We start from the raw sequence: 57,671 nt of genomic DNA, 5'->3' as shown, positions 1-57,671 counted from the left end.
TCTTATATTTATTAATTTGGTATAACGAATATTAAAAATGAACTTTATGGAAAGTACCATCACTACGTCTATTTTCATACAACATCTGTAGAAATAAATCTGTCAATTACCTTTCATTATTATCCAACATATGTAATTATTTTGTATAAGCAAAGAAATTCAAATAATAAGAAATTTATATTTTGTAGAAACGAATGTAGGTTCAAATATATTTCAAAAAGATTTAAAAGGAGAAGATTATGAATAATTATATCGACATACAGCACTTATGCGACCTTGTACATAGCACTTTTCATGTACCTGTTCAATTTTTAGCTACTAATAAAAAAATTGTATATGAATCTACTTCTCATACGATTGGTAGTCCTTTTTATACTTCTAAAGAAGAACATCTGAATGAACTTTATCAAGAAAATGCTCCTTGTAATTTTCCAATTTTCAAAGGGAATAAGTACCTTGAGAATTTCATTAGCCTTCATATAACTGATCATGAACATATAAAAGGAACAATTATAATCGGCCCTACTACTTATCCAAAAGTATCAGATGAAATGGCGATTAAACTTATGAAATATTTTAACTGTACGAATAACATGCAACAAGGAGTAGACTACTATCAATTTCTACCTGAGATTAAAAAAAGCACGTTAATTGATATAAGTATTTGGTTACATTACGTCATTTTTAATGAAAAATTAGATAGAGATATTGTCTGGAAAGAGAATAAATTACTCGAAGATGTTTCTTATAAAATCGTAAATCCTGATTTATACATTTCAAAACGTCGCCGGCATGATCCGCAAAATTATGACATATCATTGGAACGCAAATTTTTTTCAGCCATTAAAGAAGGTAATACAGAAAAGGTCATACAATATGCGTATTCATTCCCACAAGAAGATGCGACAATTTGGTCTAAAGGAGATCAGCTTAGAAACCAAAAAAATAATGGCATTATCGCCATTACGCTAGCTATTCGATATGCGATAGACGGTAATCTTCCATCACATATTGCTTTTTCACTCGGTACTTTATATATACAAACGATTGAGAAACTAGATAACATGTATTCCGTAAATAGATTAATTGAAGATGCATTATGTACTTTTGCAGAACGTGTAAAAGAATACAGTAATCAAGCATATTCTAATTCCATTACTACGTGCCTAAATCATATTCACAAACATATTTACGATGAAATATCTCTTAATAATCTTGCTAACCTTTTACATATTTCCCCCACTTATTTATCAAAATTGTTTAAAAAAGAAGTGGGAATTCCTTTAATTGAATACATCCAAAGAGAACGAGTAGAAGAAGCTAAAAAGTTATTAACATTAACGACCTATCCTTTATCAGATATTTGTGCCTGGCTTAATTTTAATGATCAAAGTTATTTCACCAGAGTCTTCAAAAAAATTACGAGTATGACTCCTAGACAATATCGTGAAAATCATACCGTTATATAAAAACGCTTTCCTAATAGAAGGTGAGATAGTTGTCATACTAGCTCACCTTCTTTACATCGATTTATTCCCCTTAATAAAGTTTTAATCTCATTCAAAAAAGTACAAAAATGACAAATAATTACTATAAATATATTAATGAATTTGATAATTTTTTAGTACTAAGCAAATCCGGCTCGCAATCATCCATACTTGCTTCATTCTATAACACAAGCTACTTCCATAGTGATTAACCTTCCTATATAGAAAATATATTGTTAGGAGAATAGAAAGTATGAGTAGTACAAAAATATCAAAATCGACTGACATGAAAGAATCGAGAAAAGTATCACCATACGATGATAGAGAAAGAATTGAAGATACTTTATTACGCTCATTCATTTCAGAAAAAGAAATATTGATCACTTATTATAAAGATCGTTATTTCCCTACAAGTTATATGACTGTAATTGAATTAAATCCTTTGAAACGTTCTTTACTATGCATAGATGCCTTTGACAGAAAACATGCTTTTAGTTTCATCGACATAATCGATGCACGGTAGTATTTAGAACGAAAAAAGCCATTCACCTCATAAAAAATTAGGTAAATGGCTTTCTTATTTTCACTTATTATTTCGCACTCACAATCTTATAATAAGAACGAACCGTTAAGAAGTAATATCCAATATAAATAACACCGTATACTCCGATACTAATTAGAAGCGGAATCATAATTTCAAATGGTAATATATTTGATAAACCTTTTAGTGCAAATAAGCTGTGTAAAATACCGATTACTAACGGAATCGCAAAGATAAAGCTTACTTGTTTTGCGATAGCTTTCTTCATTTCTTGCTTCGTTACACCAACTTTATGAAGGACAATGTAACGATCACGGTCAGCACTTGCTTCTGTTAATTGTTTAAAGTAAATGATTGAGCCTGTCGCTAATAGGAAGACTAATCCTAAGAATAACCCAATAAACATCATTAAGCCTGTCGTTTCAAGCCCCATTTGGAATCCTGTATAGAAATCGTTAAATGGTTTTAACACTTCTGATTCACCAGCTGGCATAATACTTGTTAATTTTGCTGTTAACTCTTTACTATTTCTCTCACCTTTTACATCAATATTTTTTACAGTGCGCGTTTCGTTTACTTGTTTCACTTGCTCATATGTTTTATCAGGAACGATTACAAATAGTTCATTTAAATTTGTAAGGCTTCTATTATTTACACCTTTAATTTTTAATTCTTTTGACTCATTTCCAACAGGGAATACAGCTGTATTTCCTGTATAAAGAGGACCAAAATCCAGCTTCTCAATATATAAGCTATCATATACGAAAGCTTCATTCGCACTTAAATTTACAGGTTCTACATCTAAATGTTTCACGTGTTTATTAAAGTTTGATTGAGAAATAAGCTGGTACTGATTCGTAACATTATAGTGTGTATTCAGAACTTGATCAGCTCTTTCACCTTTAAATGTTCCTTTCACAGGGATCATTTCAACTTCTGATTCATATGTGACTGGATGATTATTCTTCTCTCCAGCAAGTATTTCATTTACCTTTTTATCTAATGCTGCATCTTTTTTCTCATAGGAATAACTATACGGCGCAGCAACTTTTGATTGCGTAAATGTGTTGTAATACATCGTAACTGACGTACCAACCGCTGTTAATGTAACTGCACTTAAAATAGCAATGGTCGCAAGTGATTTCGCATTTCCTTTAATGCGATATAGTAACTGTGATGTCGTTACCATATTCATACCGTTATAAAACGCTGACTTATTATTTCTTGCACGTTTCAATACAAATACTGTGAAGAACATGAACAATAAATACGTTCCTGCTACTGTCGCTAATAAAATGTATAATGCAACGACCATAAAGTCTGCATACATAACTGCTTTCATGTACATTAACGCTAAAAAGTAACCTGAACCGATTAAGAAAACTGAAATGAATGCCATAATAACAGAGCCCTTCGGCATTGCTTCTCCTTCACGTTCTGCACGGAAAAGTTCAATTAGCTTGAATCGATAAATTAAACGATATCCTTGAAGTGATGTATATAAAATAATCACAAAGAAAATAATTGCTGTATCAATAATGGCAGCCATCGGTACTTCAAAATAAACATTTAAGTTTAATCCCATCATATTTACTAATAACTCAAGGAATAATTTTGAAAGGACACTACCAATCGCAATCCCGATTACTAATGACATTAATCCCATTAACATATTTTCATAAAAGAGCATTTTACCAATTTGTCTTTTACGAATACCTAATAACGAATATAAGCCAACTTCTTTTTTACGTTTACGTGTAAAGAATCCGTTCGAATATATAATGAACACTGCTACGAAAATAATAAGCATCACACTGGAAACTTGGAATGCCCCGCTAATTTTTTTAGAAGCTTCCGCTGCTTTTTCCATTTGTGAATTATATTGCAGTGCTTTAAATGTAAAGTAAATAACGATACTAAAAATCATAGATGCAAAATATACAAAGTAGTCTTTAAAGTTCCGCTGTATGTTGCGGAGGGCAATGCTAGATAAGGTCATCAGCCATACCTCCGGAAATAGAAGACATTACATCAACGACTTGTTGGAAGAACTGTTTACGCGTTAACTCACCGCGGTGCAATTCTTTATATAACTCACCATCTTTAATGAAAATAACTCGTTTACAGTAACTTGCCGCAAACGCATCATGCGTTACCATTAAAATTGTAGAGTTATCATATTCATTTAGCGACTTCATACTTTCAAGTAAATCTGTCGCTGATTTAGAATCAAGTGCTCCCGTTGGCTCGTCCCCGAAAATCATACTTGGATTTGTAACGATTGCACGTGATGCCGCACATCTTTGCTTCTGTCCACCAGATACTTGATATGGGAACTGACTTAAAATATGATCAATACCGAATTTCTTTGAGATTTCAAGAACGCGGCGATCAATCTCACTCGCTTTCACCTTTGATAACGCAAGAGGTAACGCAATGTTCTCTTTTACAGTTAACGTATCTAATAAGTTATAATCTTGGAAAATGAAACCTAAATGATCGCGGCGGAATAATGCTAACTTATCATCATTCATTTTCACAATATCTTTTCCATCAATTAAAATTTCACCGTTCGTCGCATTATCAATTGTAGAAAGAACGTTTAGTAAAGTCGTCTTACCAGAACCAGAAGGTCCCATAATTCCAACGAACTCACCTTCTTTTACTTGTAAGTTAATACCTTTTAACGCTGCAAATTTATTACCACCCGTGTCATATACTTTTTCAATATTTTTTGCTTCTAACACTGTTTTCATCTCGACATCCCTCATTTCATCTATTCTCTATTTTCACTATATACATTCTCTACTCTTACCACTATCGATGTTTCTTACACAAACATGACAGTTATGTAAGGCCGGTGAGCAAAGAAATCAAAATTTAACCTTATGAATCAAAGTACTTTGTTACTATAACATTGGGATATCATGCCATCCATTCATTCTCCTTACAGGAACATTACAATTTTGTAAGGTACAAAATGTACCCTACAAAGTTGTGCATGAAATGTCGGATGGAGCTATTTCGTTCCTGCTATTCTATGTACAGAGGAGGTCATCATATGGATTCACTTAAAAATATGAATGCTGCAATGCACTATATTGAAAACAACCTAACAAATGAAATTAATTTTAAAGAAGTTGCGAAGCTAGCTTACTGCTCGGAATATCATTTCAAAAGAATGTTTTCTTTTCTAGCTGGCATATCACTATCAGAATATATTCGTTGTAGACGTCTTACTCTCGCTGCTTTTGAACTAAAAAATAGCGATGCAAAAGTCATTGATGTCGCTATCAAATATGGGTACAACTCACCAGATTCTTTTGCGCGTGCCTTTCAGAACTTGCACGGCATAACACCTTCAGAGGCCCGAAATAGTAGTCATTCCCTAAAAGCCTATTCACCAATGACCTTCCAATTATCCATTCAAGGAGGAAATGAAATGAACTATCGAATTGAAGAAAAAGACTCATTTCAAATTATAGGTATTACAAAACGAGTACCGATTGTATTTAGCGGTGTAAATGAAGAAATTGCTTCTATGTGGAAAAGTTTAAATCCAGAGGCTATTCAAACATTAAAGTCCCTTTCAAATATGGAACCTACTGGAATCATTAGTGCTTCTACTAACTTTTCTGAAGGAAGAATGGAGGAAAAAGGCGAACTCGATCACTACATTGGAGTAGCCACAACGAAAGATTGTCCTGAGCGATTTGTGCAACTTGAAGTCGCAGCTTCAATGTGGGCTATATTTGAAGCTGTTGGTCCATTTCCTGAAACATTACAAAATGTATGGGGACGCATTTATTCTGAATGGTTTCCTTCCTCAAACTATGAACTAGCGGAAGGACCGGAAATATTGTGGAATGAACAGAAAGATACATCCTCTCCAAACTTTAAAAGTGAAATTTGGATACCGGTTTTGAAGAAGTGATAAAAAAAACAAAGCTGCTCTTCCCTAAAAGGAAAAGCAGCTTTATTTACATTTTCAACTCTTCTTTATAAATGCTATATGACTTTATTGTTGATACGATAATACATATTAATATGATTCCAATCCCCATAAAAATATTAAATGGATCTGGAAGCAAAGCCCCGGCATATATACAAAGTGAACCTATTACAAATACCCTCGAAGCAAATCTATGTGTTTTTCTCCAAACTACAGGATTTTCTAATGTCCAGTCCATTCGAATGCCTACTAACCCGTTCGGCTTCGTTTGTTGCATGTAATTACCTAATACAAGAAACAATGTTCCAAGTCCAAAATTAAATGCAATTGAGCCCGATGCAATATAATTAGACGCTGCTAATAGTGCAAATATGTTACATCCAAATCCGATAAAGAGAATAGCATAATTAATCGCTGAAAGAACTTTGGATTGCTGTATAGACTTATCTTTTATGAATCCAAAAACTAGCCATATCATATAGAGCACTACCATACTACCTATCGAGAATGAACTTGCTTCTATTTTAGAAAAATATCCATCTACTACTCCTGCAGCATTATAATGGCGTGGAATTTGTTTTGGTAAATATGGCCATACAATATACCATCCAATTGCAATGCCACTAATTAAACTCCATGGTAATACGTGTCTTTTCATCCTCTCTCCCCCATAATTTTTTATTAGGCCCCTATTTCTTTTTTATAAACAACATATGAATATCCCATCGTTAATCCTACTGCCCCGACAATAATTCCAATGATTAGGAAACCTTTCCACGCTACGGGGGCAAAAATACTTAAAATCATAATAACCCCTAATACAACAAACACTTTTCCGCTAAAACGGTGTGTCTTTCTCCATACTTCTTCGTTACTTAACGTCCACGGTGTTTTTATGCCTACAAAATAATTCGGTTTACATTGTGGTAAATAGTTGCCTATAACTATAAATAAAAGACCAACAAGAATATGCGGTGTACTATTCATTGGAATGTCATAGCCTAATCCAGCTCCAATTCCAATGATATTTACTAAAAATAATAAGATTAATACACTATAATTTATTACATTATACCCCTTAGAAAACTTATCATAATTCTTATACTTCGGATCTATCTTAGGCAATACAGTCAATAAAGCATATATAAAAACCATAATTGCCACATCAAAAATCATACCTCCCATTTTAGACATATGTCCATCTACTTCACCCGAAACATTCCAGTGACTCGGAACTTCTTCTGGTAAATTGGGCCAAGCAACGCACCATGCAATAATCGTTAAAGCAATTAATAATAACGGAAATACATGTTTTCTCATTTCCCCTCTTCCCCCTTATTCGTAAACGTAAACACCCAAGTTAATAAATCTTGAAATACAGTTGTGTTTAAAGAGTACACAACGAATTGCCCTTTCTTTTCATCTTGAATAAGTTCAGCATTTTTAAGTGCGTTTAAGTGGTGTGAAATACTTGGTTTTGTCATATTGAAATGTTCAGCGATTTCACCAGCGGTTAGATCACCTTCTTTTAATAAATCCAAAATTTTTCGCCTTGTTGGATCTGCTAATGCTTTGAACGCTTGATTCAATATCTTTCTTCCTTTCGATAATTAGACATTTAGATATTTATCTAAATGTTAAAATGATTTCAGTTGATTGTCAATTATATACGAGGCCCTTTTTACTTTTCACGCTTTTGCCCTATACTGTTTATTAGCTTATCTTTCAACATAATGAAAAGACTTGAAACACATGATACACTATAGCTACAATTGTTTTTTTAGGAGGAATATACATATGTATAAAATTTTAATCGTTGAAGACGATCCAAATATTTCATCATTACTACAATCTCACATTCAAAAGTACGGTTACGACGCTGTTGTTACTGAAAACTTTGATGATATTATGGAATCGTTTAACACAGTGAAACCACATCTTGTTTTACTTGATGTAAACTTACCGAAATTCGATGGATTCTACTGGTGCCGTCAAATTCGTCATGAATCTACTTGTCCAATTATTTTCATTTCCGCTCGTGCTGGTGAGATGGAACAAATTATGGCGATTGAAAGCGGTGCGGATGATTATATTACAAAACCGTTCCACTATGACGTTGTAATGGCAAAAATTAAAGGTCAATTACGCCGTATTTACGGTGATTATGCGCCAAATATTTCTGAACGTATCGTTGAAGTAGAAGGTTTAAAACTATTCCCAGAACGTCCTGAAATTCACTTCGGATCTGAGCAAGTTCTTTTAACGAAGAAAGAGGCTATTTTAGCAGAAATGTTATTATCTAAATTCCCTCGTACAGCGAGCCGTGAAGATTTATTAGCTGCGCTTTGGGATGACGAGAGCTTCGTTGAAGAAAACACATTAAACGTAAACATTACGCGTCTTCGTAAAAAGTTCAATGAGCTTGGTATTGAAAATGCTATTGAAACAGTGCGCGGACTTGGGTATCGTTTTAACGCAACTTGGAGTGAATAAGCATGAAGCTATTTTTACGTGATCATTTTGCATTTTTTCTACTGTACATATTAAACTTCGGTATCATCTTCGTTCTTTATGATGCAGTAGATGGATTCCAAAACAATAAATTTTACTTCGTCGTTTTAAGCTTATATTTATTTATTTGTTTCCTCGCTTATCGTTACGTTCGCAATCGTAGAATGTACCATAGATTAAGTGAACAACCAGAAAAAATGGAAGATGCGTTTATTGAAAGAGCAACTGCTCCGATGCCTCACGGTGTAAATGAACTTGTGCGCACGCAATATCGTCTATTCCAAAAAGAACTACAATCGTATGAAGTAAAACAACAAGAACATCAATTATTCATTAACCACTGGGTGCATCAAATGAAAACACCCGTTTCTGTTATGCAGCTGATGGTACTCGAAATGGAAGATGAACATTTAATTCCGAAATTCAAAAAAGAATTAGAACGTCTAAACCAAGGACTGGATATGGCTTTATACATGGCAAGGTTAAATAACTTCCATGAAGACTTCCATGTTGAGACGATTTCATTAAAAGATACGGTAACGAAAAACATTAATGGATTAAAAGAACTATTTATCCGAAACGGAGTCTTCCCTGTTTTAGAAGTTCATTCTGATTTACAGGTTGCTTCTGATGCGAAATGGCTAAAATTTATCATCTATCAGTTAATGACAAATGCCGTTCGTTACTCTGGTGAGCGCGGAAAGAAAGTATTCTTATCCGCTTATCGAAACGGAAAAGATATTATTTTAGAAGTTCGTGATGAAGGTGTTGGTATTCCACAAGAAGATATTAGACGAGTATTCGAACCGTTTTACACTGGGAAAAATGGTCGTACATTCGGAGAATCTACTGGTATGGGACTTTATATCGTAAGTAAAATTTGTGATTATTTAGGTCACTCTGTCAAACTAGATTCTGAAGTTGGGAAAGGAACGACGATTAAAATCATCTTCCACAACGCTGCAAATAATCAATCAGAACATACGGAGAAGGTGACCGAAGCATGATCGTAACATATGCAAGCAAAATGTATGAGAACTCACTCTCATACATTTTTTGCAATAAAACTACTTCTATATCTTCTAACCGGAGGTATAATTTATGACCTTTTGGCAATTTGCATTTAAAAACGTCACGCGCAACTCGAGAGCTTATTTTGCTTACTTTGTAAGTAGTTCTTTTTCGATTGCCGTTTTCTTTTCATTTGCTGTTTACTTATTCCATCCGAAATTACAAAAATTTGGCATGGTCTCTGAAATTTCAGGATTAATGATATTTTCAGAAGTAGTAATTGTATTTTTCTCTTTCTTCTTTTTACTATATTCCATTGGTACTTTTTTAAAAGTTAGAAAAAAACAATTCGGCGTCTTGACCGTTTTAGGAATATCTAGAAAACAATTACACCGTCTCGTCTTCATGGAAAATATGTTAATCGGTATTTTATCTATCTTTTTCGGCATGCAGTTTGGACTTGTCTTCTCGCAATTTTTCTTATTAGTGACAGCAAAAATTACGCACGTACCGGGCATATATTTATACTTGCCTATTAACGCGTTTATTTTAACGACAATCGTCTTCCTTAGTCTTTTTATCGTTGTATCTACATTGACACCGATGCTCATTCGTACAAAAAAAGCGGTACACCTTTTAAAAATAAATAGTAAAAAACGAAAAGAAAGAAAACCGTCCATACTTATTTCTTTATTTGGTGCGATTTGTTTATTTGGTGGCTATGCGTTAGCTGGAAATCCTAAATATTTCGTATCAGTAAGCCCACAAATAGGTGTTATATATATGGTTTCAAGTATTTTCGTCATTCCAACGCTCGTTACAATCGGTACATATTTCTTCTTTTCACAAATTAGTTTCTTACTTATTTATATTTTAAAGAAAAGAAGAAAGTTTTATATGAAACAGATTAATATGCTTTGGATTTCTGATTTAGCAAACCGTATTCGAACGAATATTAATATGCTTTTTATTGTAGCAATGCTATCTACTATCGCTTTCACAATGATTACGTTCCTATATGGGTTCGGAAAATTTATTAAGCTAGACGTTAATAGAACTTCGCCTTTCCCAATTTCTTATTTTTCTTATGATGCGAATCCTTTTGTTACAGAGCATTTAAATTGGCTTGAGCAACAATTACAAAAAGAACATTTTCCTTATAAGAAAATAAAAGCTGATATATATAAAACACCACTAAAAGAAGATAAAGATGTAGCTATTTATGATGATGTATACGCAATTAAGCAAAGTGACTATAACAAGCTTGCGAATTCTTTACGAATGAAACAACTATTTATAAATGATAACGAAGCATATGTTTTAACGGGGACGTCTTATATCACTATATTCAATGAATTTGAGCAAAGCTATAAAAGAGATTACATTACACTCTCTAGTACAAATACGAAATTAAAAGTAAAAGGCTATGAACATATCAGTGCAATTCCATCTGACTTTTCATATCAAACGATCGTATTGCCTGATATTGTCGTGAACAACTTACCTAACACGGTAAAGCATATATCAGCATATAATTACAAAATTCAAAACTGGGAACAGACGTATGAGATTGCTGATAATTTTATAGAAAAAGTGCAAAAAGATCGAAACAAATTCCAGTATGAAGGACCTCTTATTCGATCCTTTGAATCAGCAGGATCGTTATATAGAATAACATCTGGTAGTGCTGCATACTTCTTAATCGGTACATTTTTAGGAGTTATTTTCTTCATTGGTGCTGGTAGTGTTCTTTATTTTAGAATGTATACCGATTTAACGAACGAACAAGAGAAATATATAACGATTTCTAAGATCGGTGTGACAGATAAAGAGATGAAACGATCTGCAACCATTCAGCTTAGTATTTTATTTTTCGTTCCGTACATTATGGCATCCATTCATACAATGTTCGCAACGAAAATGCTGCAAGATGTAATTGGCTTATCGTTGTTCAAAGAAATTTCAGCCGTTCTTATTATTTTTGGATTCGTTGAAATCGTATTTTTCTTATTCATTCGTTCACTTTATATGCAAAAGCTATCACAATATACTAATACACATTAAAAAGGTTATTACATAAAAAAGGTGGGATCTCTTCCCTCCTTTTTCATACTCATTATATTAGGAGGTTTAGGTGAATGACATTTTGGCAGTTTGCATTTAAAAACGTCTCGCGGAACGCCAGAGCTTATTTCGCCTATTTTGTAAGCAGTGCGTTTTCCATTGCTATTTTTTTCTCATTTGCAGTTTACTTATTTCATCCTAAATTGCATATGACAGACGTAAATTATGCTCTGAACATATTAATGACAATTTCAGAAGTTGTCATTGTATTCTTTTCATTTTTCTTTTTACTATATTCAATCGGTACTTTCTTAAAAGTACGAAAAAAGCAATTTGGGATTTTAACAGTACTTGGCATCTCTCAAAAACAATTAAAACGACTCATATTTATAGAAAATATGTTAATTGGTGTTCTTTCTATATTTTTTGGCATTCAACTTGGACTTGTCTTTTCACAGTTCTTTTTATTAGTTACCGCCAAGATTACACATGTACCTGGCTTATATTTATATTGGCCTACAAGCGCCATTATTTTAACTATCATCATCTTTCTCGGACTCTTTATTCTCGTATCATCTTTTACACCGATGCTCATTCGTACGAGAAAAGCTGTACGTCTTTTAAAAGAAGGAACAAAACAAAAAGAAAGAAAAGCATCTGTGCTCATCTCTCTATTTGGTGCGATATGTTTAATATCTGGATATGCATTAGCCGCAAATCCATTATATTTTCTGTCGCTAGGTGACATCATTGGACTTTTATATGCCGTCTCTAGTATATTTGTCATCCCATCGCTTATTGCAGCTGGAACATATTTTTTCTTCTCACAAATTAGCTTTTTACTCATTCGTATATTAAAAGCGCGAAGAACGTTTTATATGAAACGCATTAATATGCTTTGGATTTCTGATTTAGCATCACGTATTCGGACAAACATTAACATGCTCTTTATTGTAGCGATGCTATCAACACTCGCTTTTACAATGATTACATTCTTATACGGTTTTGGGAAGTTTACAAAGTTTGATGCGATAAGGGAAAACCCTTTTCCTTTTACATATTTATCACATACTGAAAATACGTTAGCGGATGAGCATTTAAACTGGTTAGAGCAAAAGTTTAATGAAGAACACTTTACTTATACAAAATTTAAAACGGATATATATGAAGTATCTTCAGCTGAAAATAATACGCAACTCTATTACGCAATTAAACAAAGTGACTATAATGTACTTGCTAAAGCATTAAATTGGGAAAAACTCACGGTGAATAAGAATGAATCTTATATTCTTATGAAAGACTTAGATGATCAAGTTATTGGAACACTTCACAATAAAGAACAGAAAAATACTCTTACACTTACTCAAAACAATTTACAACTACACGTGAAAGAATATAAAAGTTATAGTCCATTCCCAAACAGCTTAATATACCAATTACTTATACTATCTGATGAAAATGTAGAAGCCTTATCGACCGTTTCCAAGCAAATGAGTGTATATAACTTCAAAGTTACAGATTGGGAAAAAGCACATAATATCGGTTCATCGTTTATAACAAAAATCCATAACGACAATGCAGCAATTCAAGCAGAGCACCCGCCTTTCCATGCAAGTGAAGCGAGCGATTCTCTATATAAAACAAAACTAAATGTCGCTTCATTTTTCTTAATTGGTACTTTCTTAGGTGTTATTTTCTTTATCGGGGCTGGCAGTGTTCTTTACTTCCGGATGTATACAGATTTAACAAATGAGCAAGAAAAATATATAACGATTACGAAAATTGGTTTAACGGAAACTGAAATGAAACATTCAGCGACAATTCAGCTTGCGATTCTTTTCTTCGTGCCTTACATTATGGCATCCATCCATACGATGTTCGCGACAAAGATGTTACAAGAAGTTTTACATCTCTCGTTCTTCGCTGAGATTACAGTCGTACTTATGATTTTTGGAACAGTTGAAATTTTATTTTTCCTTTTAATTCGTTCCTTTTATATGCAAAAATTATCACAACACATTAAGTTTTAAAAGATAGAAAGGTGATTACTATGGAAGAAGTATTACACATAAAAAACGTCTCAAAAGTATATGAGGGAAAAGTCCCTCATACAGCCTTAAAAAATATAAATTTACATGTAGATAAAGGTGAATTTGTCGCTATCATGGGACCATCTGGTAGCGGTAAATCTACATTTTTAAATGTTATCTCAACAATTGATTCCCCTACTTCTGGTGATGTCGTTATTAACGGAAAAAAACCACACACATTTCGTAGGGAAAAGTTAGCTATTTTCCGCCGACAAGAGTTAGGCTTTGTTTTCCAAAACTTTAACCTATTAGATACACTAACAATCGGTGAAAATATCGTACTACCTTTAACATTAGATAATATTCCATTAAAAGAAATGGATGAAAAGCTTGATAACATTTCAAAAAAGCTTGGCATTGATCATATTTTAGACAAGCGTATTTTTGAAGTCTCTGGAGGACAAGCACAACGTACCGCAGTAGCACGTGCTGTTATTCATCATCCGTCACTTCTACTTGCCGATGAACCAACAGGAAACTTAGATTCAAAAGCGGCAATTGACGTAATGGAGCTATTTACAAAATTAAACAAAGAAGAAGATGCAACAATTTTAATGGTTACTCACGATCCATTCGCAGCGAGTTATTGTAACCGCGTCATTTTCATTAAAGATGGAGAGCTTTACAACGAACTACACCGCGGATTGTACCGTGAGAAATTTTATCAAGAAATATTAGATGTTTTAGCATTACTAGGAGGAAGACGTGGATGACATTTTGGCAATTTGCATTTAAAAATGTCTCGCGTAATTCGAAAGCATATTTCGCTTATTTTGTGAGTAGCGCGTTTTCTATTATGGTTTTCTTTTCATTTACTGTATACGCGTATCATCCACGCTTACAAATTATGAATAAATTACAGGAACAAGATCCATTGATGAACTTAGCCGGCATGGCACAGTTTGTTATCGTTTTGTTCTCGTTCTTCTTTCTCTTATATTCTATTGGGACATTTTTAAATGTACGGAAGCAACAATTTGGCGTTTTAACTGTTCTCGGTATATCTCAAAAACAATTAAAACGTCTTTTGTTTACTGAAAATATGATAATTGGAATGCTTGCTATTTTTGCTGGTATTCAAGGCGGTCTTGTGTTTTCTAACTTTTTCTTACTCGTTACTTCTAAATTAACAAGTGCAAAAGGACTCTATTTATATTGGCCAACAGAAGCAATTATCGTTACAACCGTAACTTTTATTATTTTATTTTTCATCGTTTCTACGTTTACACCGATGTTCATTCGCACTCGTAAAACAACACAGCTCATTAAAGGGACTAAAAAAGGCGATAAAGACAAAAAACCATCTATACTTATTTCGATATTTGCTTTAATTTGCTTAGCATTATGTTATTATATCGCTGGTTATCCGCAAGGCTATATAACAGAAAAAAATGTACAAAATGGATCTGTATTCTTAATTATGCTATCTATTTTACCGCTCGTAGTGGTGGGAACATATTTATTCTTTTCACAAACGTTTCTTCTCTTTATCTTTATTTTGAAAAAGCGGAGAAAGTTTTATATGAAGCAAATAAATATGTTATGGATTTCAGATTTAGCTAACCGCACTCGTAGTAATATTAATGTACTCTTTATCGTTTCTATGCTATCTGCACTTGCATTTACAATTATTATCGCGCTATTTGCTATCAATAATAATACGAAAGCAATGATATTAGAACGTTTTCCTATCCCCTTCACATATACATCTAAAGGGGAAAATTCACTTGAACAAAAACATATTGCTACAATTGAAACGGAGCTTACAAATGCTAATTTTCAATACAGCAAGCATCAGTCTACATTGTTAAAAGATACCGCTTTAAAAGAAGACATTACTCTTATGAAAATGAGTGATTATAACACGCTTGCAAAACAATTAAGGAGACCAGAAATAAATCTTGATTCTACACAAGTTTATATGATTTCTCGTTACTCACCAGAGCTCTTAAATCTTGTATCAAATCCATTCGCAAAACAAAATACAATTACAATCGGATCTAATAAAAAAGAATTTCACATTAAAGGATTTATTAATAAATCCATTGAACCCGCCTTCGCATTCCCTTATTTAATGGTTGTACAAGATGATGTATTCAATACTATGATTCCTCATATTGAAACAACCATAGTGTATAATTACTTCGTTGAAAACTGGGAAAATGCGATTGCTCCTACGAAAAATATATTAAAACATATTAGAAATGATACAGATAACTTCTATGAGGCACACAAAGATGCGGAAGGTAATTTTCAACCCCCATTTAATATTTATACAGCTGCCGATGACCTGAAATACAGCAAAGGAAATTCAATTGCTACTTTCTTTATTTGGACATTTCTCGGTTTTATTTTCTTTATCGGTGCGGCTAGTGTTTTATACTTCCGTATGTATAACGACTTAACAAATGAAAAACAAAAATATATTACGATTACAAAACTTGGTTTAACAGAATCAGAAATGTTTCGCTCTGCAACGATTCAATTAGGAATTTTATTTTTCGTTCCTTATATCGTTGCTGGTATTCACACATTATTTGCCGTTAAGTTTTTACAAAGCATACTCGCTTTTTCTTTACTCAAAGAGTTATTAATTGTACTCACTTTCTTTGGGATTATCGAGATTATTTTCTTCTTCTTAATCCGATCTCTGTACATTAATAAGTTATCACAGCATATCAAAATATGAATAAAATGGCCTTGTGCGTATTGCACAAGGCCATTTTCAATAGTTTTTAATTAGCAGCAATATCCGCCGTAGCCACCATATCCGTAACCGCCATAACCACAACCGCCTCCGCCACCGAAGCAGCTAGCACCGATGATAATTAATAAAATAAACAATACGATTAGAAGCGCAAAACCGCCTCCGCACCCATGTCTGCGGTTACAATCATCATGTCTGTGTTCACACTTTTCGCTCATTACTCTATTCCTCCTTTAGTATCATTCATAACAAGTTCACCTTGCTCTAAATGAGGGGATTCCATTTATATTATGTTTTCAGGGCGAATAGGAAGCTTGGCTTACTTAAAAACGGGCTTGTTTTGGCAATTGGGCTTCATCGATAGGCGAATTAGCCTTTTCAAGATGTAAGCATAAAGCATTTGACATACTTCTAATTTCTTACTAAAATTTAATTGAACGACCAATCAGTTTTTTGATTATACATTCAAATTATATAAATCAGGAGTTGAATAGCGTGACTGATTCTTTTATTGCAGAGGCTAGGCGTGAACAAATTATTCTTGCATGTATTGATACATTAGAAGAAGTTGGATATAACAACTTAAGCTTAACGAAGGTAGCAAAAAAAGCTAAGATTAGCACTGGACTTATTTCTTATCATTTTAACGATAAGCTTTATCTTATGAATCGGACATTACAATTTTTAGTTAAGAAACAACATGAATTTATTAGCAATCGATTGCTATTAGCCCAATCTGAAATAAACAAACTAGAAGCTTTTATTGAAGCACATTTGGCTTACCAAGAAACTCATTACAAAAATAATATTGCCTTGATTGAGATTGTCTTTAATGCAAGAAATGAAGAGAATATTCCTTATTACAGAATTGAAGACGATGAAGAAGATGATGCACTTAGAACGATGTTATTAAATATTTTGAAGACTGGTCAACAAAATGGAGTATTTTCTAACTCTTTCCAAGCCGACACATTAGCTTCATTTATTTTAGGAGCAATCGAAGAAAGAATGCTGAAGGCAAATGCATCTATATCTATAGAAAATTACTCAGATGAGCTCATAAAAATGGTGAAGAAACTCACTATTTAAATGCCCTGATTTTGAAAAATTATATATGAAGAAAGGATGAACTACACATGAAAAAGGCATCTGTCATTGGATTAGGTTTTTTAGAAAAATTACTTGTTATAGTAAGTCCAATCCTTTTAGGCGTTATCGGATATTTTTCACCTAAATTAATAGAGATTATAAAAAAGATTCCCCTCTTTTCTGATTCGAAAATGATAGAACTTTTAAATTTTATTAACCCCTTCTGGCTTCCTATTATCCTCATGCTCATTGGTGTTATTGCAGGAATTTTATTTTCTTTAATTATTTATAGTGAAGCTTTAAAAATGAACATTACTTCGGAAAGCATTCATGTAAATAAGGACGATCAAAAGAAGCAAATTACCAGTTCAAATGTAAAAGCCGTTTTTGTAGATACAGGCCAAGTGGTAATCATTGATCAAGAAGACCGCGAATGGTTACGTGAAAAATCTGATATAAATCCACATAAAATTAAAGATATTTTCTTGCTGCACGGCTTTCCATGGGTGGAACAAGATCCTTATAAGCAAGACTATAGTCTATGGAAATTAGAGGATGAGCGATTTAATAAAAATGTAAATACCATTTTGTATGAAAGACGAAATGCTATCCGAGACGGAAACTCGAAGAAAAAGAAGCACTTACGTAAAGATCTGAATGAGCTAGGAGTCTTTGTCAAAGACGATGGAGAAGATCAGTATGTCCGTTTCATTAAGTAATAGAGCGATAGAAAGCACAAAAAAACGAATAAAGCACGCAGAGAAATTACATTTTCTCTGTGTGCTCTATTCGTTTAAATCGGCTCTTCTAAATAAACATATTCAATAAAAGCGCAAAACCAAATGCAATAAATGATAACAATGTCTCGAGTACCGTCCACGTTTTAAACGTTTCCTTCACCGTCAAACCTAAATACTCTTTTACAAGCCAGAACCCTGCATCATTTACGTGAGAAAACATTAATGAACCTGCTCCGGTTGCGATAACGAGCAATTCTAAATTTACACCTGACATATGCTGAATAACTGGTGAAACAATCCCTGCCGCTGTCGTTAATGCTACTGTAGCTGAACCTGTTGCGATTCGAATTAATCCAGCTACCATGAAAGCTAACACAATTGGTGATAACGATATATGTTCTGCCATTTGCGCAATCGCTGTTCCAACGCCGCTTTCAATTAATATTTGTTTAAACCCACCACCTGCACCGATAATTAAAATAATGGAACCTACCGGTAATAAACTTTCATCCGTTAATTTTTTAATGACCTTTTTATTAATTCCTTGTCTGATTCCAAGTAAATAAAATGCTGCGAAACATGAAATAAGTAAAGCAATTACTGGACTTCCTATAAACACAAAAAATTCAGTCATCTTTTTCGGTAACGAAATATATGGTGCAACGACTGATAAAATCATCAATACAACTGGTAATAAAATAATAAAGAATGAAATTTTACGACTCGGTAAATCAGTTGAGACAGTCGTAACTCGAACAAGTTCTGGTTCGTTTTCAGGTATAACCCTTTTATGTACCCACTTTGCAAATATCGGTCCTGCGATAATGGCTGCTGGTAACGCGATAAGTAATGAATATAAAAGTACCTTTCCTAAGTTCGCGTTATAAATACCGATTGCTGTCATCGCCCCTGGATGTGGTGGCACGAGCCCGTGAACAATAGATAATCCAGCAATAACAGGTAACGCAATTAATAATATATTTTGCTTCGTCGTTTTTCGAATAGAAATAACAAGTGGTAATAAAATAACGATCCCCACTTCAAAAAACACTGGAATCCCTATAACAAATCCTGCAAATAACATAGCCCAAGGTAATTTCTTCACACCGAAAAATCGAATAAAGAAGTCTGCCACTTGCATGCCCGCCCCTGAATCGGACATCATTTTCCCTAATATAGTTCCAAGTGCCAAAATACCAACTAAATGCCCTAGTACACTACCAACACCAGTTTCATAGGCAGCCACTATTTTCGTTAAATTCAGTCCAGACATAATGGCTAAAAATAAACTCGCAACTGTTAAACTAATAAATGCATGCCATTTCCACCATGATACCCCTAAAATAACAATTGTGATCGCAAGTAACGTGACGATTAATAAGTATATATCCATCTCCCATTCCCCTTACTTTATAAAAAAAGAGGGCGAATACCCTCTTTTTTATACGTCATAATTCACTACATAATGCTGCATTTCTGTATTGTAGTAGCCTTCGCTATATTCAATTACTTCGCCAACTTCATCGTAAGAATAGCGCATGCGTTTTAATAGCGCTGCTCCCTCTTTTTCACCTAACGCTTCGGCAACAAAACTAGGCGCAAGTCCAACAGCGAATTCATCTCTGAAGTTTTCTAAATGAATGCCTCGGTCTTCAACTAAATCATAAAGCGATTGCAAATCAAAATCCGATAAATCTGTACTTGCCATTTTCGCTGAGAAATAGTGCGTATAATGAATGTACGGTGCATCATTTAACGTATATAAACGTTCAATACGAAAACTCTCTTTACCGAATAATCGAAATGGCACTGTTCCTTCTTCATTCTGAACAATTTCTGCTTTTAGCAATTTTTTCTGTACTTTATATCCTTCTTCCACTAACACTTCAGTAAATTTCTTACCCTTTGACAGTTTTGTCGCAGAAGTGTTACGGATGACTTTCGTTCCTTTACCGCTTTTCTTTTCCAAATACCCTTCTTGAGCGAGTTCTTTAATCGCATTTCGTACTGTAATTTTACTCACCTTGAACTCTTCTTCTAACTGCGGTTCGGAAGGAATATTCGTATGAATTGCATATACACCATGCAATATTCGATCACGAATAATGTTTTTTATTTGTAAATATAATGGTCCTTTTTTTCTCGTTACGTTCACCGTTACACCCACTACCTTTCTACATCACCTACTGATGCCGTCATTGCCCGAAGTATATCCTTCTCTGATGACATTGGCGTATCACCGACGATTGTATGTGCAAGCATTCCAGCTGCTGACGCAAATGAAACAGCTTTCTCTGGTGCAAACTCTTCTATCTCGCCATGAATAATCCCGCTCGTATAAGCATCTCCAGCACCTATTCTATCATATACAGAAAACATAAGTGTTTTTGCAAAAGTGAACGTTCTATCTTTACATATGAATCCTCGAAGCGAATGTGTATTATCACTGTTAATAGAGCGATGAGTACCAGCGATTGTAGCGATACTATACATTTCAGCTACCTTTGGAATTAGATCCATCAGCTGCGCCTCTCGCTCCGTTTCTTCTGTTTTCATTCCTAAAACAAACATTGCATCTTTTTCGTTCATCATTACAATATCAGCTAGCCCTAACATTTCTTCATAATGTGGTTTCGCCTGTTCATATCCGTCTTCTCCCCAAAGTGATGGACGATAATTGCAATCAAAGACGACAGTTCCTCCGTTTTCTTTCACTGCTTTCGCTAAAGATTTCATATGATGACGCACCGTATCATTCATCGCAAGTGTAATCCCGCAAAAATGAACAATATCAATTTCCTTCGCGATTTCTTCAAATTGATACATTTCTTCACATGCCGTATTAAAGCTACTTTCTAATCGATTCGAATATGTAACGCGGCTTGCACGTGCTCCAAATCCATTTTCCAAAAAGTACATACCGACATATTTGCCGCCTCTTGAAACAAGTGAGGTTTGCACACCTAACTTTTGAATATAAGATAATGCCGCATCTCCAACCGAATTTTCCGGTAAAGTTGAAATAAGAAGCCCTTCATGCCCGAGATGAGAAAGTGCTGCTGCCACGTTCACACCTGTACCAGAAAATGAGTATTTTAATGTATTAGCTTGCGATAACAATTCATATCCTGGTACTTGCAGGCGCATCATTACTTCACCAAATGCTGCAATTTTCTTACGCATATTGATCAACTAACTTCTTCACGACTGCTAATAATTCACGAACATCTTCTACTTTCGTGTTACCAGTTTCTTTATCAATAATAGAAGAGTACACGTGCGGGATAACTTGCTCTACGTTTGCTTCAAGCGCAATACGTACAATTGTTTCGAAGTTTTCTTTATCAATTCCGCCTGTTGGCTCTAATGCAAATCCCTCTTCCGCACAAGCTTTCGCAACTGCGCGATATTCTTCTTCATGAGCTAAACCTTTCATTGGGAAGTATTTCAATGAATTTCCACCCATATCACGTACAAGTGCAATTGCTGTTTTAATTGGAACGATTGCTTTTTCTTCCCCAGCTGCACTAATTGGACCAGTAGAAATATTTACGTAACCTACTTTTCCTGTTGGTGATACTAAACTATTAATCCAGCTATCTTTTCCGCCAAGATTTGCACGTGTCGCTCCAACTGAAGGGAATACTTGGTTAATATGGCTACCTGGATAATGTTTCGCAATTTCAGCTACAACTGCCGCTTGGCGATTATCTCCTGCTCCTAGTCCGATTGATACAGCGTCTTCAATTTCTTTTCCGTATGCTTTCATCGCTGTAACTGCTTCTTCTACTGTTGGATAGTCTTTTGATAACACTCCCACTACTACATAACCTTCTGCTGCTTCAAAAATATCTTTCGCATTTTCGATATTGTTCGCTAATACATTTAATGCTACACGGCCTTTATAAAAACGTTTTTGAATGTTTGTCATTTTAGTTTCCCCCTACGATTTCTCTCAATTTTTCTTCAATTACATGTATGTCATCACCTAAAAGTGGACGTGGATCAATATCAAAGAATCCTTGTCTTACTCCGTAATCACGTGTATAAATTGCGATTTCCCCTTCGCGTAATGCAGTCACAACGTCTTTTGCTGATTTATTTAATTCATTCTCGTCAATATGAATACGAGCTCTAAAGATTGCTCTTCCCGCTTCATCTTGAACGATCGTTACATTTACACCGTTTAATTCTTTTAGCGGCATAAGTACTTGTAATAACTCTTTTTCTTGCTCGCTCTTATCTTCTTTTACTCCGTACTCATCAAGTGCTTGCAGTAAACCAAAAGTTGTTTCTTTCCCAACTTTCATACTTCTTCCAATGCAATGTAATTGCACTTTCAGCCACTCAATATATTTTCGTTTCCCGCCAACAATACCAGAAGTAGGTCCTTCAATTGCTTTTGAACCGCTATAAATGGCAAGGTCTGCATACTTCACATATTTTTGAATATCTTCTTCAGCTGCCGCATCGACGATAAGCGGTATGTTATTTCGCTGCGCAACTTCCCATGCTTCTTCAACAGAAATCATATTTTTTTGTACTGCATGATGGGATTTCACATACAGAATCGCCGCTGTATTTTCACCAATCGCATCTTCAATATGCTCTGCTTTCCCTTCATTTGCGTAGCCAACTTCTACAAGTTTTCCTCCGCCTAAATAAATCATCGTTTCAACAGGAGCACCGTATTGAACGTTATGACCTTTTAACATAATCACTTCGTTTTTCGCGATGACCTCTTGATGAAGTCTTTCACTTTTACGGCGATTTCCTTCCGTCACGATTGCTGCGATAGAAAGCGCAATTCCGCTCGATGCTGAATTCACAACGACCGCTGCCTCTGAATCTAGAATTCTCGCAATATGATCTCCTGCTTTATCTACTAAATCAGCAATTTCCACATAATTTTGTCCCCCATGTTTCATTGCATCCATAACTGTATCTGTCGGAGCGGATACACCTAAAATACTCATTCTACCGCTCGCATTAATTACTCTTTTTAATCCGTACTTAGCATTCAATGAATGACCCATTGATTACAACCCCTTTCGTATCAATTCTTCTTTCAGCAATGCGCTGATCCCCTTCTGAATCAATTAACGTAATCTTCTCATCTTTCACCGTAAATAAAGTTAAATTTGCAATATCTCCTTCTTGAATACGGCCAAGCTCTGGTTTCTTAAGCCACTCTGCTGCATTTTTCGTAACCGCATCAATTACTTCTTCTAGCGAATAACCTAAGTAAAGGAATTTCGAAAGAACGTGAGCCATACTATACACGGGACCATGCACGCGATTCTTCCGGTAAATATCTGTACTAATTGTATTAAATGCAATACCATGACGCTTCGCCGCTTCTGCTACTTTAAAAGAAAAACTAGCATTACCGTGACCAACATCTAAATGTACGCCGCGATTCACTGCATCTAGTAACACAGGTAGCGGTTTGCCTTCTTCATCAAATAAATTATTTTCTTTCCCGTTTAAGTAATGTGTAATAACATCATCTTTTTCTAAAAGAGGTACAACTTCCTCAATGCGAGGAGGCGCTGAACCGATATGTACCATTATCGGCAATGATGTTTCACGAGATAAATCACGCGCTATATGAAGCGGTTCAATTCCGCTATCACAAACGACACTCTTACTCATTCTCGCCTTTAACCCAACGATTACATCTTTATACTTTTCTACTGCTTCTATTACTTTCTCTTTATCGATCCATTCCATATTGGATAATTCATCAATTCGTTTCAAACCGATGCGAGAAATATTTAAAAAGGCAAATAAATTTGTTTTCGCCTGCTCCCTACTTTTAACTAAATCTGCAATACGATCAGCTCCGCAGCTACCCGCATCAACAATTGTCGTTACCCCTTGCTTAACGCCAATTTCGTCCACCTCATCGCCATACGGATCAAACTCTGGAAAAGCATGAACGTGCAAATCAATCCAGCCACTCGATACGTAAGTACCTGAGTAATCAAGAACCTTTCCACCCTCACCAGCACCAGCTTTCGTCACCTGTGCGATTTTTTTATTTTCAATTACAATGTCAATCTCTTCCCCGTTCACACGTTTCACATTACGTAGTACGAATCGTTCTGTCATTGTACTTCACCCTTTTCTATAAGAAGCCATAAGAATACGCTTACATTAAAGTTTCATTTTATATGTCTTTCACACGTTTAGCGTAACACAAAAAAAGGGAGAAGTAAATATAACGTTATAATGTTTAAGTCCCGATAATAGATACAATTATCATTTCGTAAATTTTATATGTTAAGATATTTTTAGTACATTGTGCCTCTGATTTTTCAAGACATTTCTCTATCATAAATAAAAAACCAAAAAGCACTTAAATTGATAGGCCTTTTGGTGATAGATAGATTTATAAAATGAAACTTTAATCAGTGTGGATTAGCCTTCACCAACTTTTGAGGTGGAAGCCTTACTGCCCACCAATAGCGGGCTAGAACTAAACAATTGAATTATTAATTAACCAATCAGTAAATAATTTATTTCCTTCACACTCATCTAGATCTTTTGTATGAACATGGAAAATTTCATATCCATACTTATCATAGAATGGATACTGAGAAAATTGATGATTTGATAAATCATCATAGGAAGAAATATCAAAATACACTACCCATAAATTTTCATTACATACTTTATAAGCTATAGCCTCATATGTAAAAACCTCTTCTATATCCCCGTAATAAAATAAATGCATATGAATCGAATCGTCAAAGTTATATTTTTTCATAGATATAAGCTCCTTAGACATTATCTAAAATATTTATGTGCACTAACATTAGGAGGACTATGATAATGTAAGATAGGACCTTTTCCATCAATATAATGATAATCTATGGCAAAAACTCGGTTACCAGTAGCTTTAGAACGTACTTGTATTATCATTCCACCCTTAGCTGCTTCTAAAATATATTGCTTCGGAGAATTGAGTGCCTTTTGTACATATGGACGCGCAACCGCCCAGGCTTTATCCGCAGCAGTTCTACCTACTTTTGAAACTAATACTCTTAATGCACCAAGAACAATAGCAGGCAATATCTCCTGCTTAACAACCAATTCGCCAGTAAAAGGATTTTTTTCAACAACAGATTCAACCCTTAGTTTACTTACTTCCTCCTCTAGTTGTAAAAAAACAGGGTCATTTACTAAAAACCCATACTCTTTTTCAAAATTTTCAAAATCGAAGTCAGAAGTATCAACCTTTGATAAATCAATGCCTAGATTGATTTCAGGGATATACTCCGTTACAATACCATCTTCTTCCGTTTCAATACTTGCATCAGCAATTGATGGTAAAGTAAAGCTCAGCAATAATGCAGCAGAAATCATCCCCGTGATAAATTTCTTTTTCATCTACCATTCTCCCTCCTAAATATATAACAGCAGAAAACAATAAAAATACACTTTTATTATCTCGCATTTTAAATAATAAAATATTAAGAAAAATTTAACTAGTCTATTAATAATCATCAATATTTGTTACTATCAATTTGTATAAAACAATTATTTAATGACATTTAAAATAAATCTCATAACTAATTCATTCGGTGCAAATATAGAGCAATTTATATAATTAATAATTCCTTTTCGTTCCTATTTCAAGTAATCGCCTTTATCAACTGCTTAAAAAGAATGGTCTTAAATCTCATCGATATAAGAAGGTACCATTTTTTATAATCCGATATTGTGTATAAAACAACGATAAAGCATAGACAAGTACCCAATAAAAAAATCGCACTTTAATAAGCTTTTTTAGCACCCCTACTTTTATTTGTTAGTTTAAAGACAATCCGATTTCGTATCCATTGATTTATTTCGCTAGCTTGATAGGCGGCCAATCATGAAAAAAAGCTATCTACTTCAGATAGCTTTTTCTCTATTCCTGAACCGTCACAATAACCCCATCCATATTATTCCCCGAAACTTCATACTGCTTATTCGCTGGAACATTCACTGTCCTGTTCCCGGATACTTTATAATAAGACACCGTATATTTCTTACCTTCCACATCGGTTGTAATTTCTTTTTTCTCTTTCAAGAAGTCTAAGTATTCCTCTAATGTCATTTTCTTTTTTTGCATAATCGCACTATGAGGTAAGCCGACATAACGAATGTGCCACGGCTCATATTGAATGCCTGTAATATTGCTTTTATTTTTCGGATAACGTAAAACAAAGCCGTGCTTCCATACGTTCTCTTCAATCCATTTTCCTTCAGGCGCTTTTTCCATTTTCTTTTGCGTCGATCCAACGTCCAGTGATAATCCTAAATTATGTTCACTATATCCTGCTGGGAGTGCATAATCAGATCCCATGTCTTTATATAATTTACTTTGTTCTTTAAAATCTCTATACCCGCTATTCATTAAGAAATGTTGTACACCATCTTTTCCAGCCGCATCGACAACGTTCAAAAACTTTTTTACAACCTCCTTTGATAAACGAAGATTTCTATCAAATATTACGTAGCCTCTCACTAATTCACTACTGTGATTTACATTTATAATGTCAGACCTAATACTATCTTTTTTCACTGGGTAGTCTTTGTTAACTAATAATAGATCCCCTTTATAAATTTCTTCTTTTGTAACCTCTACCTTTTTCATATTTTCATTCTTTACTGCACTATTTTCCTCGCCGATTTTCACATCAATTTCTTTTTGAAATAACGGTGATATATAAACGCCTACACAGATTGTGCATGCGATAAAAAAAGAAATAAATACCCACTTTTTCATTTCTAGTTCCTCCTTAACGTAACTTACGTCTAGAATAGAAAAAACTATTAAAATAAAAAGTGGGATAAAGTTTAAATTTTTATTAAATTGTTACGTTCTCGTCTTTTGGCAATCGCACTTCAAACATTGTTCTAACTACATTACTTTCAGCAGAAATCGTACCGTTATGCTGTTCAACAATATTTTTCGCAATAAATAGCCCAAGGCCTGTCCCGCCACGGTTCTCAGTTCTCGATTTATCACCTGTATAAAACATATCAAAAACATACGGTAAATCTTCTTCTGGAATGCTATCTCCATAATTTATAACTTGTACGACAACTTCTCCATTATCGATATACCCATTCAAATCAACAAATTGCCCATCATATCCGTAACGAACAGCATTTGTTAACAAGTTTTCAAATACTCTAGCTAACAATTTTCCATCACCGTTAATCGGCAAATGAGGATCAACATTCAATCTAGCTTCTAAATGATGTTTTTCTAATAACGGATACAATTCCTCATGTAACTGTATAAGTAGCTCACTTATATCAATCGGCTTTTTATCCAGCTTTAGCATGCCATAATTCATACGTGTAATTTCAAATAGCTCATCAATTAAACTTTCGAGCCTTTGCGATTTCGTATATGCAATTGTAGAGAAATGTTTAATTTGTTCCTTCGTTAAATTTTCATCTTTAAGAATTAAATCTAAATATCCTAACACGGATGTTAATGGTGTTCTTAAATCGTGAGCTAAGTTAACAATAAGCTGATCTTTACTACTTTCCGCAAAGTCTCCTCGTTCCACTGCTTCTTTTAACTTTTCACTCGCAACATTTATTTCACGTGCGATATCTCCAAACTCATCATTTGATGAAACGCGCACTTCATTTGTAAAATCTCCATTCGCCAAATGATGAATTCCGTTTGAAATCTCATCAAAATATTTTAAATACGGTCTAGTAAGGAAGAAGAAAAACATAATGGACAGAGGTATGAAGATAATTAAAAAGAAATTAACATCCCCAATTTGTCTTATTATCGACCGGACTTGAGCTAACGAATCCTCAAAACGAACGACTAATTTATAATAGATCCGTAACCCTTCATAAATGATATACGTTACGCCAGCAGCACATATCATACTTAACGCAAATAGCATAACCATCTTCGAGCGAAAACTTCTCATCTTGTTAGCCATTGAAACTATAACCTACTCCCCACACTGTTTTTATTAACTTATTCTTTCTTTTATCTTCCCCAAGTTTTTTCCGCAACGTACGAATATGTACCATAACTGTATTTCCGCCTTCAAAATAATCATCGGCCCATACTTGCTGAAAAATATTTTCCACATTGTACACTTTCTTCGGGTGACTCGCTAATAAATATAAAATATCAAACTCTTTCGGTGTTAATTCAACTTGTTCTCCGTACACATTTACCGTTCTTCGCTCAGGATCAATAACGACTCCTCCTACCTCTAAAGCAGATTTATTCTCCGCCACTTTCGGCTGATTTAACGTAAGAAATCGGCGTAATTGTGCATTTACACGTGCGACTAATTCAATCGGTGTAAAAGGTTTCGTCATATAATCATCTGCGCCTAGCACAAGACCTGTCACCTTATCAAAATCAGACGTTTTCGCACTTAAGAAAATGATTGGCATATGATGCTTCGCGCGAATTTGGCGCGTCACTTCATACCCATCCATTTTCGGCATCATAATATCTAAAACCACTAAGTCGATTGGCTGCGTTTCAATAATATGAATTGCCTCTTCTCCATCAGCTGCTTTCACGACGTGGTACCCTTCTTTTTCTAAATGTATCTCAATTAAATCAGCAATTTCTGCCTCATCATCCGCTATTAAAATGGAAATGCGCTTCATTTTACTCCCCCTTTTATACGCTCGATTGTAAACTAGTCTATCCAATTTGTACAATACGAAAAGGTTACTCGCGGGAGTAACCTTTGTAAATAAAATTATATCAGCGATTTTCCAAATATATCGAACACAACTTGAATTATATCGACGTTTCGACAAGGAATATCGACTTACCGACAATTAACGACGAAATTCGCCCACTATTTTAAAGAATCCATTCACCGCTCAAAAACAATCCGCTGCTTCGTGATTTCCGCCAGCCTTCCGCGATCTACTTCATACTCAGCGTCAACACTTTGCGGCACCATCACTTTTCCGCCCTCAAGCGTCACTTCTGGTGAAATAATATCCTCCTCCCAATGTCTACTAGAAGCGGATATATCTCCTGGAATCGTAAAGTTCGGCAATGAGGCAAGCGCAACATTTTGCGCTCGTGAAATTCCCATCTCCACCATACCGCCGCACCAAACTGGTATGTTATGTTCCATACAATAATTATGAATTTGGATCGATTCTGTTAATCCGCCCACTCGCCCCGGTTTAATATTAACGATTTGGCAACTACCAAGTGTAATCGCAACGCGCGCGTCTTCTAAACTATGGATACTTTCGTCTAAACAAATCGGCGTTTCAATCTTCTTCTGTAGCTGTGCATGATCAAGAAAATCGTAATCTGCTAGTGGTTGCTCAATCATCATCAATTGGAATTCATCTAGTCGTTTCAGACTCTCCGTATCCGCTAATGTATACGCTGAATTGGCATCAGCCATTAACGGGATATGCGGAAACTCTTTACGTATTTCTTTTAATAACTCATAATCATGCCCTGGCTTTATTTTCACTTTAAAACGCTCGTATCCTTCTTCAGCGTACTTCTCGATTTGTTTTAACATAACCGGAATCGTATTAAGCCCAATTACAACACCGACTTCAATTTCAGACTTCGTTCCGCCAAGCACTGTCGCTAACGATTTCTTTTGACGCTTCGCATATAAATTCCAAACAGCCCCTTCAATTCCCGCCTTTGCCATTCGGTTTCTTTTTATATGCTGAAACAAGCTCGGCACTTCATTCGGATGAGAAATGTCAGCCTTTAATAAATCCGGTATTAAAAAATCTTGCAGTACATGCAGCGCGGTTTTCACTGTTTCTTCCGTATACCACGGTTCAGAAAATGCAACGACTTCACCAAATCCAATATGTCCGTCCGTATCTTCTAATTCAATGACGATACTTTCACGCTTTTCATACGTTCCGTAGCTTGCAGCAAACGGGATTACGAGTGGCATTTCCGTTATATGAAGTGTCGCTTTTTTTATTTCCACTTACATCTCCTCCACTAATTGTCTTAACTCTCGTCTTAACAATTTTTTCGAAGCGTTTCGTGGTAATTCCTCTAAGAAACATGCTTTTTTCGGCACTTTATATTTCGCTAATTTCTCCTCGCAAAAGTGAATAATTTCTTCTTCTGTTACCTCTCCGCTTTTTACAACAAAAGCAGCGGGTACTTGTCCCCATTTATCATCAGTCATACCGACAACACCAGCTTCCGCTACCGCCGGATGAGAAAGTAACACTTCTTCAATTTGGGCCGGATATATATTTTCCCCACCAGAAATAATTAAATCACTTCGGCGATCTAATACGTATAAAAATCCTTCTTCGTCTAAATAACCGAGGTCGCCAGTATGAAGCCATCCGTTTTGAATTGTTTCGCGCGTCGCATCTTCACGGTTAAAGTAACCACCTGTTACGTTCGGTCCTTTTACTACGATTTCGCCTTCTGTAAATGCCGGCACTACGACGCCATCTTTTTCAATACGAAGTCGGCACTGAAATAGTGGTTTTCCAGCTGATCCTACTTTCGTTAACATATAATCTGCGGACAACGTACAAATTTGCGACGACGTTTCTGTCATACCGTACGTTTGATATACAGGAATTCCTTTTTCTACACACATTTCTAATATTGGTTTCGGCGCTGGTCCTCCGCCAAGTAACATGCATCGTAAAGAAGATGGGTATGTCTCTGCCCCAAGTCGCTCTAATAAATCAGTTAACATTTTAGAAACGACAGAGATAATTGTTACGCCTCTCGTTTGAAGTGCTTTATGAATAAAATCAGCATCATATTTCGGAACGAGTAAAATGCGCATGCCGTACATAATGTTTTTCATTAAAAGAGATAGCCCACCAACGTGGAACATCGGCATACAAGCTAACCAGCAATCATCATCACGAAGGCCTAAATTAAGCGAAGAACCAACTGCGCTTGCCCAATGATTGCCGTACGTTAAAATAACGCCTTTCGGTTTGCCTGTCGTCCCAGACGTATAAATAATTGTCATTGCTTCTTCTAAAGAAAACTCTTCTTGTATAGAGGCTTCCTCTTTTGGTCCATTCATCACTTCAGCGAATGAATATACAGGAATATCTTTAGCATCAAAGTCTTGATCTGTCACTAAACAAATAACTTCAGCATCATCCATTTGCCAAAGTAGCTCTTCTCTTGAAAGACGCGTATTTAAAAGCACAGCTACTGCACCTACGTAAGATAGGGCGTGAATAACTGTAATCATCTCCATACCATTTTTCATCAGAACAGCCACCTTTTGCCCACGCTTCACTCCAACATGCGTAAGGTGTTCGCAAACAGATACTACTTTTTCATGCAGCTGCATAAAAGTAACTTTCTCTTCCTCTATTTCAATTGCAGTGCGATCTGGTGTTAAAAATGCACGTTGCATTAACCAATTTGGCATCGTCTCCATCACTCATTCTCCTTTCATGAAAGAAAGAGACTTGATATGACATCAAGTCTCTTAGTTGTTTTGTTTCCGGTTTGATCATTTGGTTGCGACTCACTTTGTGGGCGAGCTGCTTCCGTCTAAGAACCTTAGCCAACGAGGCTAAACAGTCGGCTCCGCTTTTGATCACGGGAAACGAGGGAATTGACCGAAGTCTGGACGGCGTTTTTCTTTGAACGCGTCGCGACCTTCTTTTGCTTCGTCAGTTGTGTAGTACAATAACGTTGCATCTCCAGCTAGTTGTTGAATACCAGCTAGACCGTCTGTGTCTGCGTTGAATGCAGCTTTTAGGAAACGAAGTGCCATTGGGCTGTTTGCTAAAATTTCTTCTGCCCATTGTACTGTTTCTGCTTCAAGTTGTTCTAATGGTACTACTGTATTTACTAAGCCCATATCAAGCGCTTCTTGCGCGTTGTATTGACGGCATAGGTACCAAATTTCGCGAGCTTTCTTGTGGCCTACCATACGAGCTAAGTAACCAGCTCCGTATCCACCGTCAAAGCTTCCTACTTTAGGACCTGTTTGTCCGAATACAGCGTTGTCTGCAGCAATTGTTAAGTCACATACGATATGAAGTACGTGTCCACCACCGATTGCATAACCTGCTACCATTGCGATAACTGGTTTAGGAATTGCGCGAATTAGACGTTGTAAGTCTAATACATTTAAACGAGGGATTTGGTCGTCACCTACATATCCACCATGACCGCGAACTTTTTGGTCGCCGCCTGAACAGAATGCACGTCCACCTTCACCTGTTAAAATGATAACGCCAACATTTGCATCATCACGAGCATGTGCAAAAGCGTCGATTAACTCCATTACCGTTTTAGGACGGAATGCGTTATGTACTTCAGGGCGGTTAATCGAAATCTTTGCGATACCATTGTATGTTGAATAAATAATATCTTCGTAATTGCCTTCTTTTACCCATTCAATAGCCATTACAACTACCTCCTTGTATATTTCTGATCTCCTCTATAAGTGCAACTTCATTCTTAACTGAAAAAAGCATCACTGCATAGTTTTTAGAAATCCCTTTACTATTGTATCAAAATTTTCCGGTTGTTCCACATGAATTGCATGGCCAGCGCCATCAATTTTGACAAATTTCGCGTCAGAGACGCATTTTTCGATATTTTTTAATATGCGAAAGAACTTTTCATCATGCTCACCGTTCATTAAAAGAACAGGCATTTTTAAGTTTTGCAGCTCATTCCACCATGAAGGCTGAGCCCCTGTTCCCATGCCGCGCAAGCTATTTGCAAGCCCTTTTGGATTGTTAGCGAGTCGTTCTTTTCGCACTGCTTCTTGTACGTTTTGTGCTAAACTTTTTTGCGTTTCAAACAGCGGAATATTTTCCCACATCGATACAAAACTTTCGATGCCTTCTCGCTCAATTTTTTGAGCAAGTCGCTCATCTTTTTCACAGCGTTCTTTTCGCTCATCTTCACTTTCAAGCCCAGCTGTACAGTTTTCTAATAAAAGAGAACGTACATATTCTGGATATAGACACGCCATCGTAATCGCCAGTCTACCGCCCATTGAATAGCCAAGTATATGCGCCTTTTCAATATGAAGATAATCTAGTAGTTCTTTCATTTGCAATGCCGCATTTCGAATATCATAATGCGTCACATCTTCAGGACTTTCCGTTTTTCCGTGCCCAACAATATCTACTAAAATGACTTGAAACTGCTCGCTCCAAGAAGGAATGAAGGAACGCCACGTTTCCATACTTCCCGTAAAACCATGAAGAAGTAGAAGTGGTTCTCCGCTTCCGACTACTTCATATTCATACGATAAACCTTGCAGCGTTACGTTCATTTTGATTCACCTTGCAACGATGTAGTAATGACGTCCTGTGTTTTTGCCCATAACGTACGGTGCAACGTTAAGTTTTCATCACGGTTCGTACAAATTTCCACAACGTGTAAACCTTCTGTCGTCGTTCCTTTTTGTACCTCTTCACGGAATTGCTCCCAACCATTTACACGGCTAAATGAACCACCGTACATGTTGACAACATGCTCATAGTCAAGCCCAATTGGAGTTCCAAATAATGATTCGAAATGTTCCTTTTTCTCATATTGTGGTAAGAATGAGAAAATACCACCACCGTCATTATTTACAACAACAATCGTTATATTTAACTCATGTAATTTTGCGGCTAATAATCCGTTTAAATCATGATAAAATGATAAATCACCGATTACTAATACGAGCGGATCGCAAATCATGCTCGCTCCTAAAGCTGTCGAAATGATTCCATCAATCCCATTTACACCGCGGTTAGCCATCACTTGAATATTTTTATCCGATGTGAAAAAGAATGAATCTGTATCACGAATTGGCATACTATTACTCGCAAATAACGTTGCTCCTTCTGGTAATACGCGGACAATATCCGTAATGACTCTTCCTTCAAACGCAGTATCATATGTTTCCATTTCGCGAAGCGTTTCCTTCGTTTTTTCGTTTATATGTTGCCACATTTGGGACCAATCATTCTTTTTCATAACTGGCATTTTTTCTATTAGTGCACTGCAAAATGCAATATCACTTGCTTGGACAACTTCTGTTGCAACGAGAGCTGGATCTCTCCATTGTCCTGATTCATCAACAACGATATGAACAGCTTTCGTTTGTTTTTTGATGAACTGCGTTAATGCTTTCGAAACAGGCATACCACCGAAGCGAATTATAACTTCCGGCTTCCACGTTTCTTTTAACAGCTCATTTCGTAAAAATGTATCGTAACAGTCGATTACCATCGTTTTATCGTGGTGTCCACTACGAATGTTAGAAAGTGGATCCGCTAATATTGGATATCCCGTTTTTTCAGCTAGTTGCGTTGTAAACGTTGCGATTTCTGAATGACTATCATCTCCACAAATAATAAGCCCCTTTTCCATATGTGAAAGGCGCCCTACAAGAGAATCTACATATTCACTCGGCATCACCGCATTCCCTCGCTGAACTACTCCTGTATATTCTCCGCGTCCTTTATCCCATAAACTTTCTAATGAGAAGTCCGGGATAAGCGGTTCACGAACTGGAAAATTAAGATGAACAGGTCCTTGCGGTGCTAAAAGCGCGCTCGCTATCATGCGCTGCGTTGTCATGCGAGCGTAATGATACATCGCCTCATTCGCTTCTGGAAGTGCCATCTCTGTAAATTGCTTCACAAACGTGCCGTATAAATTAATTTGATTCATCGCTTGTGGTGCACCGACATCTCTTAATTCATGCGGTCTATCTGCCGTTAAGACGATAAGCGGCACTCGCGAATGAAAAGCTTCACATACAGCTGGATAATAGTTCGCTGCAGCCGTTCCTGACGTACATAATAATGCAACAGGACGTTTTTTCGCTTTTGCGATACCGAGCGCAAAAAATCCTGCTGATCTTTCATCTACATGTAAATATGTGTTCATTCCTTCATGTTGTTCCATTAGTAGAGCAATCGGCGTTGACCGTGAGCCTGGACTAATGACAACATCACATACATTTAGACGCGTCAGTTCATCCACGAACGCGCCTAAATAATATGATAATGCTTCTATATGATTGTTCATTTCATTAATTCCTCCAAAGCACCAAGCATCGGTCTAAACTTCAAACTTGTTTCTTCATATTCAAGTTGTGGTACTGAATCAATTACAATCCCGCAACCGGCGAATAAGGATGCTTTCTCGCCATTTAATAATCCGCAGCGAAGTGCAACCGCAAATTCACCATTTCCTTCATCATCTATCCAGCCAATCGGTGCACCATATAATCCTCTGTCTAACAATTCAACATCACGAATCAGTTTCATCGCTTCCAAACGAGGTGTCCCGCCAAGAGCTGGTGTTGGATGTAATTCTTCTACCATTGTTAAAAGACTCGCATCGCCTTTTGCCTCTACAGGCGTATATAAATGAATTAAGTTTTTCGTTGTTAATAAGCCCGGACTTTCCGGAATATTAACAGATTCGCAGTGCTCATTTAATACAGACCTGATCATGTTCACAACATAACCGTGTTCAGCTAAATTCTTTTCATCATGAAGAAGCGCATCACTATTTCGCTTACTTTCTTCTATAGATTGACCATGACCAGTTGAACCAGCAAGACACATTGAAGTAAACTTCTCATCTTCTTTGCGAATTAATCTCTCTGGCGTCGCTCCTAAGAAGCATGCTCCTTTATAATCAAAAGAAAATACGTAACAATCTGGTTGCCCAATGCGAAGCGCTTCTAAAACAAGCGCAGAATCAATATGATGATCCATCTCTACTTTTAGCTCCCTCGCTAATACAACCTTCTGCACGTTCCCCTGCTTCATCTCATCTTGCACTTTCTCAATAGCCTTCATCCAGCCTTTCGGATCCACTTCTACTTTAGAAGTAACTGTTAATTTCGATCCTTCTAGTGCACATTTACTCTCCTCCAAAATTTTCTCTTCTAAAGAAACAATTTCGTTATAAAGAGTTTCTGCACAATCTGTTGCTGAAACGAATGTATTCATTGTTAACCATGCTTTTTCATTTTTTACAGTTAATAAAAATGCTGGTAGTGAAAATGTCGTATCATCAAATTCTTTCCATAAGTCTGTTTTCTCTTTTTCTTGGTCAAATGAAAATCCACCAAATAAAAGAGGACCTGTTCCAAATTCATATTTTTCTCTTTGTACAAACGATTTCTCTTTTACTTTATCCCACTCGTCACGAGCAGTTTGAAAGCGTTTGTGAGAAGCAGTTGCTATAGTGAAAACAGAACCAATTCCAGCAAATATTACATGCTGAGCTGGGTCTGCAAAATAACATCTATTTTCGAATGAGATCCTTTTTCCTGCTGCATAAAACAGAAGTGGATCCATCCAGTCTATTTGTTTTACAAAACTAACCAATATTTTTTCATCAGTTGCATGCTTAATGGCTGCACTTAGAACTTCTTGCAAGCCTTTTTGTTTCGTTTGAATCACAATTGTCTCCCCCCTATGGGCGAAAAATAGTCATAATTACGCTTGATTTTAAGATACACCTCAAACGAAAGGCCTGTCAACGTTTAGCATTTCTGAGAAATTCACCTTCTCTTCCTAGAAAATAAACGTTGACACTAAATGATGCTTTTTCTACACTTAGTTGTGTACAATATGTGACCAAAGGAGGATTCAACATGGAAATGAACGTCGAAACGAATTCCTCTCCTACGGCGCCAAAGCCAAGCAAGCAAACAGGCTGGCGCATTTGGTGGAGTTTACTACGTCCCCATACATTAACAGCAGCTTTCGTTCCTGTTTTCATCGGAACAGCCTATGCAATGCAGGTCGGAGGTATAAATCAAATACATCTCCCTCTTTTCCTTATAATGCTTCTTGCTTGTCTTCTCATTCAGGCAGCAACAAACATGTTTAATGAATACTTTGATTATAAAAGAGGACTTGATCACGAAGGTTCAGTTGGTATCGGCGGCGCTATCGTTCGCGATGGCATTCAGCCAAAAACAGTGCTTAACTTAGCATTTGGATTTTTCGGCATCGCAATACTATTAGGTGTTTATATTTGTATGAATTCTAGCTGGTGGCTTGCTGCAATCGGTCTTGTTTGTATGGCCGTTGCTTACCTTTATACGGGCGGTCCACTTCCCATTGCCTATACACCATTTGGAGAGTTAACAGCCGGATTATTTATGGGTGTCATTATTATCGGGATTTCATTCTTTATTCAAACTGGAACTGTAACATCAGAAGTCGTTTTACTATCTATTCCAAGCTCCATTTTAATTGGTGCCATTTTACTTGCTAACAATATCCGTGACTTAGATGGCGATAAAGAAAACGGTCGTAAAACGTTAGCAATTCTCGTTGGACGCGAGCGAGCAGTTGGTGTACTTGCTTCTATGTTCATCGTTTCCTACATTTGGACAATTGCTTTAATTATCGTCGGCATCGTATCACCATGGATGCTTATCGTATTTTTAAGTGCACCGAAAGCATATAAAGCGACGAAAGGCTTTATCGGCAAAAGCATTCCAATGGAAATGGTACCTGCGATGATAGCAACAGCAAAAACAAATACAATCTTCGGTCTCTTAATGGGAATCGGATTATTACTTGGATATTTCCTTTAAAAGGAGCTGCTAATGCGGCTCCTTTTTCATATACCAATTTCAGCTCATAATTCCTACTCGCAACGCTCATACTATGTAAAGAAACTGAATTGTAGGAAGGTGGACGACTATGTTAACTCCACAACAAATAAATCAATTTAAATCCGTTTTAGAAAAACAAAAGCAAGAACTAGAGCAAACGATACAAACACACGAAAATGAAGATCGTGCATCTGAACGTGAATCTGTTGGAGAGTTATCTAGCTATGATAACCATCCGGCTGATATGGCAACAGAGCTATATGAACGTGAAAAAGACTTCGGGCTTATTGAACTTTGGCATAAACAATTAGAGGATACGAAGCATGCCTTGCAAAAAATAGAAGCGGGTACGTACGGCATTTGCGAAGTATCTGGTGAAGAAATTCCATTTGAAAGATTAGAAGCAATGCCGACTGCTACAACATGCGTTGAGCACGCAACAAATAAGTTAAATATGAATACACGACCAGTCGAAGAAGAAGTATTGTCTCCTTCTTTCCATAAACATGATGAAGATCATTCTGTTGAGTACGATGCAGAAGATGCATGGCAAGATGTAGCCAATTACGGAACATCTGAAACACCATCTGATTTAGAAAGACAAGATTCGAAAAACTATAACGGCATGTACGTAAATAGTGAAGAAAACGTAGGCTACGTAGAGGATTTTGAAAACTTTATCGGTACAGATATGTATGGAAAAAATCCGCAAGTTTTCGCTACGGAAGAACATGAAGAATATGAGCAAATGCTTGATGACTTTGAAGAGCGTACCTTTAAGGGCGAATTGTCTTCAAATGATTCGAGTTCCAAAGAATAAAAAAAAGCATTCCGAAAATCGGAATGCTTTTTATCGCTAGCTAATTAGTTTTTTGTAACGTTAGCAGCTTGTGGTCCACGGTTACCTTCAACGATTTCGAAAGAAACTTCTTGACCTTCTTCTAAAGTTTTGAATCCGTCACCTTGGATAGCTGAGAAGTGAACGAATACATCGTCTCCACCTTCAACTTCGATGAAACCGAAACCTTTTTCGCTGTTGAACCATTTAACTTTACCTGTTTGCATGTCATGTACCTCCTAAATAAAAATGAAACTATGAATCCACATGAAAAGGTGGATATAAAGGACATGAATGTATAACAAGCTTACAGCCTTTAATTCAACGTGCTTTATTTCCGTACCACATTATGTAGCTCAATAGTGACTTCACTATATCACGCTATATCCAAAACGTCAAATGAGAACACTTTCATTCCATTATTTTTTTATAATTTTAATATAATGTTGAACTTCCATATTCATATTTTATCTCGCTATTTGCGGACTGCTCGATTGGTGAGAGCTGACAACCAATTTTGGGTGCTCCCACTTTATTTGAAAATTAACAAAACTAAAGTATTCTAATCCTATTAAATTCTGTACAATATAAATATCTATTACATACGAGGTGAAAAAAATGAGAGCACATGAAATCGAGTATAAATTATACGGCGATGATATGCAGTTTGTTGAAATTGAGTTAGACCCAGAAGAAAGCGTGATCGCAGAAGCTGGCGCAATGATGATGATGGAAGATTACATAGAAATGGAAACAATCTTCGGCGATGGTTCTGGCCCATCTGGAGGTTTATTCGGAAAATTAATGGGCGCTGGTAAGCGTCTCGTGACAGGCGAAAGCATGTTTATGACTGTATTTACAAATACAGGTCACGGCAAGCGTCACGTATCCTTTGCTGCTCCTTATCCGGGTAAAATTATTCCTGTAGATTTAACAGAATATCAAGGAAAAGTAGTTTGTCAAAAAGATGCATTTCTTTGTGCCGCAAAAGGCGTTTCTATCGGAATCGAGTTTACGAAAAAAATCGGAACTGGTTTCTTCGGCGGTGAAGGTTTCATCATGCAGAAACTTGAAGGTGATGGACTTGCTTTCATGCATGCAGGCGGAACTGTATATAAGCGTGAATTAAAACATGGCGAAAAACTTCGCATCGATACAGGTTGTCTCGTTGCCATGACAAAAGACATTAACTACGATGTCGAGTTCGTTGGAAAAGTAAAAACAGCTCTATTTGGCGGCGAAGGTTTATTCTTCGCAACGTTAGAAGGACCTGGAACAGTTTGGATTCAGTCCTTAACACTTAGCCGCTTAGCAGCACGTCTGACAAGCCCAGCAGCGCAAAGCACTGGTGAAGGCAGCGTTTTAGGTGGACTTGGTCGTTTATTAGATGGAAAAGAGTAAAAAGGGCCCTTATAGGGCTCTTTTTATTTAGGTGGACTATACAAACCACTTTGAATCATATAATACTCCATCGCTTCGTTAAGCCATGCCTCTTCTTCTTCCGTATAAGGAGATGGCATCATATTATTATATTGTTCTTGTGCATTCTCTAATTTACCTAGAGAATACATTGTCTCTTCACCAACATACTTAAGAGTCGCCTTCATATGTTCATCAACCAATTTTTGCACTTCTGAATCCTCAATTTGTCTTCCGAATAACCTTTTCACTTCTTTTGCTAAACGCACAAACTCTTTATCAAGTGCCAGACTCTCTTCTTCTGGTTTATTATATAATCCATCAACTGTTTCTTTTGATACATATTCTTCAAGCCATAAACGTTGTTCAGTTTCTTTTTGAATGCTGTTAATTAGACTCATTAATATGTCACTATCCAACTCTTCATCTTCCTTAAGACATACCATTGTTCGTTCAAGCGCCTTAATCGAAACTTCAATTTGTTTTCTTTTTTCTTCAAAGGCTTTTCTTTGTTGCTCCAATGTTTCTTTTAAACTTACATTCAAACTTGGCATTTTCAGCATGACGCTTATTTCTTCTAAACTATATCCTAATACTTTAAGGCTCACTATTTTTTGCAGCTCTAATATATCTTTTCCTTTGTACACACGGTGACCAGAGCTAACATTCTTTTCAGGTTTAAGTAATCCAATTTCATCGTAATATTGGAGCGTTCGTTTCGTTGTACCTGTTCCCCTTGAAAACTCACCAATTGAATAGCCTTCTCTTTTGCTCATCTTACACTCCTCCTAACAGTATGTTTACAAAAATCATACTCCCTCACGTAACTGTAGGTTCAAGCTTTTTTTCTAAAAGAATGAATCAAGTCCCTCACTGCATATATTGAACTATACCTTTTCTTAAGGAGGCTCCCTTAATGCGTACTCCTTTATCCTTTGATAAAGATACCGCCATACTGTTAGCTTCTTGTTGTGAGTTAACATATGAACAATATAAACAAAATGGGATTTTTGAAATACCAGATGGTTTTCAATATGTACAAGGCTTTCAAGGAAAAACCATTCAAACGACAGAATGGTTCGGATTCATACTAGAATCTGAGGATACCGTTATTATAGCTTTTCGCGGGACACAAACAGATACAGACTGGATTATCGATTCACTCGTTAACCAAAAACCATATCCATATGCTTTAAATAGCGGAAATGTCCATAACGGCTTTCTTTCCATTTATGAATCTTGCCGAGATTCTATTATGGATATGCTCGTATCGTTACCAGCCCATAAGAAACTTCTTGCAACCGGTCATAGCTTAGGCGGCGCACTCGCTACACTACATATACTCGATGCGCGTATAAACACTGCCTTCGCACAGTACGGTCTGTATACATTTGCCTCCCCAAAAGTGGGAGATATTGCATTTCGTAATTATTATAAACTACAAGTAGCTAGTAGCTTTCGTTTCGTCAACTTATTTGATGTCGTTCCACTTCTTCCTCCTCGAAACATAAATTTTAATGACCAAGACTGGGAATATGCACACGTTCATCACAACATGACTTTTACAAAAAACACAAAATCTATTACAAATAATCATGCCATGACAACATACAAAACATGTCTGACTTCTCATTTTTAACCAGTAAACAATTGGAAATTAAATATCCTTATACTATAATAATATATGAAGTTACTTTTGGATGAGGGGACCTTACATGCTAAAATTTATCTTCGCACTTTTTCTCATTGTAATTTTTACGTTTACAGGTTTCTTTACATTTTCATACTTTGCGACAGGAGAATATGGTGGAACGGGTGTAATATATACTGCGATCCCATTTCTTTCTTAAGCAAAAAAGAAAACCGAGCTTAATGAGTTTAAGCTCGGTTTATTTATTAGTGTCAATTTTTGTCGGTAAATCGATATATCTTAAAAATCGCTGATATAAATTTCATATAATCTTTTCCAACGTAGCAATCTCTTTAAATTTGCGTAACTGTATTACCAATACCCCAAATCTCATTACTATACTGTAAAATCGTTCGATCGCTCGCAAAATGACCAGATTGTGCAATATTTAAAATCGACATTTCGAGCCACTTCGTTCGGTTCTCATAAGCTCTACCAACAGCTTCTTGCTTTTCCGCATATGGGCCAAAATCTCGCAGAACGAAATATTCATCATTTTGAATAACGAGAGAATCGTAAATTGCTTCAAATTCAGCTCCCGACTGTGCAAAGAAACCATTCGTTAACTGGTCTACTACCTTCTTAATGTGCCCATTGTGGTGGTAATAATCACTTGCACGATATCCACCATTTTGATAGTAATGAAGAACCTCTTCGGCCGTTAAACCGAAAATGAAACAGTTATCATCACCGACTCTATCTTTTATTTCAATATTCGCTCCGTCTAACGTGCCGAGCGTAATCGCACCATTCATCATAAATTTCATATTGCCTGTTCCGGATGCTTCTTTACTCGCCGTTGAAATTTGTTCACTTACATCGGCCGCTGGGAATATATCTTCCGCTACAGACACTCGATAGTTTTCTAGAAAGATAACTTTCATATATTGGCTTACGTACGGATCGTTATTCACTTTCCTTGCAAGTTCATTTATTAATTTAATAATTTTTTTCGCATAGTAATAGCCAGGTGATGCTTTCGCTCCAAAAATAAAAGTACGCGGATAAAATGTAAAACTAGCATCCTCTTTCAAACGGTTATACAAATATAAAATATGAAGAACATTTAATAATTGTCGCTTGTAAGCATGTAGCCTTTTTACTTGCACATCAAAAATAGAATTAGGATCAATTGTAATCCCCATTGTATTATGAATGCGCGCTGCTAAAATCTCTTTGCGCTCTTGTTTTACCTCTGCAAATTTCTCTTGGAAACTCGCATCGTATTGAACTAATTGTAGCTCTTGAAGCTTAATCGGTTCTTTCTTCCACTCTGTTCCAATCGCCTCTGAAATAAGGTTTGTCAGCTGTGGATTCGCCTTCATTAACCAGCGTCTATGAGCGATTCCATTCGTTTTATTATTAAACTTATCTGGATAAAACTCATAAAACAATCGCATTTCACGTTGTTTTAAAATTTCCGTATGAATTTTTGCTACACCATTTACGCTATGACTACCGACAATTGCTAAATGAGCCATTTTCACAAGATCATGCGCAATAATCGCCATCTCTTCAATACGATGCCATTCATACGGATAACGCTCCCAAAGTTCATGACAGAAACGTTCATTAATCTCTTCAATAATCATATAAATTCTCGGTAATAACGGTTTAAAAATGTGAATTGGCCACTTCTCAAGCGCTTCTGATAACGTCGTATGATTCGTATAAGAAATCGTTTGCGTCGTTATGTGCCAAGCTTCTCCCCATGCTAGTTTTTCTTCATCTAATAAAATACGCATCAGTTCTGGAATCGCCAAAACTGGATGTGTATCATTAATATGAATCGCAATTTTCTCATGTAATTGACGAAGGTCACCATATCTTTCTCTATGCATACGAACGATATTTTGCAAGCTTGCTGATACGAGGAAATACTGTTGTTTCAAACGAAGTATTTTCCCCTCATCATGCGTATCATCTGGATATAAAAACTCCGATACCGCTTCTGTTTCACGCTTATATTTCAAAATATCTTTGCAATTTTGTGGGAAAGGAACTGGTTCCGCATTCCAAAGTCTAAGTGTATTTACAGTACTCGTCTCATAACCTACTACTGGAACGTCATATGGTACGGCCATAATTACTTCTGCATTTGTATGCCTGAATTCTAAACGCCCATCAATGTAGAGCGGTTCAACATTGCCGAAATAACTTACTTCTACAGCTTGATCATGCCTTCTTACTTCCCATACATTTTCATGAAGAAGCCACTGTTCTGGAAATTCAACTTGATAACCATCAACAATTTTTTGATCAAATAAGCCGTGTTTGTAACGAATTCCGCACCCATGACCTGGTAAGTTTAAAGATGCAAGTGAATCAAGGAAACAGGCTGCTAATCGTCCAAGTCCACCATTTCCAAGACCTGCATCTGCTTCCACCTCTTCTAATTGTTGCAACGAAATTCCAAGCTCAGAAAGCCCTTGCTCACATACATCCTTGATGCCTAAATTTAATATGTTACTTCCAAGCAAACGCCCAAGTAAAAACTCAATGGATAAGTAATACATTTGCTTTCGCTCTCCAGACCGATAACTTTCATTCGTTGCAATCCATTGACTATTCATATACTCACGTACCATATACCCAAGCGTATTGTATTGATCACGAGTTGTAGATTCTTTGAAACTTTTACCATACATCGTCTCTAACTTTTCTAGAAAAGCTGATTTGAAACTTTCAACATGAGTAAACATCTCTTCACCACCTACATGTTATTCCATGAGACTTTTATACAATTTCTTATAAGCCAGAGCTGATTTTTCCCAGCTATAATCTTCAGTCATTGCTTGTTTTACAAGCTGCTCCCATACCGGTTTATCCTGATAAAATTCAATTGCACGACGAACAGTGTGCAACATGTCATGTGCATTAAAGTTCGTGAAACTGAAACCATTTCCTTCTCCAGTTTCTTCGTCATAAGATTGTACCGTATCATTTAATCCGCCTGTCTCTCTTACAATTGGAATCGTACCGTACGCTAATGCGATAAGTTGTCCAAGTCCACATGGTTCAAACAATGATGGCATTAAGAATAAATCACTTCCCGCATATACTTGGTGGGCTAATTCTTCATTAAAGCCAATATACACTTTTACCTTCTCAGGATACTCATATGCCATCCACTCAAAGAATTTCTCATATTCCGAATCACCTGATCCTAAAATAATACATTGTACATCTTCTTCTATTATTTCACGGAATACAGTACGTACTAAATCAAGACCTTTTTGCTTCGTTAATCTCGTTACCATTGAAATAATCGGCGTTTCTTCTTTTTCTGGCAAACCAAAATAACGCTGCAACGCGCGTTTATTTTTACTCTTTTCATATAATGAATCTGCATCGTACTGAGCAGTAATATACGAATCCGTTTCTGGATTATACACGCTCGTATCAATTCCATTTACAATGCCGCTAAGCTTACCATTATATTTTCGCAACAATCCATCTAACTTCTCACCGAAAAATTCATATTGAATTTCTTCTTTATATGTCGGGCTAACCGCTGTAATTTGATCAGAAGCGATAATACCGCCTTTCATAAAGTTCACATTTCCATAAAACTCTAACTGCTCACTATGAAAATATTCATCACCAAGTTCTAGCAAGTCGTACATCACTTCAGGAGGAAATACACCTTGGAACTGCAAGTTATGAATTGTATATACTGTTTTAATATGCTCATATAATGGGTTATCTTGATACTTTTCACGTAGTAAGAAATTTACCATAGCTGTATGCCAATCATGGCTATGAAGAACATCCACTTCAAAGTCAAGATGAGGAATACACTCTAAAACTGCTTTCGAAAAATAAGAAAAACGCTCTCCGTCATCATAATGACCATACAGAGAATCCCTCTTAAAATAATATTCATTATCTATTAAGTAATACGTAATCCCGTCTTGCTCACCTTTTAAAATTCCGCAATATTGATTTCTCCACCCAAGCGGGACGTTAATTACTTTATGTAGCGTACATCCATCCCTTAATTTTTGCGGAATAAGACTATAATTCGGGAGTATAATACGAACTTCCACACCTAATTTTTTTAGCTCTTTTGGGAGCGCACCTGCTACATCAGCTAATCCTCCCGATTTAACAAATGGTACACATTCTGATACTGCAAATAAAATATTCACTTGTTGTCCCACTGCACGAAAAGCTTATACTACTTCCCTTGCAGCTTCCTCCCTTCGAGTTTTCATTTAAATTAAAACTTTAATCAGTGGAGGAAAAACCCCCACTGATTCCTTAAGAATAACTATTAATCGTACTGTTTTGCACGCTTCCTTTTTCTACAACGTATGGCTCATCGGCGTTTCCTTTTAGTACAACACCGTCACCAATTTTCACATCTTTATCAATAATAACACCGTCTATTATACAGTTATCTCCAATTTGGCTCTTTTGCATAATAATGCTATTACGAACAATTGAACCTTTCCCAATTTTAACAGAACGGGAGACAACACTATTTTCTACTTCACCTTCGATAATACTACCATTTGCAATCATTGTATTTTTCACGACTGCACCCTTTACATAACGAGTTGGTGGCTCATCTTTTACTTTCGTAAAGATTGGTGCTTCTTTCTTAAATAGTTGCTTCCAAATAGCAGGTTGCAAAATTTCTAAGCTATGTTTATAGTAGCTTTCAATTGAATCAATAATAGCTACATATCCTGTATGCTCATACGTAGCAATATGTAGTGATTTTCCGCGCTTTTCTCTCACTACATCGAATAAGCTATATTGCTCCACATCTTTATATGAATCGAATAAATCTAACAGTAATTGTTTCTTTAACACGTACGTTTGAAGCGAAACCCCTTCATGGCAAACTTCCGTAATATCAGCTGCCGTATGTATATGTCGCTCTAACACCGCTTGAAAATTCAATGCTGTTACGAGATGGCTATTCGTAATAACGACGTATTCTTCTCTAGCTCTTAGAAAATAATCAATATGTCTTCTAAAATGTGCAAAAGATCCAAATTCATCTTGATCACATTGGCAATTTGGCGGGAATAAAAACAGTCCGTCTCTTTTTCTATCTAAATCCCACTGTTTGCCTGAACCAACGTGGTCCATTAACGAGCGGTTTTTATGACTTGTAAAAACCGCTACACTATGAATATTAGAATTCACCATATTTGAAAGCATGAAATCAATGAGTCGATAACGGCCCCCAAACGGTAACGCCGCTAGTGAACGATGCCCTGTTACTTTCTTTAAGGAAGGAAAACTTCCCGTTGCATTAATAATTCCTAACATTTTTTCTCCCATTCATTTCATCCCCCTTTTCTATTTCCCTTCAGCAATGAGTACTACATCGTCGACATTTTTTTCTGGACGAATAATTGTTCCATCTTCAATAACCATTTCTGATCCAACGATCGCTCTTTCAATCACAACATTTTTACCAATCTTCGCTCCCGGCATAACGACAGAATCAATAACCATACTACCTTCTTCCACCGTCACTCCTTGGAATAGTACAGAATGCTTCACGTCCCCTTCAATGACGCATCCTTCGTTAATAAGTGATTCTTCTACTTTTGCCTTTTCAGCGATATATTGAGGTGGTTCGTTTGGATTAACAGAATAAATACGCCAATTACGATCATTTAAATTCAGTGATGTTTCATCGCGAAGTAAATCCATATTCGCTTCCCATAAGCTTTTCACCGTTCCAACATCTTTCCAATACCCTTCAAACGGATACGCCATTAACTTCTTCCCTTCATCTAATAAAAGCGGAAGTACATCTTTTCCGAAATCATTACTAGATTCAGGGTTTCTTGCATCCATTTCTAAATACTCTTTCAAAATTGCCCAGTTAAAAATGTAAATTCCCATTGATGCAAGATTACTTCTTGGAAATTGCGGTTTCTCTTCAAATTCAACAATCTCCATCTCTTCGTTCGTATTCATAATACCGAAACGACTCGCCTCATCCCAAGGCACTTCAATAACAGAAATGGAAACGTCCGCTTCTTTCTCAATATGGTAATCTAGCATTTTACTGTAATCCATTTTATAAATATGGTCGCCTGATAAAATGAGAACATACTCTGGTTCATATTGACTTAAATAGTTTAAGTTTTGATAAATGGCACTTGCCGTACCTGTGTACCACTTCACACCTGAAGACTCCGCATAAGGAGGTAATACTGTGACTCCACCGCTTACTCGGTCTAAATCCCACGCATTGCCGATTCCGATATAATTATGAAGTTCGAGTGGTTGATATTGCGTTAAAATCCCAACCGTTTCAATACCAGAATTTGCGCAGTTACTTAGCGTAAAATCAATAATGCGATATTTACCACCAAATGGAACAGCTGGCTTGGCTAAATTTTTTGTTAATGCACTTAATCGACTACCTTTTCCCCCTGCTAGTAACATTGCTACGCACTTTTGTTTTTGAGCCATCTTGTTTTTTGCTCCCCTTTCTCGTCTTCACTGGTCGTAATATGGATACGCCAAATGGTGGAATTGTAATTTCTACATGTGCTGCTTGATTATGAAACGGCTCTTGAATCGCCTTCAGACGCTTCTTATTTACTTGCCCTGATCCGCCATATTGCTCAGCATCACTGTTTAAAACCTCGTTATAATACTCGAAATCTGGTACACCTACTTTATAGTTTTCATATGTAGCTTTCGTAAAATTACATACGACAACTAACGCATCTTCTTGTTTATCCCCTTGGCGGATAAAAGAGAAAATACTTTGCTCATTATTATTAGCATCAATCCACTGAAATCCTTCAGGCGAATGATCAAGCTGCCAAAGTGGTTTGGAGCGCTTATACAATGCTATGAGCTCTTTAAAGTAATCATGCATATAACGATGCATTTCAAAATCATGTAAATTCCAATCTAAATCTTCAAGGTCTTTCCACTCATCAAACTGCCCGAATTCTCCACCCATGAAAAGTAATTTCTTTCCTGGATGAGTAAAGAAATATCCATATAATAAACGAAGTTGAGCAAACTTATCCCAGTAGTCTCCTGGCATTTTATTTAATAACGACTTTTTCCCATGAACGACTTCATCATGAGAAAGCGGTAATATGAAATTTTCAGAGTAAGCATATAGTAAAGAGAACGTCATTTTCTCATGAATATATTTTCTGTACTCTGGCGCACACTCCATATACTTCAGCACGTCATTCATCCAGCCCATATTCCATTTGTAATTGAATCCAAGCCCACCTTCATACGTTGGAGCTGTTACAAGTGGCCAAGCTGTTGAATCCTCTGCTGTCATAAGGAAATCTTCATCCTCTGCAAATACCGCTTCATTTAACTCCCGTAAAAATGAAACAGCGTGCTCATTACTTTGCTCTTGTCCTTCTTTATTCCAGTACAGCATGTTTGCAACTGCATCCACCCTGAAACCATCAATGTGGAAATATCTCATCCAAAATAACGCATTTGAAATTAAGAAATTACGTACTTCCCTCTTTCCTAAATCAAAGTTAACAGTTCCCCATACTGGATTTTCTTGCACATCTTTATCTTTATATTCATAAGTCGGTGTCCCATCAAACAAATATAAACCGTGAGCATCTTTACAAAAATGCCCCGGCACCCAATCTAAAATGACACCGATTCCATATTTATGACATTCATCGACAAAATACATCAAATCATGTGGCGTGCCGAATCTACTCGTTGCGGCATAATATCCCGTTCCTTGATATCCCCAAGAACGATCATACGGATGCTCAACAAGGGGCATAATTTCAATATGTGTAAATTGATGTTCCACCACATAAGGAATGAGTTCTTCTGCCATTTCCCTGTAAGAATACAGCGTTCCATCTTCTTTCTTTTTCCAAGAACCGAAATGCAATTCATAAACTGTCATCGCTTCTTTATAAACCGATTTTTTCTTTTTCTTACGACTCCAGTTTTTATCATTCCATTCGTATCCCTTTATATCAAAAACTACAGATGCCGTATTCGGTCTTACTTCTGCATATACAGCATACGGATCTGCCTTAAAAATGACATCACCAGCCGTCGTTTCAATCGCATATTTATATATTTCTTTTTCTTCAATATGCGGTATAAATAAGGACCAAATTCCCTCTTCTGTCACTTGTAGCATCTTATGTTGCTCATAATCCCATTCATTAAAATCTCCAACAACACTCATTGCTTTCGCATGAGGAGCCCATACTGTAAATCGTACACCTCGCATCTCATCTTCCGTCACAATATGTGCGCCAAAGATGTTATAACTGTCATAGTACTTTTCTGTATGAAACTCATCTCGTTTCACTTCTTCACAATTTATTACACTCAATATGCTCACCTCACTAAGATGACAGAATTTTTTATACTTTATCAATTCTGCGAAAAACTGAAATATCCTTGTTAATTTATAAAAAACATACGTTTTTTTCTTAAAAATGTTGAATTTTTTTCACATTTCTATTTAAAATATCGAATTTTGACGAATATTCATTGAAAACGCTTCATTTTTTACTAGCTTTTCATCTTACTATTTATTTCTCAACATCTATTTTATTAGCTTTATCCCCTTTTTCATGCTATTTCCCACTTGAAATCGCAACAAAATAATCTACCATAAAAAAATGTTTCTCAACATTTTTCGTCACAATTTTATTGAAATGGAAAATTGATAAGCATATACTTGTTCTCAATAAAGAACAGAGACTTTTCGTAACTATAATTCATAGTGGACTACTATGTTTACTTATTTATCCTTGTTACGAACAGTCGCTATAAAAATTTAATTAGGGGGCTTTCTTATGTCATTAAAACAAAAGGTTGGAATGGGAGTTGTCACCGCAACGCTCGGCTTATCCCTTACATTCGGCGGTGTATTCGCCTACTTCAGTGATTCTGAAACATCTAGTAACTCATTTCAAGCTGGAACACTAGACCTTTCTATTAATCCCAGTGTAATCGTTGATGTGAAAGATTTAAAGCCAGGTGATTTTATTGAAAAGAATTTCACGCTTGAAAATAAAGGGTCATTGGATATTGCAAAAGTAGCACTTGAAACATCCTATGAAGTTACAGATGCAAAGAAAAATAATGATGGTGAAGATTTAGGCGATCACATCATCGTCAAATTTTTAGTGAATGATGGAAAACCATCTAATCCAAACGATGATCATGAAATTTTGTGGGAAACAAAACTATCACAATTAAAGACTATGAAACCTGAGGATGTGGCTACTTCTTTAGAACGTCATAACTTAATAGACGGTATTAAATCTGGTGAAACAGATTATTTACACGTGCTCTTCTCCTTTGAAGACAACGAACAAGATCAAAATAAATTCCAGGGTGATTCCTTACAGCTAAACTGGACATTCCATGCAGAGCAAACACCGGGCACAGATAAAGTGAAACTTTAATCAGTGGGGGTTTTCTTCATCCCCCACTGATTATCAGCCCTCACCAATCGGACTTTTATGAGCAGTTGATCCCCCACCTAACTTCTTTGCTTTCGCTGCATTTTAAGGTGGGGGTCTTACTGCCCATTAAAGTCGGAAAAATAATTTTTAAAATATAAATTATCGGAGGCTTATACATGAAAAAGAAAAATCGTTTTGTTACCGGAATTGTAACGGCTGGCGTTCTGTTTTCAACTGCCCTTCCGTTCAATGTACTTGCTGAAAATCCTATTAACCAAATTGACTCTTCAAACGCCCAGTCTTTACTATCAAAACTTTCTAAAGAACAACGTCAGGCATTACAAACGTTAGATGCCAACCCTGGTTTTACTATCTCGCCAGATATTAATACAAGTAGTTCCGAACCAGTAAATATCATTGTAGAATTTCAAACGGCTCCAGTAAAGATTAATGAATTAAAACAAAAAGAAAAAGGGTTACAAGCTGCTCCTGAAAATATAAAGGCACGTATTGATCAAGAACATGAGGAATTTCAAAAAGGACTAAAACGTCTTTATCAGTTCAGCCCATCAGTAAAGTCAGGGAATTTCCAGTCCGTACAAATTAAACGTTCTTATAAACATGCGATAAATGGGGTTGCGCTGACGTTACCTGCAAATACAGTGGAAGAATTGTTACGGATTGGCGTGGTAAAACGTATTTGGAAAGATTACGAAGTGAAATTAAATTTACCAAAACAAGCAAAGCAGAAAGCACCTCAAAAACTAACAGATAGCATTCCGCAAATTGGGGTCGATAAGTTACATAGCGAAGGCATTACCGGAAAAGGAATTAAAGTTGGTGTATTAGATACAGGTATTGATTACAATCATCCCGACCTAAAAGACGTGTATAAGGGCTATCGCGCAAAACCTGGCGAAGACTCTAGCAAGGTAGATCCAAACTCAGTAAAAGGTTGGGACTTTATTAATAACGATGCAGATCCGATGGAAACAACTTATACAGAGTGGCAACAATCTGGTGCTCCTGAATTTGATGATCGTGGCTCTTCCTTCTACACCGCGCATGGTACTCACGTAGCAGGTATCGTTTCTGCGCAAAAGAAAAACACATCAGATTCCGCAGTAAAAGGTGTTGCACCTGACATTGAACTGTATAACTATCGTGTACTCGGTCCATACGGAAGTGGAGATAGTTCTGGTATTATTGCTGCAATCGATAAATCTATTTCTGACGGCATGAATGTTATTAACTTATCGTTAGGTGACGATAGCAACAATCCACTTGATCCTACGTCTATCGCTGTCAATAACGCGATGCTTTCCGGTGTTGTTACAGTCGTTGCTGCTGGAAACTCTGGTCCAAATCCAGCGACACTCGGATCACCAGGTGCTTCTCCATTTGCGATTACGGTTGGCGCAAGTGATAGCTCTATTTCCTTACCGAAACTATCAGGTCATGCTGGACAATTACAATTTCCTAACCTAATTTTATTCGGCAAAAACTTTACTGATAAAATAGAAGATTTCAAGGGACAAACTTTACCTATTGAATCTGTAGGAATTGGTACGCCTGACGAGTTTAGTAAAAAAGATGTAAAAGGAAAAATCGCTCTCGTTGCACGTGGTACACTGTCATTTGATGAAAAAATTGCGAATGCAAAACAAGCTGGTGCAAAAGCCGTTATTATTTATAACAATGTGGACGGAGAAATTCCTTTCTACGTTGGCGAAAGTACAAAATACATTCCCGCATTCCGCCTAACGAAAGAAGACGGTGAAAAACTAAAAGCTCAAATCGAACAAGGTAATACATCCTTTACCTTTGACGAACTTAGTTATATTCAAACAGAAGGCGATCATCTTGCAGACTTTAGCTCACGCGGTCCTGTTACATCAAATGATGATATTAAACCAGATATTACAGCGCCTGGTGTTGCTGTACTTTCAACAGTACCTGAATATATTAACGACCCACAAGAGGGCGAAAATTATGATGTTTCCTATGAGCGTATGCAAGGAACATCTATGGCTTCTCCTCATATCGCGGGCGTTGCTGCTCTTATTTTACAAGAACACCCAGAATACTCTCCATTCGATGTAAAGACGTCTCTTATGAACACAGCTGATGATTTAAAAGAAAAGTATTCCGTATATGAAGTTGGAGCTGGACGAGTAGATGCGTACAACGCCGTTCATACGGAAACTAGTTTTAAAGTGCTAGATACAACAAAAACAGTTGTAAATGATGAAGTAATTGAAGTACCTGAAGAAACTGGATCCATTGCATTCGGGAAGTTCTATCAAAAAGACGGTGAATCTCTTGAACAAAAACGAAATATAAAAGTACAAAATCATAATAAACAAGAGAAAAAAGAATTTAAAACAGAAATTTCTTATACACCAGCATCTTCTTCTATTAACGAAGCTACCGCAAACGGTGTAAAAGTTTCTGTTCCAGAAACAATTACTCTTGATGCTGGCAAATCAGATGAAATTGAAGCAAAAATTAATGTTCCAGCCGGTGTAAAACAAGGCCGATATGAAGGATATATTCATATTACAAATACGAAAAATAAAGAAGAAACGTACCAAATTCCGTTCTCTATTCGTGTATCAGAACCTGGTATTGAAAATGCAATATTATCAAGAAAAGCAATTTCAACTGATACATCTAAATTCAATCCATACCGTGAATCGTATTTGCACGGGGCGTTCCAATTAAACAGCGAACTTGAAACGTTAGATCTTATCGTGAAAGATTCCAAAACAAATAAAGCTCTCGGTTTCCTTGGTACATTAAACACTAGTGGATTAAAAACTGATGTGTATTACTACTTAGATTCATTCTTTAACGGCAGGGTGTATCCTTTTACAAATGATCCTGCAAAACCAATTGGTGATGAGAAAATCGACTTACCAGAAGGTGATTACACAATTGAGTTTGTTGGCTACGATAAAGACGGTAAAGCACGTGTGAAAGGGGATTATGTCGTAATTGATAATACACCGCCAGAAGTGAAATTAACTGGATTACAGCCTGGTATTTATGAATTAAATGAAGAGAACTATACAGTAGAAGACGGTAAAAAAGCACTATGGATTAAAGGAAATGTGTATGATTCGAACGTTGACTACTTAAAAGGAAAAGGATTAAACATTACGCAAGAAGCAAACGGAGTGATGTACTATGATTATTCTCCATACTTGCATAAGTTTTTACCTATTAATGCAAATGGTGACTTTAAAGTTGGCATTACTCCTGAATCCTTTAAAACTGAAGGTCCAATGAATACAGGCGTATATATTTTCGATTATGCAACTGCAGGAGCTGACTATCCGAGCGGTGTAAATAACTATTGGTTTATCCCGCAAGGAGCTCAATATGCGAAAACTAGTTATGATAAAAAAGAAGTATATAAAGGTGATGAATTCACTGTGACGCTAAACGCCAAACATGTGAAACAATTTGTTGCTGGGGAATTTAACGTAAAATTCCTAGAAAAGAACTTCAAATTTGCAAATGCGAAATTAAATCCTGCTTTTGAAAAGCTACTTTCCGAAAAAGGGGTGACCGCAAAAGTAAATGAACCGAAACTAGAAGAAGGTTCTGTTACAGTTGGCGGAGCTATCGATGACAAAAACTTCGCTGGATTAGATGGTGATTTCCCGTTCATTGATGTAACGTTCAAAGTAGAAAATGATGAGTTTTATGAAGCAAATGCTCAATTAGATTTATCAGTGTTCGCTTACTGGAAACAAGGTGAATCAGAGCCAAATAGAATGCGTGTCCTTCAAGATCAAACATTCTCAGTTATGTCTTTAAACTCACTAGTCGAAGGAAGTATTAAACCTGGTGCTTTCTTAAATGAACGCGGATATTTAGATGAAAAATTCGATTATACAAAGCATGGCGTAAAAGTATATGCAACAGATTCTTACCGTCATAAGTTTGAAGGCTCACTTGATAAATACGGATCCTTCAAACTAAATGGACTTCCTGTTAATAAACGCGACTATAACTTATATGTAGAAGTACCAGGGCATTTAACAAGCCGACTAACAACGAAACTTGGTACTGAAAAAGACGGTAAGCTACTTGGCCAATATTATTATGCACGCTTTGATGAAAACCTTGCAGGTGATGTAAATGGCGATAAAGTAATTGATATAAAAGATGCTGAAATTATCGCTAACAACTACGGTAAAAAAGGACTATCTGTGAAAGACGGCGACCTTAACAAAGATGGTATTGTCGACGAAAAAGATATTCGCTTCGTTGAAAAGAATTTCTTGAAAAAAGGTCCAGATGCATCCAAATCACAAACACCTGTAGAAAAATCAAAAAGCGGTACACTGGCAGATATTTTAAAGAAATTAGGATTGACGCCTAAAAAATGATAATAATAAAGAGCACTCTACGCAAAGTAGAGTGCTCTTTTCTATAAACGACCCTGATCCAGCAAAAGGGGTATATTGGGGATATACAAGGGAAACCGGAAAAGGAATTTATATTCAATTATATATAAATCCAGAAGTAAGAAGTAGTTCCCCACTTCTGGATTATTTAGCAATTATTATAGTACTGGTGCCATTGTTTCTTTTAATACTTTTACAGAATGAGCGAATTTCGCTTTTTCATCCTCATTTAACTCAAGCTCTACGATTTCACGTACACCTTCACGGTTAATTACAGCTGGAACACCTACGTAAGCATCTTTCTCACCGTATTGACCTTCAAGGTATGCAGATACAGTTAATACGCTGTTCTCGTTGTTTAAGATTGCTTTAGTTACACGAAGTAGTGACATACCGATTCCGTAGTAAGTTGCACCTTTACGCTCGATAATATGGTAAGCCGCATCACGTACGTTTTCGAAGATTTTATCTAAGTCTTCTTGTTTGTACTGTGCGTTGTTAGCTAAAATTGTTTCTAGTTTTTGTACACCGATAGTAGCGTGACTCCATACTGGAAGTTCAGTGTCACCGTGTTCACCAACGATGTAAGCATGAACGTTACGTGGATCTACATCTAAGTAGTCACCTAACATGTAACGGAAACGAGCAGAGTCTAAAGTAGTACCAGAACCAATTACGCGCTCTTTTGGTAGACCAGATTCTTTCCAAGTTACGTAAGTTAAAATATCAACTGGGTTAGTTGCGATTAAGAAGATTCCATCGAATCCGCTATCCATAATACCGCGAACGATTTGTTTAAAGATCTTTGTATTTTTCTCAACTAAGTCTAAACGAGTTTCACCTGGCTTTTGTGGTAATCCAGCAGTGATAACTACTAAATCTGCATCTTTACAATCTGCATAGCTACCGCTCCAAACTTTTGTTGGTGATGGAGAGAATGGTACCGCATGGCTTAAGTCCATTGCTTCCCCTTCTGCTTTTGCTTCATTAACATCTACTAATACGAATTCTTCAGCTACACCTTGGTTGATCATTGAGTAAGCGTAACTACAACCTACAGCTCCTGTTCCTACTAATACTACACGATTGATACCTTTTTTCATGGTAATTTCCCCTCTCTATTGTTCACATATATTTTTTTATGATTGTTTAAGTAATTAATTAAAATACTAATTTAATGTTGTTTAACTTCTTTACACTCATATTGTAGCACGTATTATTGTGAAAAAGTTCACAAATTATGACCTATTTGTGAACTTTTTCACATAGAGTGTAAAGTTATTGGAATAGGTGTGGAATCCATTTCAATGGAGGCGTTTTCTTTAGATTGTGAAAGGGATTTTCTTATGTTTTTGTCGGTAAGTGAAATTATATCGGCGATTTTTAGAATATATCGACTATAACTCCAAATATATCAGCGATTTTTGAAATTTATCGACCGTAACTCAAATTATATCGGCGATTTTTGCAATATATCGACTTACCGACAAAACTCGACAATAAAAGCTGTCTTCAGTAGATCATCTACTGAAGACAGCTTCTTCTATTTATACTATTTGTTTTCCGCGGTAGCACCTAATACAGCATCCTTTGTTTGAACAACCCATATTTCAATTTTTATTATTCAACGGTATCTAATAACTCTACAACTAATTCCTTAGGATCTTCCCAGCTATGAGATTTACCCGTTTATCCAAGTGCAGGAGGCTTTAGCATACGGCCGAGATAAAAATTCAATTTAAGTATGATTTGTTAAGTGAACATTCCTTCATACTCATACAGGTCAAGGTAAACAACATGATTATACTTACAGCTCTCTGTATTCCCAACTGTAACAGCGAATACTTCATCTTTCTTTTAATTCATAAAAAAAAGCAGACTATCCAAAGGCTACTTTTACACAACAAAAAAGAGATAGCAGATTATGCTATCTCTTTTAGTATGACCCGTACGGGATTCGAACCCGTGTTACCGCCGTGAAAGGGCGGTGTCTTAACCACTTGACCAACGGGCCAATTACTGGCAGAGAAGAAGGGATTCGAACCCTCGCACCGCGTTCGCGATCTACTCCCTTAGCAGGGGAGCCCCTTGAGCCAC

At 36.3% G+C, this 57,671-nt stretch carries 49 protein-coding genes, 1 tRNA gene and 2 pseudogenes; 20 read left to right on the top strand and 32 right to left on the bottom strand.

Annotation, left to right across the window (positions count from 1 at the left end; translation table 11 throughout):
- Window positions 1-239: 239 nt before the first annotated feature.
- On the top strand, window positions 240-1,469 hold the full coding sequence (locus PDK19_RS17065; RefSeq protein ID WP_074567874.1) for a helix-turn-helix domain-containing protein: 1,230 nt from the start codon (window positions 240-242) through the stop codon (window positions 1,467-1,469).
- A gap of 271 nt (window positions 1,470-1,740) precedes the next feature.
- Complete coding sequence (locus PDK19_RS17060; RefSeq protein ID WP_074567875.1) at window positions 1,741-2,010, top strand: YolD-like family protein; 270 nt, start codon at window positions 1,741-1,743, stop codon at window positions 2,008-2,010.
- A gap of 67 nt (window positions 2,011-2,077) precedes the next feature.
- On the opposite strand, the gene PDK19_RS17055 is transcribed toward PDK19_RS17060, so the two are convergent.
- The gene (locus tag PDK19_RS17055) at window positions 2,078-4,027 is read right to left on the bottom strand and encodes an ABC transporter permease (protein ID WP_208735284.1); all 1,950 of its coding nucleotides are present in this window, start codon (window positions 4,025-4,027) and stop codon (window positions 2,078-2,080) included.
- Complete coding sequence (locus PDK19_RS17050; protein WP_000859654.1) at window positions 4,014-4,784, bottom strand: ABC transporter ATP-binding protein; 771 nt, start codon at window positions 4,782-4,784, stop codon at window positions 4,014-4,016. Before PDK19_RS17050 ends, PDK19_RS17055 begins: the two co-directional genes overlap by 14 nt.
- A 305-nt stretch (window positions 4,785-5,089) precedes the next feature.
- Here PDK19_RS17050 and PDK19_RS17045 point away from each other — a divergent pair, with 305 nt between their 5' ends.
- Window positions 5,090-5,962 carry an AraC family transcriptional regulator gene (locus tag PDK19_RS17045; protein ID WP_000377681.1) on the top strand — a complete coding sequence of 291 codons (873 nt, stop codon included), beginning with the start codon at window positions 5,090-5,092 and terminating at the stop codon, window positions 5,960-5,962.
- A gap of 46 nt (window positions 5,963-6,008) precedes the next feature.
- Here PDK19_RS17045 and PDK19_RS17040 read toward each other — a convergent pair whose 3' ends face one another.
- From PDK19_RS17040 to PDK19_RS17030, 3 genes are read right to left on the bottom strand one after another with little or no spacing between them, the layout of a single operon-like run.
- Window positions 6,009-6,638 carry an SdpI family protein gene (locus tag PDK19_RS17040; protein ID WP_000820682.1) on the bottom strand — a complete coding sequence of 210 codons (630 nt, stop codon included), beginning with the start codon at window positions 6,636-6,638 and terminating at the stop codon, window positions 6,009-6,011.
- A gap of 23 nt (window positions 6,639-6,661) precedes the next feature.
- Window positions 6,662-7,300 (bottom strand): SdpI family protein, encoded by a 639-nt coding sequence (locus PDK19_RS17035; RefSeq protein ID WP_074567877.1) that lies wholly within the window; start codon window positions 7,298-7,300, stop codon window positions 6,662-6,664.
- Complete coding sequence (locus PDK19_RS17030; RefSeq protein WP_001070526.1) at window positions 7,297-7,569, bottom strand: autorepressor SdpR family transcription factor; 273 nt, start codon at window positions 7,567-7,569, stop codon at window positions 7,297-7,299. The genes PDK19_RS17035 and PDK19_RS17030 overlap by 4 nt, the downstream gene beginning before the upstream one ends.
- Before the next feature lie 208 nt (window positions 7,570-7,777).
- Between PDK19_RS17030 and PDK19_RS17025 the strand changes: the two genes are divergently transcribed.
- The 6 genes from PDK19_RS17025 (at window position 7,778) to PDK19_RS17000 (ending at window position 16,345) form a co-directional block, all read left to right on the top strand.
- The gene (locus PDK19_RS17025) at window positions 7,778-8,473 is read left to right on the top strand and encodes a response regulator transcription factor (RefSeq protein WP_000276733.1); all 696 of its coding nucleotides are present in this window, start codon (window positions 7,778-7,780) and stop codon (window positions 8,471-8,473) included.
- A 2-nt stretch (window positions 8,474-8,475) separates the two neighbouring features.
- Window positions 8,476-9,498 carry a sensor histidine kinase gene (locus PDK19_RS17020; protein WP_000765332.1) on the top strand — a complete coding sequence of 341 codons (1,023 nt, stop codon included), beginning with the start codon at window positions 8,476-8,478 and terminating at the stop codon, window positions 9,496-9,498.
- Window positions 9,499-9,592: 94 nt separating this feature from the next.
- Window positions 9,593-11,566, top strand: coding sequence for an FtsX-like permease family protein (locus PDK19_RS17015; RefSeq protein WP_000145041.1), 1,974 nt, complete (start codon window positions 9,593-9,595; stop codon window positions 11,564-11,566).
- Between the two features lie 74 nt (window positions 11,567-11,640).
- Window positions 11,641-13,596: an ABC transporter permease gene (locus PDK19_RS17010; RefSeq protein WP_270707661.1), complete on the top strand. Its 1,956-nt coding sequence runs from the start codon at window positions 11,641-11,643 to the stop codon at window positions 13,594-13,596.
- A 20-nt stretch (window positions 13,597-13,616) separates the two neighbouring features.
- The gene (locus PDK19_RS17005; protein WP_000393249.1) at window positions 13,617-14,369 is read left to right on the top strand and encodes an ABC transporter ATP-binding protein; all 753 of its coding nucleotides are present in this window, start codon (window positions 13,617-13,619) and stop codon (window positions 14,367-14,369) included.
- Window positions 14,366-16,345: an FtsX-like permease family protein gene (locus PDK19_RS17000; protein ID WP_000144921.1), complete on the top strand. Its 1,980-nt coding sequence runs from the start codon at window positions 14,366-14,368 to the stop codon at window positions 16,343-16,345. The genes PDK19_RS17005 and PDK19_RS17000 overlap by 4 nt, the downstream gene beginning before the upstream one ends.
- Window positions 16,346-16,395: 50 nt before the next feature.
- Here the strand turns inward: PDK19_RS17000 and PDK19_RS16995 are convergent, their stop codons facing one another.
- A complete protein-coding gene (locus tag PDK19_RS16995) occupies window positions 16,396-16,581 on the bottom strand; it encodes a YjcZ family sporulation protein (RefSeq protein ID WP_001290397.1) in 186 nt (61 codons plus the stop codon).
- A gap of 277 nt (window positions 16,582-16,858) precedes the next feature.
- On the opposite strand from PDK19_RS16995, the gene PDK19_RS16990 reads away from it, so the two are divergent.
- Both PDK19_RS16990 and PDK19_RS16985 read left to right on the top strand, forming a co-directional pair.
- Window positions 16,859-17,452 carry a TetR/AcrR family transcriptional regulator gene (locus PDK19_RS16990; RefSeq protein ID WP_014893451.1) on the top strand — a complete coding sequence of 198 codons (594 nt, stop codon included), beginning with the start codon at window positions 16,859-16,861 and terminating at the stop codon, window positions 17,450-17,452.
- Window positions 17,453-17,499: 47 nt separating this feature from the next.
- A complete protein-coding gene (locus PDK19_RS16985; protein WP_014893450.1) occupies window positions 17,500-18,171 on the top strand; it encodes a YqeB family protein in 672 nt (223 codons plus the stop codon).
- Window positions 18,172-18,259: 88 nt separating this feature from the next.
- On the opposite strand, the gene gntP is transcribed toward PDK19_RS16985, so the two are convergent.
- The 8 genes from gntP to PDK19_RS16945 all read right to left on the bottom strand — a co-directional run bounded on the left by gntP (window position 18,260) and on the right by PDK19_RS16945 (window position 25,587).
- A complete protein-coding gene (gene gntP, locus PDK19_RS16980; protein WP_270707658.1) occupies window positions 18,260-19,585 on the bottom strand; it encodes a gluconate permease GntP in 1,326 nt (441 codons plus the stop codon).
- A 48-nt stretch (window positions 19,586-19,633) separates the two neighbouring features.
- Complete coding sequence (locus tag PDK19_RS16975; protein WP_270707656.1) at window positions 19,634-20,359, bottom strand: GntR family transcriptional regulator; 726 nt, start codon at window positions 20,357-20,359, stop codon at window positions 19,634-19,636.
- Entirely contained in the window at window positions 20,359-21,375 is a 1,017-nt protein-coding gene (locus PDK19_RS16970; RefSeq protein WP_001227478.1) for a sugar kinase, read from the bottom strand. Before PDK19_RS16970 ends, PDK19_RS16975 begins: the two co-directional genes overlap by 1 nt.
- Window positions 21,368-22,123, bottom strand: coding sequence for a 2-dehydro-3-deoxy-phosphogluconate aldolase (gene dagF, locus PDK19_RS16965; protein ID WP_000181926.1), 756 nt, complete (start codon window positions 22,121-22,123; stop codon window positions 21,368-21,370). Before dagF ends, PDK19_RS16970 begins: the two co-directional genes overlap by 8 nt.
- Window position 22,124: 1 nt before the next feature.
- Complete coding sequence (locus PDK19_RS16960) at window positions 22,125-23,228, bottom strand: DgaE family pyridoxal phosphate-dependent ammonia lyase (RefSeq protein WP_000510088.1); 1,104 nt, start codon at window positions 23,226-23,228, stop codon at window positions 22,125-22,127.
- Window positions 23,206-24,306, bottom strand: a complete 1,101-nt coding sequence (locus PDK19_RS16955; protein ID WP_000139924.1) for an amidohydrolase/deacetylase family metallohydrolase — start codon at window positions 24,304-24,306, stop codon at window positions 23,206-23,208. Before PDK19_RS16955 ends, PDK19_RS16960 begins: the two co-directional genes overlap by 23 nt.
- A gap of 367 nt (window positions 24,307-24,673) precedes the next feature.
- On the bottom strand, window positions 24,674-24,964 hold the full coding sequence (locus tag PDK19_RS16950; protein ID WP_000760461.1) for a DUF3986 family protein: 291 nt from the start codon (window positions 24,962-24,964) through the stop codon (window positions 24,674-24,676).
- A 20-nt stretch (window positions 24,965-24,984) separates the two neighbouring features.
- Entirely contained in the window at window positions 24,985-25,587 is a 603-nt protein-coding gene (locus tag PDK19_RS16945; RefSeq protein WP_000726227.1) for a hypothetical protein, read from the bottom strand.
- 198 nt (window positions 25,588-25,785) lie between these two features.
- Between PDK19_RS16945 and PDK19_RS27465 the strand changes: the two are divergent.
- A pseudogene (locus PDK19_RS27465) lies at window positions 25,786-25,977 on the top strand (hypothetical protein); the annotation flags it as partial.
- Window positions 25,978-26,110: 133 nt separating this feature from the next.
- Here the strand turns inward: PDK19_RS27465 and PDK19_RS16940 are convergent.
- The 9 genes from PDK19_RS16940 to PDK19_RS16900 form a co-directional block, all read right to left on the bottom strand.
- Window positions 26,111-26,971: a M15 family metallopeptidase gene (locus tag PDK19_RS16940; protein WP_049114089.1), complete on the bottom strand. Its 861-nt coding sequence runs from the start codon at window positions 26,969-26,971 to the stop codon at window positions 26,111-26,113.
- Window positions 26,972-27,053: 82 nt separating this feature from the next.
- On the bottom strand, window positions 27,054-28,160 hold the full coding sequence (locus PDK19_RS16935; RefSeq protein WP_270707652.1) for a sensor histidine kinase: 1,107 nt from the start codon (window positions 28,158-28,160) through the stop codon (window positions 27,054-27,056).
- On the bottom strand, window positions 28,153-28,851 hold the full coding sequence (locus tag PDK19_RS16930; RefSeq protein ID WP_270707650.1) for a response regulator transcription factor: 699 nt from the start codon (window positions 28,849-28,851) through the stop codon (window positions 28,153-28,155). The genes PDK19_RS16935 and PDK19_RS16930 overlap by 8 nt, the downstream gene beginning before the upstream one ends.
- A 215-nt stretch (window positions 28,852-29,066) precedes the next feature.
- Complete coding sequence (menC, locus tag PDK19_RS16925; protein WP_000403280.1) at window positions 29,067-30,173, bottom strand: o-succinylbenzoate synthase; 1,107 nt, start codon at window positions 30,171-30,173, stop codon at window positions 29,067-29,069.
- Window positions 30,174-31,619: an o-succinylbenzoate--CoA ligase gene (locus PDK19_RS16920; protein WP_049114084.1), complete on the bottom strand. Its 1,446-nt coding sequence runs from the start codon at window positions 31,617-31,619 to the stop codon at window positions 30,174-30,176.
- Window positions 31,620-31,781: 162 nt separating this feature from the next.
- On the bottom strand, window positions 31,782-32,600 hold the full coding sequence (gene menB / locus PDK19_RS16915; protein ID WP_000963874.1) for a 1,4-dihydroxy-2-naphthoyl-CoA synthase: 819 nt from the start codon (window positions 32,598-32,600) through the stop codon (window positions 31,782-31,784).
- 69 nt (window positions 32,601-32,669) lie between these two features.
- Window positions 32,670-33,482, bottom strand: coding sequence for a 2-succinyl-6-hydroxy-2,4-cyclohexadiene-1-carboxylate synthase (gene menH / locus PDK19_RS16910; protein ID WP_001103342.1), 813 nt, complete (start codon window positions 33,480-33,482; stop codon window positions 32,670-32,672).
- The gene (menD, locus tag PDK19_RS16905; protein WP_001059236.1) at window positions 33,479-35,233 is read right to left on the bottom strand and encodes a 2-succinyl-5-enolpyruvyl-6-hydroxy-3-cyclohexene-1-carboxylic-acid synthase; all 1,755 of its coding nucleotides are present in this window, start codon (window positions 35,231-35,233) and stop codon (window positions 33,479-33,481) included. The genes menH and menD overlap by 4 nt, the downstream gene beginning before the upstream one ends.
- Window positions 35,230-36,624 (bottom strand): isochorismate synthase, encoded by a 1,395-nt coding sequence (locus PDK19_RS16900; protein ID WP_000616755.1) that lies wholly within the window; start codon window positions 36,622-36,624, stop codon window positions 35,230-35,232. Before PDK19_RS16900 ends, menD begins: the two co-directional genes overlap by 4 nt.
- Window positions 36,625-36,818: 194 nt before the next feature.
- Between PDK19_RS16900 and PDK19_RS16895 the strand changes: the two genes are divergently transcribed.
- Together PDK19_RS16895 and PDK19_RS16890 are read left to right on the top strand one after the other, a co-directional pair.
- The gene (locus PDK19_RS16895; protein WP_000425748.1) at window positions 36,819-37,772 is read left to right on the top strand and encodes a 1,4-dihydroxy-2-naphthoate polyprenyltransferase; all 954 of its coding nucleotides are present in this window, start codon (window positions 36,819-36,821) and stop codon (window positions 37,770-37,772) included.
- 109 nt (window positions 37,773-37,881) lie between these two features.
- Window positions 37,882-38,613 carry a yteA family sporulation protein gene (locus tag PDK19_RS16890; RefSeq protein WP_014893448.1) on the top strand — a complete coding sequence of 244 codons (732 nt, stop codon included), beginning with the start codon at window positions 37,882-37,884 and terminating at the stop codon, window positions 38,611-38,613.
- Between the two features lie 44 nt (window positions 38,614-38,657).
- Here the strand turns inward: PDK19_RS16890 and cspD are convergent, their stop codons facing one another.
- Window positions 38,658-38,858 (bottom strand): cold-shock protein CspD, encoded by a 201-nt coding sequence (gene cspD, locus PDK19_RS16885; protein WP_001193054.1) that lies wholly within the window; start codon window positions 38,856-38,858, stop codon window positions 38,658-38,660.
- A gap of 391 nt (window positions 38,859-39,249) precedes the next feature.
- Between cspD and PDK19_RS16880 the strand changes: the two genes are divergently transcribed.
- A complete protein-coding gene (locus PDK19_RS16880) occupies window positions 39,250-40,032 on the top strand; it encodes a TIGR00266 family protein (RefSeq protein WP_001201255.1) in 783 nt (260 codons plus the stop codon).
- 23 nt (window positions 40,033-40,055) lie between these two features.
- On the opposite strand, the gene PDK19_RS16875 is transcribed toward PDK19_RS16880, so the two are convergent.
- Window positions 40,056-40,826, bottom strand: a complete 771-nt coding sequence (locus PDK19_RS16875) for a MerR family transcriptional regulator (protein WP_000043967.1) — start codon at window positions 40,824-40,826, stop codon at window positions 40,056-40,058.
- A 140-nt stretch (window positions 40,827-40,966) separates the two neighbouring features.
- Here PDK19_RS16875 and PDK19_RS16870 point away from each other — a divergent pair, with 140 nt between their 5' ends.
- Window positions 40,967-41,689: a lipase family protein gene (locus tag PDK19_RS16870; protein WP_001260121.1), complete on the top strand. Its 723-nt coding sequence runs from the start codon at window positions 40,967-40,969 to the stop codon at window positions 41,687-41,689.
- A gap of 76 nt (window positions 41,690-41,765) precedes the next feature.
- Complete coding sequence (locus PDK19_RS16865) at window positions 41,766-41,900, top strand: hypothetical protein (RefSeq protein ID WP_000911074.1); 135 nt, start codon at window positions 41,766-41,768, stop codon at window positions 41,898-41,900.
- A 133-nt stretch (window positions 41,901-42,033) separates the two neighbouring features.
- Here PDK19_RS16865 and glgP read toward each other — a convergent pair whose 3' ends face one another.
- The 5 genes from glgP to glgB all read right to left on the bottom strand — a co-directional run bounded on the left by glgP (window position 42,034) and on the right by glgB (window position 50,072).
- Window positions 42,034-44,442, bottom strand: a complete 2,409-nt coding sequence (glgP, locus tag PDK19_RS16860; RefSeq protein WP_270707646.1) for a glycogen phosphorylase — start codon at window positions 44,440-44,442, stop codon at window positions 42,034-42,036.
- An 18-nt stretch (window positions 44,443-44,460) separates the two neighbouring features.
- Entirely contained in the window at window positions 44,461-45,891 is a 1,431-nt protein-coding gene (glgA, locus tag PDK19_RS16855; protein WP_270707644.1) for a glycogen synthase GlgA, read from the bottom strand.
- Between the two features lie 112 nt (window positions 45,892-46,003).
- Complete coding sequence (gene glgD / locus PDK19_RS16850; RefSeq protein ID WP_000504138.1) at window positions 46,004-47,038, bottom strand: glucose-1-phosphate adenylyltransferase subunit GlgD; 1,035 nt, start codon at window positions 47,036-47,038, stop codon at window positions 46,004-46,006.
- Between the two features lie 18 nt (window positions 47,039-47,056).
- A complete protein-coding gene (gene glgC / locus PDK19_RS16845) occupies window positions 47,057-48,187 on the bottom strand; it encodes a glucose-1-phosphate adenylyltransferase (protein ID WP_000057613.1) in 1,131 nt (376 codons plus the stop codon).
- Complete coding sequence (gene glgB, locus PDK19_RS16840; protein WP_000111368.1) at window positions 48,135-50,072, bottom strand: 1,4-alpha-glucan branching protein GlgB; 1,938 nt, start codon at window positions 50,070-50,072, stop codon at window positions 48,135-48,137. Before glgB ends, glgC begins: the two co-directional genes overlap by 53 nt.
- Window positions 50,073-50,541: 469 nt before the next feature.
- Between glgB and PDK19_RS16835 the strand changes: the two genes are divergently transcribed.
- Both PDK19_RS16835 and PDK19_RS16830 read left to right on the top strand, forming a co-directional pair.
- On the top strand, window positions 50,542-51,156 hold the full coding sequence (locus PDK19_RS16835) for a CalY family protein (RefSeq protein WP_000053952.1): 615 nt from the start codon (window positions 50,542-50,544) through the stop codon (window positions 51,154-51,156).
- 176 nt (window positions 51,157-51,332) lie between these two features.
- Window positions 51,333-55,556, top strand: coding sequence for a S8 family serine peptidase (locus PDK19_RS16830; protein ID WP_270707643.1), 4,224 nt, complete (start codon window positions 51,333-51,335; stop codon window positions 55,554-55,556).
- Between the two features lie 176 nt (window positions 55,557-55,732).
- Here PDK19_RS16830 and PDK19_RS16825 read toward each other — a convergent pair whose 3' ends face one another.
- Window positions 55,733-56,677 carry an L-lactate dehydrogenase gene (locus tag PDK19_RS16825; protein WP_000715337.1) on the bottom strand — a complete coding sequence of 315 codons (945 nt, stop codon included), beginning with the start codon at window positions 56,675-56,677 and terminating at the stop codon, window positions 55,733-55,735.
- A gap of 584 nt (window positions 56,678-57,261) precedes the next feature.
- Between PDK19_RS16825 and PDK19_RS16820 the strand changes: the two are divergent.
- Window positions 57,262-57,417: pseudogene (locus PDK19_RS16820) on the top strand (IS4 family transposase); the annotation flags it as partial.
- 99 nt (window positions 57,418-57,516) lie between these two features.
- Here the strand turns inward: PDK19_RS16820 and PDK19_RS16815 are convergent.
- Window positions 57,517-57,588: transfer RNA gene (locus tag PDK19_RS16815), tRNA-Glu, on the bottom strand.
- Window positions 57,589-57,671: the final 83 nt, after the last annotated feature.

Origin of the sequence: Bacillus cereus group sp. BcHK124, assembly GCF_027712065.1 — a bacterium.
In the GTDB taxonomy this organism is placed as follows: Bacteria; Bacillota; Bacilli; order Bacillales; family Bacillaceae_G; genus Bacillus_A; species Bacillus_A pacificus.
This window is presented reverse-complemented; position numbering and strand designations above follow the sequence as displayed.

Coding starts and splice junctions, on each gene's coding strand:
- PDK19_RS17065 (WP_074567874.1), top strand. CDS start 240: ATGAATAATTATATCGACATACAGCACTTATGCGACCTTGTACATAGC.
- PDK19_RS17060 (WP_074567875.1), top strand. CDS start 1,741: ATGAGTAGTACAAAAATATCAAAATCGACTGACATGAAAGAATCGAGA.
- PDK19_RS17055 (WP_208735284.1), bottom strand. CDS start 4,027: ATGACCTTATCTAGCATTGCCCTCCGCAACATACAGCGGAACTTTAAA.
- PDK19_RS17050 (WP_000859654.1), bottom strand. CDS start 4,784: ATGAAAACAGTGTTAGAAGCAAAAAATATTGAAAAAGTATATGACACG.
- PDK19_RS17045 (WP_000377681.1), top strand. CDS start 5,090: ATGGATTCACTTAAAAATATGAATGCTGCAATGCACTATATTGAAAAC.
- PDK19_RS17040 (WP_000820682.1), bottom strand. CDS start 6,638: ATGAAAAGACACGTATTACCATGGAGTTTAATTAGTGGCATTGCAATT.
- PDK19_RS17035 (WP_074567877.1), bottom strand. CDS start 7,300: ATGAGAAAACATGTATTTCCGTTATTATTAATTGCTTTAACGATTATT.
- PDK19_RS17025 (WP_000276733.1), top strand. CDS start 7,778: ATGTATAAAATTTTAATCGTTGAAGACGATCCAAATATTTCATCATTA.
- PDK19_RS17020 (WP_000765332.1), top strand. CDS start 8,476: ATGAAGCTATTTTTACGTGATCATTTTGCATTTTTTCTACTGTACATA.
- PDK19_RS17015 (WP_000145041.1), top strand. CDS start 9,593: ATGACCTTTTGGCAATTTGCATTTAAAAACGTCACGCGCAACTCGAGA.
- PDK19_RS17010 (WP_270707661.1), top strand. CDS start 11,641: ATGACATTTTGGCAGTTTGCATTTAAAAACGTCTCGCGGAACGCCAGA.
- PDK19_RS17005 (WP_000393249.1), top strand. CDS start 13,617: ATGGAAGAAGTATTACACATAAAAAACGTCTCAAAAGTATATGAGGGA.
- PDK19_RS17000 (WP_000144921.1), top strand. CDS start 14,366: ATGACATTTTGGCAATTTGCATTTAAAAATGTCTCGCGTAATTCGAAA.
- PDK19_RS16995 (WP_001290397.1), bottom strand. CDS start 16,581: ATGAGCGAAAAGTGTGAACACAGACATGATGATTGTAACCGCAGACAT.
- PDK19_RS16985 (WP_014893450.1), top strand. CDS start 17,500: ATGAAAAAGGCATCTGTCATTGGATTAGGTTTTTTAGAAAAATTACTT.
- gntP (WP_270707658.1), bottom strand. CDS start 19,585: ATGGATATATACTTATTAATCGTCACGTTACTTGCGATCACAATTGTT.
- PDK19_RS16970 (WP_001227478.1), bottom strand. CDS start 21,375: ATGCGTAAGAAAATTGCAGCATTTGGTGAAGTAATGATGCGCCTGCAA.
- dagF (WP_000181926.1), bottom strand. CDS start 22,123: ATGACAAACATTCAAAAACGTTTTTATAAAGGCCGTGTAGCATTAAAT.
- PDK19_RS16960 (WP_000510088.1), bottom strand. CDS start 23,228: ATGGGTCATTCATTGAATGCTAAGTACGGATTAAAAAGAGTAATTAAT.
- PDK19_RS16955 (WP_000139924.1), bottom strand. CDS start 24,306: ATGACAGAACGATTCGTACTACGTAATGTGAAACGTGTGAACGGGGAA.
- PDK19_RS16950 (WP_000760461.1), bottom strand. CDS start 24,964: ATGAAAAAATATAACTTTGACGATTCGATTCATATGCATTTATTTTAT.
- PDK19_RS16945 (WP_000726227.1), bottom strand. CDS start 25,587: ATGAAAAAGAAATTTATCACGGGGATGATTTCTGCTGCATTATTGCTG.
- PDK19_RS16940 (WP_049114089.1), bottom strand. CDS start 26,971: ATGAAAAAGTGGGTATTTATTTCTTTTTTTATCGCATGCACAATCTGT.
- PDK19_RS16935 (WP_270707652.1), bottom strand. CDS start 28,160: ATGGCTAACAAGATGAGAAGTTTTCGCTCGAAGATGGTTATGCTATTT.
- PDK19_RS16930 (WP_270707650.1), bottom strand. CDS start 28,851: ATGAAGCGCATTTCCATTTTAATAGCGGATGATGAGGCAGAAATTGCT.
- PDK19_RS16920 (WP_049114084.1), bottom strand. CDS start 31,619: ATGGAGACGATGCCAAATTGGTTAATGCAACGTGCATTTTTAACACCA.
- menB (WP_000963874.1), bottom strand. CDS start 32,600: ATGGCTATTGAATGGGTAAAAGAAGGCAATTACGAAGATATTATTTAT.
- menH (WP_001103342.1), bottom strand. CDS start 33,482: ATGAACGTAACGCTGCAAGGTTTATCGTATGAATATGAAGTAGTCGGA.
- menD (WP_001059236.1), bottom strand. CDS start 35,233: ATGAACAATCATATAGAAGCATTATCATATTATTTAGGCGCGTTCGTG.
- PDK19_RS16895 (WP_000425748.1), top strand. CDS start 36,819: ATGGAAATGAACGTCGAAACGAATTCCTCTCCTACGGCGCCAAAGCCA.
- PDK19_RS16890 (WP_014893448.1), top strand. CDS start 37,882: ATGTTAACTCCACAACAAATAAATCAATTTAAATCCGTTTTAGAAAAA.
- cspD (WP_001193054.1), bottom strand. CDS start 38,858: ATGCAAACAGGTAAAGTTAAATGGTTCAACAGCGAAAAAGGTTTCGGT.
- PDK19_RS16880 (WP_001201255.1), top strand. CDS start 39,250: ATGAGAGCACATGAAATCGAGTATAAATTATACGGCGATGATATGCAG.
- PDK19_RS16875 (WP_000043967.1), bottom strand. CDS start 40,826: ATGAGCAAAAGAGAAGGCTATTCAATTGGTGAGTTTTCAAGGGGAACA.
- PDK19_RS16870 (WP_001260121.1), top strand. CDS start 40,967: ATGCGTACTCCTTTATCCTTTGATAAAGATACCGCCATACTGTTAGCT.
- PDK19_RS16865 (WP_000911074.1), top strand. CDS start 41,766: ATGCTAAAATTTATCTTCGCACTTTTTCTCATTGTAATTTTTACGTTT.
- glgP (WP_270707646.1), bottom strand. CDS start 44,442: ATGTTTACTCATGTTGAAAGTTTCAAATCAGCTTTTCTAGAAAAGTTA.
- glgD (WP_000504138.1), bottom strand. CDS start 47,038: ATGGGAGAAAAAATGTTAGGAATTATTAATGCAACGGGAAGTTTTCCT.
- glgC (WP_000057613.1), bottom strand. CDS start 48,187: ATGGCTCAAAAACAAAAGTGCGTAGCAATGTTACTAGCAGGGGGAAAA.
- PDK19_RS16835 (WP_000053952.1), top strand. CDS start 50,542: ATGTCATTAAAACAAAAGGTTGGAATGGGAGTTGTCACCGCAACGCTC.
- PDK19_RS16830 (WP_270707643.1), top strand. CDS start 51,333: ATGAAAAAGAAAAATCGTTTTGTTACCGGAATTGTAACGGCTGGCGTT.
- PDK19_RS16825 (WP_000715337.1), bottom strand. CDS start 56,677: ATGAAAAAAGGTATCAATCGTGTAGTATTAGTAGGAACAGGAGCTGTA.